General features: G+C 66.0%; 55 protein-coding genes (1 of these 55 cut by a window edge). 31 read left to right on the top strand and 24 right to left on the bottom strand.

Going from position 1 to position 56068, the window contains the following annotated elements; genetic code table 11:
* Together trpD and G7Y85_RS10605 are read right to left on the bottom strand one after the other, a co-directional pair.
* Positions 1–839: the 5' portion of an anthranilate phosphoribosyltransferase gene (gene trpD / locus G7Y85_RS10610; protein ID WP_166256198.1), read on the bottom strand. It extends 199 nt beyond the left edge of the window; 839 of the gene's 1038 nt are visible here — the first part of the coding sequence; it begins with the start codon at positions 837–839; its stop codon lies off the left edge, out of view.
* Entirely contained in the window at positions 839–1420 is a 582-nt protein-coding gene (locus G7Y85_RS10605) for an anthranilate synthase component II (RefSeq protein WP_166256194.1), read from the bottom strand. The genes trpD and G7Y85_RS10605 overlap by 1 nt, the downstream gene beginning before the upstream one ends.
* 459 nt (positions 1421–1879) lie before the next feature.
* On the opposite strand from G7Y85_RS10605, the gene G7Y85_RS10600 reads away from it, so the two are divergent.
* Positions 1880–3031, top strand: a complete 1152-nt coding sequence (locus G7Y85_RS10600; protein ID WP_166256190.1) for a lipid A deacylase LpxR family protein — start codon at positions 1880–1882, stop codon at positions 3029–3031.
* A 76-nt stretch (positions 3032–3107) separates the two neighbouring features.
* On the opposite strand, the gene G7Y85_RS10595 is transcribed toward G7Y85_RS10600, so the two are convergent.
* On the bottom strand, positions 3108–3788 hold the full coding sequence (locus tag G7Y85_RS10595) for a TetR/AcrR family transcriptional regulator (protein WP_166256187.1): 681 nt from the start codon (positions 3786–3788) through the stop codon (positions 3108–3110).
* Positions 3789–3989: 201 nt separating this feature from the next.
* On the opposite strand from G7Y85_RS10595, the gene G7Y85_RS10590 reads away from it, so the two are divergent.
* The 15 genes from G7Y85_RS10590 (at position 3990) to G7Y85_RS10520 (ending at position 18329) form a co-directional block, all read left to right on the top strand.
* Positions 3990–5213, top strand: a complete 1224-nt coding sequence (locus G7Y85_RS10590; RefSeq protein WP_166256184.1) for an efflux RND transporter periplasmic adaptor subunit — start codon at positions 3990–3992, stop codon at positions 5211–5213.
* A 9-nt stretch (positions 5214–5222) separates the two neighbouring features.
* Positions 5223–8396 carry an efflux RND transporter permease subunit gene (locus G7Y85_RS10585; protein ID WP_166256181.1) on the top strand — a complete coding sequence of 1058 codons (3174 nt, stop codon included), beginning with the start codon at positions 5223–5225 and terminating at the stop codon, positions 8394–8396.
* A gap of 11 nt (positions 8397–8407) precedes the next feature.
* Positions 8408–9139 carry an SDR family oxidoreductase gene (locus tag G7Y85_RS10580; protein WP_166256178.1) on the top strand — a complete coding sequence of 244 codons (732 nt, stop codon included), beginning with the start codon at positions 8408–8410 and terminating at the stop codon, positions 9137–9139.
* 28 nt (positions 9140–9167) lie between these two features.
* A complete protein-coding gene (locus tag G7Y85_RS10575) occupies positions 9168–9449 on the top strand; it encodes an SDR family NAD(P)-dependent oxidoreductase (RefSeq protein WP_166256175.1) in 282 nt (93 codons plus the stop codon).
* Positions 9450–9485: 36 nt separating this feature from the next.
* A complete protein-coding gene (trxA, locus tag G7Y85_RS10570) occupies positions 9486–9827 on the top strand; it encodes a thioredoxin (protein ID WP_166256172.1) in 342 nt (113 codons plus the stop codon).
* 59 nt (positions 9828–9886) lie between these two features.
* Positions 9887–10969, top strand: a complete 1083-nt coding sequence (locus G7Y85_RS10565; RefSeq protein ID WP_166256169.1) for an alkene reductase — start codon at positions 9887–9889, stop codon at positions 10967–10969.
* Positions 10966–12411 (top strand): efflux transporter outer membrane subunit, encoded by a 1446-nt coding sequence (locus G7Y85_RS10560; protein WP_166256166.1) that lies wholly within the window; start codon positions 10966–10968, stop codon positions 12409–12411. The genes G7Y85_RS10565 and G7Y85_RS10560 overlap by 4 nt, the downstream gene beginning before the upstream one ends.
* Positions 12412–12416: 5 nt before the next feature.
* Positions 12417–13106, top strand: a complete 690-nt coding sequence (locus G7Y85_RS10555; protein ID WP_166256163.1) for a glutathione binding-like protein — start codon at positions 12417–12419, stop codon at positions 13104–13106.
* Between the two features lie 175 nt (positions 13107–13281).
* A complete protein-coding gene (locus tag G7Y85_RS10550; RefSeq protein WP_166256160.1) occupies positions 13282–14589 on the top strand; it encodes a hypothetical protein in 1308 nt (435 codons plus the stop codon).
* Between the two features lie 78 nt (positions 14590–14667).
* Positions 14668–15231 carry a hypothetical protein gene (locus tag G7Y85_RS10545; RefSeq protein WP_166256157.1) on the top strand — a complete coding sequence of 188 codons (564 nt, stop codon included), beginning with the start codon at positions 14668–14670 and terminating at the stop codon, positions 15229–15231.
* A gap of 263 nt (positions 15232–15494) precedes the next feature.
* A complete protein-coding gene (locus G7Y85_RS10540) occupies positions 15495–15965 on the top strand; it encodes a MaoC family dehydratase (protein WP_166256154.1) in 471 nt (156 codons plus the stop codon).
* 42 nt (positions 15966–16007) lie between these two features.
* A complete protein-coding gene (locus tag G7Y85_RS10535; RefSeq protein ID WP_166256151.1) occupies positions 16008–16472 on the top strand; it encodes a GFA family protein in 465 nt (154 codons plus the stop codon).
* A gap of 30 nt (positions 16473–16502) precedes the next feature.
* Positions 16503–17312 (top strand): SPFH domain-containing protein, encoded by an 810-nt coding sequence (locus G7Y85_RS10530; RefSeq protein WP_166256148.1) that lies wholly within the window; start codon positions 16503–16505, stop codon positions 17310–17312.
* Between the two features lie 46 nt (positions 17313–17358).
* Positions 17359–17748, top strand: coding sequence for a GFA family protein (locus tag G7Y85_RS10525; protein ID WP_166256145.1), 390 nt, complete (start codon positions 17359–17361; stop codon positions 17746–17748).
* A gap of 362 nt (positions 17749–18110) precedes the next feature.
* Positions 18111–18329 (top strand): hypothetical protein, encoded by a 219-nt coding sequence (locus G7Y85_RS10520; protein ID WP_166256142.1) that lies wholly within the window; start codon positions 18111–18113, stop codon positions 18327–18329.
* A gap of 312 nt (positions 18330–18641) precedes the next feature.
* Here G7Y85_RS10520 and G7Y85_RS10515 read toward each other — a convergent pair whose 3' ends face one another.
* From G7Y85_RS10515 to rpe, 6 genes are all read right to left on the bottom strand, one after another.
* The gene (locus G7Y85_RS10515) at positions 18642–19505 is read right to left on the bottom strand and encodes a putative RNA methyltransferase (RefSeq protein WP_166256139.1); all 864 of its coding nucleotides are present in this window, start codon (positions 19503–19505) and stop codon (positions 18642–18644) included.
* Between the two features lie 172 nt (positions 19506–19677).
* Entirely contained in the window at positions 19678–21309 is a 1632-nt protein-coding gene (locus G7Y85_RS10510) for an NAD(P)/FAD-dependent oxidoreductase (protein WP_166257034.1), read from the bottom strand.
* 276 nt (positions 21310–21585) lie between these two features.
* On the bottom strand, positions 21586–21765 hold the full coding sequence (locus tag G7Y85_RS10505; protein WP_166256136.1) for a hypothetical protein: 180 nt from the start codon (positions 21763–21765) through the stop codon (positions 21586–21588).
* Positions 21766–22424: 659 nt separating this feature from the next.
* On the bottom strand, positions 22425–23861 hold the full coding sequence (gene trpE / locus G7Y85_RS10500) for an anthranilate synthase component I (RefSeq protein WP_166256133.1): 1437 nt from the start codon (positions 23859–23861) through the stop codon (positions 22425–22427).
* A 196-nt stretch (positions 23862–24057) separates the two neighbouring features.
* Complete coding sequence (locus G7Y85_RS10495) at positions 24058–24537, bottom strand: hypothetical protein (RefSeq protein ID WP_166256130.1); 480 nt, start codon at positions 24535–24537, stop codon at positions 24058–24060.
* Positions 24538–24582: 45 nt separating this feature from the next.
* Complete coding sequence (rpe, locus tag G7Y85_RS10490) at positions 24583–25272, bottom strand: ribulose-phosphate 3-epimerase (protein ID WP_166256127.1); 690 nt, start codon at positions 25270–25272, stop codon at positions 24583–24585.
* A gap of 382 nt (positions 25273–25654) precedes the next feature.
* Between rpe and G7Y85_RS10485 the strand changes: the two genes are divergently transcribed.
* The 5 genes from G7Y85_RS10485 to G7Y85_RS10465 all read left to right on the top strand — a co-directional run bounded on the left by G7Y85_RS10485 (position 25655) and on the right by G7Y85_RS10465 (position 28641).
* Positions 25655–26539: a phosphoribosylaminoimidazolesuccinocarboxamide synthase gene (locus tag G7Y85_RS10485; protein WP_166256124.1), complete on the top strand. Its 885-nt coding sequence runs from the start codon at positions 25655–25657 to the stop codon at positions 26537–26539.
* A 223-nt stretch (positions 26540–26762) separates the two neighbouring features.
* On the top strand, positions 26763–27362 hold the full coding sequence (locus G7Y85_RS10480; protein WP_166256121.1) for a MarC family protein: 600 nt from the start codon (positions 26763–26765) through the stop codon (positions 27360–27362).
* Positions 27359–27862, top strand: a complete 504-nt coding sequence (locus G7Y85_RS10475) for a GNAT family N-acetyltransferase (RefSeq protein ID WP_166256118.1) — start codon at positions 27359–27361, stop codon at positions 27860–27862. Before G7Y85_RS10480 ends, G7Y85_RS10475 begins: the two co-directional genes overlap by 4 nt.
* A gap of 66 nt (positions 27863–27928) precedes the next feature.
* Positions 27929–28312 (top strand): MAPEG family protein, encoded by a 384-nt coding sequence (locus G7Y85_RS10470; protein WP_166256115.1) that lies wholly within the window; start codon positions 27929–27931, stop codon positions 28310–28312.
* Positions 28313–28323: 11 nt separating this feature from the next.
* Entirely contained in the window at positions 28324–28641 is a 318-nt protein-coding gene (locus G7Y85_RS10465) for a DUF6489 family protein (protein WP_166256111.1), read from the top strand.
* A gap of 18 nt (positions 28642–28659) precedes the next feature.
* On the opposite strand, the gene G7Y85_RS10460 is transcribed toward G7Y85_RS10465, so the two are convergent.
* From G7Y85_RS10460 to G7Y85_RS10445, 4 genes are all read right to left on the bottom strand, one after another.
* The gene (locus G7Y85_RS10460) at positions 28660–29949 is read right to left on the bottom strand and encodes a c-type cytochrome (RefSeq protein ID WP_166256108.1); all 1290 of its coding nucleotides are present in this window, start codon (positions 29947–29949) and stop codon (positions 28660–28662) included.
* Positions 29946–30680 carry a c-type cytochrome gene (locus G7Y85_RS10455; protein WP_166256105.1) on the bottom strand — a complete coding sequence of 245 codons (735 nt, stop codon included), beginning with the start codon at positions 30678–30680 and terminating at the stop codon, positions 29946–29948. Before G7Y85_RS10455 ends, G7Y85_RS10460 begins: the two co-directional genes overlap by 4 nt.
* A 148-nt stretch (positions 30681–30828) precedes the next feature.
* Complete coding sequence (locus G7Y85_RS10450; protein WP_166256102.1) at positions 30829–31221, bottom strand: hypothetical protein; 393 nt, start codon at positions 31219–31221, stop codon at positions 30829–30831.
* Between the two features lie 6 nt (positions 31222–31227).
* Positions 31228–31692 (bottom strand): phasin family protein, encoded by a 465-nt coding sequence (locus G7Y85_RS10445; RefSeq protein WP_166256095.1) that lies wholly within the window; start codon positions 31690–31692, stop codon positions 31228–31230.
* A gap of 189 nt (positions 31693–31881) precedes the next feature.
* Between G7Y85_RS10445 and G7Y85_RS10440 the strand changes: the two genes are divergently transcribed.
* Positions 31882–33189, top strand: coding sequence for a YihY/virulence factor BrkB family protein (locus G7Y85_RS10440; RefSeq protein ID WP_166256092.1), 1308 nt, complete (start codon positions 31882–31884; stop codon positions 33187–33189).
* A gap of 64 nt (positions 33190–33253) precedes the next feature.
* The gene (locus G7Y85_RS10435; protein WP_166256089.1) at positions 33254–34936 is read left to right on the top strand and encodes an AMP-binding protein; all 1683 of its coding nucleotides are present in this window, start codon (positions 33254–33256) and stop codon (positions 34934–34936) included.
* 234 nt (positions 34937–35170) lie between these two features.
* Here G7Y85_RS10435 and G7Y85_RS10430 read toward each other — a convergent pair whose 3' ends face one another.
* From G7Y85_RS10430 to minC, 4 genes are all read right to left on the bottom strand, one after another.
* Positions 35171–35947, bottom strand: coding sequence for a ferredoxin--NADP reductase (locus G7Y85_RS10430; RefSeq protein WP_166256086.1), 777 nt, complete (start codon positions 35945–35947; stop codon positions 35171–35173).
* A gap of 154 nt (positions 35948–36101) precedes the next feature.
* Entirely contained in the window at positions 36102–36362 is a 261-nt protein-coding gene (gene minE, locus G7Y85_RS10425) for a cell division topological specificity factor MinE (RefSeq protein WP_166256083.1), read from the bottom strand.
* Positions 36363–36365: 3 nt separating this feature from the next.
* The gene (gene minD, locus G7Y85_RS10420; RefSeq protein ID WP_166256080.1) at positions 36366–37175 is read right to left on the bottom strand and encodes a septum site-determining protein MinD; all 810 of its coding nucleotides are present in this window, start codon (positions 37173–37175) and stop codon (positions 36366–36368) included.
* A gap of 39 nt (positions 37176–37214) precedes the next feature.
* The gene (gene minC / locus G7Y85_RS10415; protein WP_166256077.1) at positions 37215–37937 is read right to left on the bottom strand and encodes a septum site-determining protein MinC; all 723 of its coding nucleotides are present in this window, start codon (positions 37935–37937) and stop codon (positions 37215–37217) included.
* Between the two features lie 118 nt (positions 37938–38055).
* Here minC and G7Y85_RS10410 point away from each other — a divergent pair, with 118 nt between their 5' ends.
* Together G7Y85_RS10410 and G7Y85_RS10405 are read left to right on the top strand one after the other, a co-directional pair.
* Positions 38056–39513, top strand: a complete 1458-nt coding sequence (locus G7Y85_RS10410; protein WP_166256074.1) for a circularly permuted type 2 ATP-grasp protein — start codon at positions 38056–38058, stop codon at positions 39511–39513.
* Complete coding sequence (locus tag G7Y85_RS10405) at positions 39514–40485, top strand: alpha-E domain-containing protein (protein WP_166256071.1); 972 nt, start codon at positions 39514–39516, stop codon at positions 40483–40485.
* 34 nt (positions 40486–40519) lie between these two features.
* On the opposite strand, the gene G7Y85_RS10400 is transcribed toward G7Y85_RS10405, so the two are convergent.
* Together G7Y85_RS10400 and G7Y85_RS10395 are read right to left on the bottom strand one after the other, a co-directional pair.
* A complete protein-coding gene (locus G7Y85_RS10400) occupies positions 40520–41299 on the bottom strand; it encodes a proteasome-type protease (RefSeq protein WP_166256068.1) in 780 nt (259 codons plus the stop codon).
* 89 nt (positions 41300–41388) lie between these two features.
* Positions 41389–44709, bottom strand: a complete 3321-nt coding sequence (locus tag G7Y85_RS10395; protein ID WP_166256065.1) for a transglutaminase family protein — start codon at positions 44707–44709, stop codon at positions 41389–41391.
* 214 nt (positions 44710–44923) lie between these two features.
* On the opposite strand from G7Y85_RS10395, the gene gcvA reads away from it, so the two are divergent.
* Positions 44924–45898: a transcriptional regulator GcvA gene (gene gcvA, locus G7Y85_RS10390; RefSeq protein WP_166256062.1), complete on the top strand. Its 975-nt coding sequence runs from the start codon at positions 44924–44926 to the stop codon at positions 45896–45898.
* A 60-nt stretch (positions 45899–45958) separates the two neighbouring features.
* Here gcvA and G7Y85_RS10385 read toward each other — a convergent pair whose 3' ends face one another.
* The 4 genes from G7Y85_RS10385 to G7Y85_RS10370 all read right to left on the bottom strand — a co-directional run bounded on the left by G7Y85_RS10385 (position 45959) and on the right by G7Y85_RS10370 (position 48196).
* Positions 45959–46456: a CC0125/CC1285 family lipoprotein gene (locus G7Y85_RS10385; RefSeq protein ID WP_166256059.1), complete on the bottom strand. Its 498-nt coding sequence runs from the start codon at positions 46454–46456 to the stop codon at positions 45959–45961.
* A 106-nt stretch (positions 46457–46562) separates the two neighbouring features.
* Entirely contained in the window at positions 46563–46904 is a 342-nt protein-coding gene (locus G7Y85_RS20745; RefSeq protein ID WP_166256056.1) for a glycine zipper 2TM domain-containing protein, read from the bottom strand.
* Between the two features lie 78 nt (positions 46905–46982).
* A complete protein-coding gene (locus tag G7Y85_RS10375; RefSeq protein ID WP_166256053.1) occupies positions 46983–47372 on the bottom strand; it encodes a DUF6491 family protein in 390 nt (129 codons plus the stop codon).
* Positions 47369–48196 (bottom strand): DUF3014 domain-containing protein, encoded by an 828-nt coding sequence (locus G7Y85_RS10370; RefSeq protein WP_166256050.1) that lies wholly within the window; start codon positions 48194–48196, stop codon positions 47369–47371. The genes G7Y85_RS10375 and G7Y85_RS10370 overlap by 4 nt, the downstream gene beginning before the upstream one ends.
* A 183-nt stretch (positions 48197–48379) precedes the next feature.
* Here G7Y85_RS10370 and G7Y85_RS10365 point away from each other — a divergent pair, with 183 nt between their 5' ends.
* The gene (locus tag G7Y85_RS10365) at positions 48380–49747 is read left to right on the top strand and encodes a cytochrome P450 (RefSeq protein WP_166256047.1); all 1368 of its coding nucleotides are present in this window, start codon (positions 48380–48382) and stop codon (positions 49745–49747) included.
* Here G7Y85_RS10365 and G7Y85_RS10360 read toward each other — a convergent pair.
* Positions 49716–50774, bottom strand: coding sequence for a lysylphosphatidylglycerol synthase domain-containing protein (locus tag G7Y85_RS10360; RefSeq protein ID WP_166256044.1), 1059 nt, complete (start codon positions 50772–50774; stop codon positions 49716–49718). The two genes, G7Y85_RS10365 and G7Y85_RS10360, sit on opposite strands and share 32 nt — an antisense overlap.
* A 149-nt stretch (positions 50775–50923) precedes the next feature.
* On the opposite strand from G7Y85_RS10360, the gene G7Y85_RS10355 reads away from it, so the two are divergent.
* From G7Y85_RS10355 to G7Y85_RS10340, 4 genes are all read left to right on the top strand, one after another.
* Positions 50924–51646: a pseudouridine synthase gene (locus G7Y85_RS10355; RefSeq protein ID WP_166256041.1), complete on the top strand. Its 723-nt coding sequence runs from the start codon at positions 50924–50926 to the stop codon at positions 51644–51646.
* 104 nt (positions 51647–51750) lie between these two features.
* Positions 51751–53787 (top strand): DEAD/DEAH box helicase, encoded by a 2037-nt coding sequence (locus G7Y85_RS10350; RefSeq protein ID WP_166256038.1) that lies wholly within the window; start codon positions 51751–51753, stop codon positions 53785–53787.
* Between the two features lie 31 nt (positions 53788–53818).
* Positions 53819–55000 (top strand): BaiN/RdsA family NAD(P)/FAD-dependent oxidoreductase, encoded by a 1182-nt coding sequence (locus G7Y85_RS10345; protein ID WP_366514945.1) that lies wholly within the window; start codon positions 53819–53821, stop codon positions 54998–55000.
* A gap of 329 nt (positions 55001–55329) precedes the next feature.
* Positions 55330–55926, top strand: a complete 597-nt coding sequence (locus G7Y85_RS10340; RefSeq protein ID WP_166256035.1) for a hypothetical protein — start codon at positions 55330–55332, stop codon at positions 55924–55926.
* Positions 55927–56068: the final 142 nt, after the last annotated feature.

The raw sequence follows: 56068 nt of genomic DNA, 5'->3' as shown, positions 1-56068 counted from the left end.
ACCCGCGCCTTCGACTCGGCGGCGTCGGCGACGCGCAGGTTCTGGCTGCCGGCCATCGCAAAGCCGAAGTCTTCCGGGTGGATGTCGTATTCGCGCAGCTCGCCGTCGCGCAGCTCGCCGATCATGGTCGCGCCGCCGAGCGTGATCTCGTCCATGTTGTCGCGGCCCCAGACCACCAGCGCGTTCTGCGCGCCGAGGCGCTGCAGCACGCGCACCTGGATACCGACCAGATCCGGATGGAACACACCCATCAGGATGTTCGGTGCGCCGGCCGGGTTGGTCAGCGGCCCGAGGATATTGAAGATCGTGCGCACGCCCATTTCCTTGCGCACCGGCGCCACTGCCTTCATCGCCGGATGATGATTCGGCGCGAACATGAAGCCGATGCCGGTCTGCTCGATGCAGGCGGCGACCTGCGTCGGAGACAGATCGATCGCCGCACCGAAGGCTTCGAGCACGTCGGCGCTGCCGGACTTCGACGAGACGCTGCGATTGCCGTGCTTGGCGATATGGCAGCCGGCGGCGGCGGCCACGAACATCGAGGCCGTCGAGATATTGAAGGTGTGCGCGCCGTCGCCGCCGGTGCCGACGATGTCGATGAAATGCGCGTAGGCCGGCGTTTCGACCGTACGCGCGAACTCGCGCATGACCTGCGCCGCGGCCGCGATCTCGCCCACGGTTTCCTTCTTGACGCGCAGGCCGGTGAGGATCGCCGCGGTCATCAGCGGCGAGACTTCGCCGCGCATGATCTGCCGCATCAGGCCGACCATCTCGTCGTGGAAGATCTCGCGATGTTCGATGGTCCGCTGCAGCGCCTGCTGCGGGCTCAGGCCGCTCATCAGTAACGCTCCACGAAGTTCTTCAGCAGTTGATGGCCGTGCTCGGTGAGGATCGATTCGGGATGGAACTGCACACCTTCGATCGCCAGCTGCTTGTGGCGCAACCCCATGATCTCGTCGCGCGCGCCGTCCTCGAATTCGGTCCAGGCCGTGACCTCGAAGCAATCCGGCAGCCCTTGCTTCTCGACCACCAGCGAGTGATAGCGCGTCGCCTGATATGGCGTCGGCAAGCCCTTGAAGACACCTTCGTCGCGATGATGGATCGCGCTGGTCTTGCCGTGCATCACGGCACGTGCACGACCGACGACGCCGCCGAAAGCCTGGCCGATCGACTGATGGCCGAGGCAGACGCCGAGAATCGGGAAGCGGCCCTGCAGCCGTTCGATCAGATCGAGGCAGATGCCGGCTTCGTTCGGTGTGCAGGGACCTGGCGAGAGCACGATATGGCGCGGGTTCTTCGCGGCGACTTCGGCGACCGAAATGCGGTCGTTGCGGTGCACCTCGACCTCGACCCCGAGCTCGCCGAAATACTGGACGAGGTTGTAGGTGAACGAATCGTAGTTGTCGATCATCAGCAGCATGGTGAATCCCGGATGTTTGGCGGTACGGCCGCACAGTGGCGGCAGCGATGCGCGGCGCGCATCGGCGGTGGCGGAAGACTCAGTGCCAGCGTCGCCAGGATTTCGGGTGGTGCTGCGTCATGTGTCGAGGGCGTAGCGGTCGGTTCGGGCGCGCTAGTTTAGATGATTGCACGGCGCATCGGCGATGCGGGCACACGCGTACGGCATCCGCGCGCGAATTTCCCTGCGTCGCCGGGAAGCGCGGCCGACCGCCGGATCCGCTGAAGACATCGCCCGACGTGCGGCGGCCGTCGACGCCGGCGCACCGACCCGCCGCAACAGGCTGCGACGGACCGGCCGTTCGTCCCGTCATGCTTGACAGTAAATGTTACCAGTAAGTAACGTCGCCGCGTGTTACCGATCGGTAACTTTCCGAGGCGGGCGCCACCGAGTTCCGGCGCCGCCTCCCGGAGCGATGCCATGGACATGAGAATCCCTGCTGTTTTCGATGCACCCGGCCGCATGGACCGCAGCCGTAGCGCCGCTGCACCGCGAGTCGCCGTGTTCGCCGCACTGCTGCTGGCACTGCCGACCGGACCGGCGAGCGCCGCCGCACCACCCGGCGCGCCGGTCGATGCCTGGGGCAACGAGAGGGAGGATGCCGGCTGGACCTTCTATTTCGACAACGACAGCCTGACACCGGTGCAGCGCGACGAGGACTACACCGGTGGTATCGCGGTCACGCTGGCCGGCCGGCGCGCGCAGCGCAACTGGCTGTCGGCGGATGCGCCGCTGGGCCTGCTCGATGCCCTGTTCCTGCCTGCGGCGGTCGATATCGGGTTCCAGTTGCACAGCCAGCAGTTCGGCGGTCTGGCATTCACACCGGGCACCATCAAGGAGGCCGACGTGCGTGCCGGCGATCGTCCCTACGCGAGTCTGCTCTACGTCGCGAACGGCCGCAGCTACATCGGCGACGGCAGCGGGCCGGTCTATCACAGCAGCCTGTCGATCGGCGTGCTCGGCCTGCATGTCGTGCCGGAATTCCAGGACGCGTTCCACAGCATGATCGGCGCGCGCAAACCGCGCGGCTGGGATCACCAGATCTCCAGCGGCGGCGAGCCGACCTTCCGCTACACGCTGACCCGCCAGGATCTGCAGCTCGCCGGCGCATCGATCGACCACACCCACTACGAATTCAAGAGCGCGGTCGCCGCCAGCATCGGCTATCTGACCGAAGGCAGTGCGGCGCTGTCATGGCGCTGGGGCCGCATCAACACGCCATGGTGGGCCGGCCCGCCGGATCGCGTCGAGTACATCGCCGAACCGGCGCCGGCGACCGGCGGCAGCATGCTGCACCCGGATGTGCGCGAGCTGTATGTCTGGGGCGGCATCAAGGCGCACGCACGCCTTTACAACAGCTTCCTGCAAGGCCAGTTCCGCGGCAGCGATCTGGAATACAGCTATCACGAGGTGCGGCCGCTGATCGGCGAAGCCTGGCTCGGCGTCACCGCGCAGATCACCGGCGAATACCGATTGTCGTGGGTGATGCGCTACCAGACTTCGGAGCTCAAGCCCGAGCCCGGCGACCGCTCGCTGATCTGGGGCGGTCTGGTGCTGTCGCACGATTTATGACCGGCGCCGCGCGCTGAAGACACAAAAAAGCCGGCGTCGCGCGCCGGCCTTTTTCATGCGGCCCGCGAGCGGGGAATCAGGATGTTGCTTTCGCGAGTCTGGCGCTCTTCGCCGGTTTCGCAGCCTTGGCCGCCGCAGCTGCCTTGCGCGCCGGCAGATAGGCGTCGAGCAGTGTGTGCACGGCGCCCAGCGAATTGACGATGGGTCCGCCGTTGCCGGCGAAGGTCAGGCGCGTCATCGCACTGCCTTCGAGCAGCAGCATCAGCGCATCGCCGAGCGCCTCGGCATCGCTGGCGCCGGCATCGCGTGCCAGCGCGCGCAAGCGCCGGCGCACTTCGGCCTTGTATTCGCGGATCACCTGATGGCCGGGATGCTCGGCTTCGCGCAGTTCGACCGCGGCGTTGCTGAGCGGACAGCCGCAGGCATCGGCACCGCAGGATTTCGACATCGACGATTCGAACACCGTTTCGATCTGACGCCGCGGATCACCGGCATGCGGGGCAATCGAGGCGTCCCAGTGTTCCCAGAACTCGGAAACCTGCGCACGCAGACACTCGGCGACGAGTTCGTCCTTGGACCCGAAGCTCCGGTAGAAACTCATCTTGTTGGTGCCGGCACCACAGGCGATCGCGTCCACGCCAACGGCACGGATGCCCTGGCGATAGAACAGTTCGCGGGCCGTCCGGAAGATGCGATCGCGAACACGCGTACCGCCTTCCGGACAGGGCGCGGCGCTCGGCGATTTGGCTTCTTTCATCACGCTACCTCGGTTGTCACAAAAAACTCCTTGACGCGGCTGTTACCGGTCGGTAACGTATGCGAACTGTTACTGACCGGTAACACACGTACAGCTTCAATCGTTTCGGTCCCGACGTCAAGCCGGACCGGCGATCGCAGCAGGCAACAACCCGCCATGGCCGGCCCCCGCCGCCACCGCGCTTTTCGGGAGATACACCAGATGATCCGCACCGCCGCCCCCCGCACCCGCTTCCGCAATTCTACGCTGAGCCTGTTGCCGATCGCCCTGCTGGTCGCCGCCAGCGCCGGCCTTTCCGGCTGCGACGCTTCGGCCGACGCGACCCAGCCCCCGCCCGCGCCCGAGGTCACCGTGCGCGCTGCGGTGCAGCAGCAGATCGTCGACTGGGACACCTATACCGGCCGCTTCGCCGCAACGCAGCGCGTCGAACTGCGGCCGCGCGTCGCCGGCTACATCGACCGCGTCGCGTTCGACGAAGGCTCGCTGGTGAAGAAGGGTGATCTGCTGTTCCAGATCGATCCTCGTCCCTATCAGGCCCGGCTCGATCAGGCACAGGCGGAACTCGCCCGCGCCGTCGCGCAGAACCAGCTCGCCGCCAGCGAATCGACCCGCGCCGAAAACCTGCTCGCCGCGCATGCGATCTCGCGCGAGGAATACGACGCCCGCGTCAGCAATCGCGGCCAGACCGCCGCCGGCCTGCGCGCCGCACGCGCCAACGTCGAAGCCGCGCAGCTCGATCTGGGCTTCACGCGCGTCACCGCGCCGATCGACGGTCGCGTCTCGCGCGCCGAGATCACCGCCGGCAACTACGTGGTCGCCGGCCAGACCGTGCTGACCTCGGTGGTGTCGGTCGATCCGATCTATGTCTACTTCGACGGCGACGAGCGCAGCTATCTGAAGTACGCCGCACAGGCCAGCCGCGGCGAACGCCCGAGCGAACGCGACAAGCAGCTGCCGGTGTTCGTCGGCCTCGCCAACGAGGAGGGCTATCCGCACGCCGGCAGCATCGACTTCCTCGACAACGCGCTCGATCCGCAGACCGGCACGATCCGCGCCCGAGCCGTGCTGCCGAATCCCGACGGCCACTTCACGCCGGGCCTGTTCGCGCGCGTGCAGCTGCTCGGCAGCGGCCGCTATGCCGCGACCCTGCTCGACGAGCGCGCGATCGGCACCGATCAGAGCAAGAAGTTCGTCTACGTGGTCGATGACCGGAACACCGTGCAGTACCGCGCCGTGACGCTGGGCGGCGAGCACGACGGGCTGCGTGTCGTCACCGACGGCGTCAAGCCGGGCGAACGCGTGATCGTCGCCGGCCAGCAGCGCGTCCACCCGGGCGTGGTGGTCGCCGCGAAGAGCGATCCGGCGCCGCAGCCGACCGCCGACGCGCGCGACGCCGTCGCCGACGACGCGATCGCCATCAACTAAGAACGGTCCATGAAACTCACCCATTTCTTCATCGAACGGCCGATCTTCGCCGGCGTGCTGTCGTTCGTGGTGTTCGTGCTCGGTCTGCTCGCGGTGTTCCGCCTGCCGATCGCCGAATACCCGGAAGTCGTGCCGCCGACGGTGGTCGTCACCGCCTCCTATCCGGGCGCGACCGCGCAGGTGCTGTCCGACACGATCGCGACGCCGCTGGAACAGGAAATCGTCGGTGTCGAGGACATGCTCTACATGAACTCGCAGGCGCAGCAGGACGGCACGCTGCAGCTGACGGTGACCTTCAAGCTCGGCACCGACATCGACCGCGCGCAGGTGCAGGTGCAGAACCGCGTCGCGCAGGCGCTGCCGCGTCTGCCCGAGGAAGTGCGCGCCGCCGGCGTGACCACGCGCAAGAGCTCGCCGAACCTGACGATGGTCGTCCATCTGTATTCGCCGGACGGCCGCTACGACGGCCTGTATCTGCGCAATCTCGCGGTCATCCAGGTGCGTGACCGTCTCGCGCGACTGCCGGGCGCCGGCGACGTGCGCATCTTCGGCTCCGGCGACTACGCAATGCGCCTCTGGCTCGATCCGCAGAAACTGGCGGCGCGCAATCTGACGGTCGACGAGGTGATCGCCGCGGTGCGCGAACAGAACGTACAGGTCGCAGCCGGCAGCATCGGCGCACCACCGCTGAAGGACAATCCGGCCTTCCAGATGGCGATCGACGCGGGCGGCCGCCTGCAGACCGAAAAGCAGTTCGGCGACATCGTCATCAAGACCGGTGCCGACGGCGAAGTCACGCGGCTCGGCGACGTCTCGCGCATCGAACTCGGCGCTGGCGAATATGCCCTGCGCTCGCTGCTCGACAACAAGTCGGCGGTCGCGCTGCCGGTGTTCCTGCAGCCGGGCGCCAACGCCCTGCAGCTCGCCGACAACGTGCGTTCGACGATGGCCGAGCTGAAGAAGACCTTCCCGCAGGGGGTCGACTACTCGATCATCTACGATCCGACCGTGTTCGTGCGCCAGTCGATCCACGCCGTGATCGAAACCCTGCTCGAAGCGCTGCTGCTGGTCGTGATCGTCGTGATCCTGTTCCTGCAGACCTGGCGCGCGGCGCTGATCCCGATCGTTGCCGTGCCGGTGGCGATCATCGGCAGCTTCGCGGCGATGGCGGCGTTCGGCTTCTCGATCAACACGCTGACGCTGTTCGGCCTGGTGCTGGCGGTCGGCATCGTCGTCGACGATGCGATCGTGGTCGTCGAGAACATCGAGCGCGGCATCGCCGACGGCCTGAGTCCGCGCGCCGCCGCGCATCGCTCGATGGACGAAGTCGCCGGCCCGATCATCGCGATCTCGCTGGTGCTGTGCGCGGTGTTCGTGCCACCCGCCTTCGTCGGCGGTTTCAACGGCCAGTTCTACAAGCAGTTCGCGCTGGTCATCGCGTTCGCCGCGGTGATCTCGGCGTTCAATTCGCTGACCTTGTCGCCGGCCCTGGCCGCGCTGCTGCTGCGCCCGCACGGCGCCAAACCCGATGGTCTGCAACGCGGCATCGACGGCGCGTTCGGCTGGGTCTTCCGGCCGTTCAACCGCCTGTTCGCCAGCGGTGCGAACGGTTACCAGCGCGGCGTACGCAAGCTGCTGCGGCTCGGCACCATCGGGCTGCTGGTCTACGGCGGCCTGGTCGTGCTGACCGGCATCGGCTTCAGCAAGGCGCCGAACGGCTTCGTGCCGGCGCAGGACAAGGGCTATCTGGTAACGATCGTGCAGCTGCCACCCGGCTCGTCGATCGAGCGTACGGAAGCGATCGTCAAGCAGGTCGGCGAGATCGGCCTGCAGCAGCGCGGCATCGAACATGCCGTGCAGTTCCCGGGCCTGTCGATCAATGGCTTCACGCGTTCGTCGGACGCGGCGATCGTGTTCTTCCCGCTGAAGAATTTCGACGAGCGGCCCGGCCTGCGCGGTCCGCAGATCGCCGCCGAGCTCAACAGGAAACTCGGCGCGATCGACGGTGCGATGGTGATCGCCGTGCTGCCGCCGCCGATCCTCGGCCTCGGCACTGCCGGCGGCTTCAAGGCCGAGATCGAGGATCACACCAACGCCGGACCGGCCCAGCTCTACGACATGACGCAGGCGCTGGTCGCCAAGGCGCGGCAGACGCCGGCGCTCGCCGGCGTGTTCTCGACCTATGACGTCAACGCACCGCAGCTGCATGCGGACATCGACCGCGTCAAGGTCAAGCAGCTCGGCATCGATCTCGACGAGGTGTTCCGCACCATGCAGGTGTATCTGGGCTCGTACTACATCAACGACTTCAACCAGTTCGGGCGCACGTTCCGCGTCATCGCGCAAGCCGACGAGAACTATCGCGGCCGCCCGGACGACGTGCTGCTGCTGAAGACCCGCAATGCCGACGGCGAGATGGTGCCGCTCGGTTCGATCCTGTCGCTGCGCGAGAGCTTCGGCGCCAACATGGCGTCGCGCTACAACGGCTTCCCGAGCGCCGACGTCAACGGCGGCGCGGCGCCCGGCTTCAGCTCCGGCCAGGCCATGGCGGCGCTCGAACGGGTCGCACAGGAAACGCTGCCGCCCGGTGTCGACATCGAATGGACGGATCTGGCATTCCAGCAGATCGGCGCCGCCAAGGCGCTGGCGATCGTGCTGCCGCTCGGCGTGCTGCTGGTGTTCCTGGTGCTCGCCGCGCAGTACGAGAGTCTGGTGCTGCCGCTGGCGGTGATCCTGATCGTGCCGATGACGCTGCTGTCGGCGCTGATCGGCATCTTCCTGACCCATAGCGAGGTCAACATCTTCACGCAGATCGGACTGTTCGTGCTGGTCGGCCTCGCCGCGAAGAACGCGATCCTGATCGTCGAGTTCGCCCGCGAGCTGGAAGCGCAAGGCAAGTCGACGATCGCGGCGGCGCTGGAAGCCTGCCGCCTGCGTCTGCGGCCGATCCTGATGACCTCGTTCGCGTTCATCTTCGGTGTGCTGCCGCTGGTGATGGCGACCGGCGCCGGCGCGGAAATGCGCAAGGCGATGGGCATCACCGTGTTCGCCGGCATGATCGGCGTGACGATCTTCGGCCTGTTCTTCACCCCGTTGTTCTATGTCTCGCTGCAGAACTTCGTGGCGCGTCGACGCCAGGCGCCGACCACCGCACCCGCGGCCCTGCCCGCCACTGCACATTGAAGGAGCATCACATGAAACAGAAAATCGCACTCGTCACCGGCGGCAATCGCGGCATCGGCCTGGAGACCTCGCGGCAGCTTGCCGCGCAGGGCGTGCATGTCATCGTCGCTGCACGCGATGCGGCGAAGGCCGCCGCCACCGTGGCCGAACTGCAGGCCGACAACGGCAGCGCCGAAGCGCTGCAGCTCGACGTCACCGATGCCGCGAGCATCAAGGCGGCGGTCGACACCGTCAGCACAAAGCACGGCCACCTCGACATTCTCGTCAACAACGCCGGGATCATCCGCAGCAGTCCGGACGGCGTGCCGTCGCACCAGCCGGTCGAGGACTGGCGCTGGATCTTCGAGACCAATGTCTTCGGTCTGGTCGAAACCACGCAGGCCTTCCTGCCGCTGCTGAAGAAGGCGCCGGCGGCGCGCATCGTCAATCTGTCGAGTCTGCTCGGCTCGATCGGCATGCACGAAACGCCGGGCTCGCCGATCTACGAGTTCAAGTCGGTGCCGGCCTACAGCGCCTCGAAAAGCGCGGTCAACGCCTACACCGAACACCTGGCCTGGGAACTGCGCGACACGCCGATCAAGGTCAATGCCGCGCATCCCGGCTACGTGAAGACCGACATGAATCACGGCGGCGGCGAGCTGGAAGTGCCGGACGGCGCGCGCACCAGCGTCGCGCTGGCACTGCTCGGCGCCGACGGCCCGAGCGGCAAGCTGATGCATGTCGGCGAGGTCTTGCCGTGGTAACGCCCCATCGCCCAACAGGAGAATGCAGATGAACAAGGTCGCACTCGTCACCGGCGCGCAGCGCAGCGACAACTTCGCCCGCGCACGGATGCTCGCACAGCAAGGTCTGCATGTCGTGGTCGCCGCGCCGGAATGGTCGAAAGCCGTCGACGCGGCGCTGCGCCTGCAGCTCGAAGGGCTCAGCGCCGAAGCGCTGCACCTGACGCGTCGCGATGCCGACGCGCTCGAGGCTGCGCGCCGGCAGATCGTCAGCCTGCACGGCCGTCTCGACGTGGTCGTCGACGACGGCGAACCCGCGCTCGCGCACTAAGCGCCACGCGCCCCAACTTCTCAACGGAGAACTTCCATGAGTGAACGGATTACCGCCGTCAGCGACGGCAGCTTCGAACAGGACGTGAAACTCGCCAGCCAGACGCAGCCCGTGCTGGTCGATTTCTGGGCCGAATGGTGCGGACCATGCCGCATGGTCGCGCCGCTGCTCGATCAGCTCGCGGCCGAGCACGACGGCGCGCTGAAGATCGTCAAGCTCAACGTCGACGAAAACCCGCAGACGCCGGCCTCGCTCGGCATCCGCGGCATCCCGACGCTGATGCTGTTCAAGGACGGCGCGCTGGCGGCGACCCAGGTCGGCGCCGCGGCCAAGTCGCAGCTCGCGGCCTTTGTCGCACCGCACCTGGCGACCGCCTGAAACCGCGGGCGCGGTTCGCCGCGCCCGCTTTCCACCCGAACCACTACCAGGGGAACGTCATGACCCACTCCTTGTTCACGCCGCTGCACGTCGGCGACCTGCTGCTGCCGAACCGCATCGTCATGGCGCCGATGACCCGCACCCGTGCCGACGCCGCGCATGTGCCCGGCGAACTGATCGCCACGCATTACGCGCAACGCGCCAGCGCCGGCCTGCTGATCGCCGAAGCGACGCTGTCGGCGCCCGGCACCAGCGCCTACAAGACCGAGCCCGGCATCTACAGCGCCGCGCAGGTCGCCGGCTGGAAACGCGTCACCGACGCCGTGCACGCGGCCGGTGGCCGCATCGCGCTGCAGGTCTTTCATCCCGGCCGCGCCAGCCACGCGGCGATGAACGACGGCATTCCGCCGGTCTCGTCGACCGATCGCGCGATCCGCGGCGCCGAGGGCGAAGCCTTCGACACGCCGAGACGCCTGAGTGCCGGCGAAATGCCGCGTCTCGTCGAACAGTTCCGCCATGCCTTCGAGAACGCCTGGCTGGCCGGCTTCGACGCCGTGGAAATCCATGGCGCGCACGGCTATCTGCTCGACCAGTTCCTGCGCGACAGCGTCAACGATCGCGGCGACGCCTACGGCGGCCCGCTCGACCGGCGCGCGCGCCTACTGCTCGAAGTCGTCGATCAGGCGATCGCCGCGTTCGGCGCCGGCCGCGTCGGTGTGCGGATCTCGCCGCTGGTGTCGTTCAACGACGTCGCCGATTCCGATCCGCGCGCGCTCGTGCAGTACGTCGCCGATCAGCTGACCCGACGCAGCGTCGCGTTCCTCGAACTGCGCCACAACCAGCACGACGCCGAGGAAGAGCGAGCCCTCGCCGACATCGCGCGTCGCCACTTCCGCGGCGTGCTGATCCGCAACGGCGGCTTCGACCGCGACAGCGGCGACGCCGCGATCGCCGACGGCAGCGCCGACGCGATCAGCTACGGCAAGCCGTTTCTCGCCAATCCCGATCTCGCCGAGCGCTTCCGCCGGAACGCGCCGCTCGCGAATTTCGATTTCAGCCAGCTCTATACACCGGGGCCGCTCGGCTACATCGACCAGCCGGCCCACGAGCCGGCCATCCTCGACACCCCCGCACTCGCATGAACGCCTTCCGCACTTTCACGCTCACCACCGTCGCCGCCGCCGCGCTCGCGCTGTCCGCCTGCGCGGTCGGCCCCGATTACCAGAAGCCCGAACTGCCGGCCGCGCACGCCGATATCGAGACCTCGCTGTACGACAGCGCCGAGCCGAGCGCCGCGTTCTGGTCGGTGTTCGGCGACGCCGAACTCGACGCGCTGGAGACGCGCGCGCTGTCCGCCAACCACGATCTGCGCATCGCGCTCGCCAATCTCAACCAGGCGCGCGCACTGCGTCGCGAAACGGTGTTCGATTACCTGCCGACGGTCACTGCCGCTGCCGGCTACACCAAGGCAAAGCAGAGCCGGGACCAGGCGCCCGGCTTTGACCGCGACGCGCGGACGACGGAGCTGTATGACGCCGGCTTCGACGCGGTCTGGGAGCTCGACCTGTTCGGCCGCGTGCGTCGCGAGAACGAAGCCAGCCGCGCCAACGAAGAAGCGCTGACCGCCGATCTGCACGGCGCGCAGATCAGCGTCGCCGCCGAAGTCGCGCGCACCTACTTCGAGCTGCGCGGCGCACAGGCGCGTTACGCGGTCGCGCAGGGCAATGCCGACAACCAGCTCGGCACGCTGCAGTACACCGAAGCGCGCCTGAAGTACGGCCGCGGCACCGAGTTCGACGAGCAGCGCGCCCGCGCACAGCTGGCGAGCACACGCGCACGCGTGCCGGATCAGCAGATCGCGATCAGCAACGCCATGCATCGCCTCGCCGTGCTCTGCGGCCTGGAGCCGGAAGCGCTGAAGGGCGAACTCAGCGCCGCCGGCGACATGCCGGCGCTGCCGCGCCTGGTCCGCATCGGCCAGCCGGACGACCTGCTGCGCCGGCGCCCCGACGTCGCCAGCGCCGAGCGCCGGCTCGCGGCCGCGACCGCCGGCATCGGCATCGCCGCCGCCGACTACTTCCCGCGCGTCAGCTTCAGCGGCGAGGTCGGCTACTCGGTCGCGCATCCGGGTTCGGTCGGCGACAGCGGCAGCGGCACCTACGCGTTCGGGCCGAGCATCAGCTGGGCAGCGTTCGATCTCGGCCGCGTGCACGCCCGCGTGCAGCAGCACCGCGCGCAGGCCGACGCCGCGCTCGCGCGCTACCAGCAGAGCGTGCTGCGCGCGCTCGAGGAAACCTCGAACACGCTGAGCGCCTACGGCTACAACCGCCGCAAGCTCGACCTGCTCGACGAGAGCGTGCAGGCCAGCGACCGCGCCGTTCAGCTGGCGCGCGTACGCTTCGAGGCCGGCGCTGCCGACTTCATCGACGTGCTCGATGCCGAACGCAACCAGCTCGACGCCGAGGACCAGCTCGCGCAGGCCCGCACGCAGACCGCGACCTCGCTGGTCGCACTGTACAAATCGCTGGGCGGCGGCTGGAATGCCGATGCACCGGCGACCACTGCCGTCTCACTCAAGGACTGAAACCGATGATCGAACTGCACTACTGGACCACGCCGAACGGCCACAAGGTCTCGATCTTCCTCGAAGAAGCCGGGCTCGATTACAGGATCGTTCCGGTCCATATCGGTCGCGGCGAGCAGTTCACGCCGGACTTCCTGAAGATCGCGCCGAACAACCGCATCCCGGCAATCATCGATCACGATCCGATCGGCGGCGGCGAACCGATCGCGCTGTTCGAGTCCGGCGCGATCCTCACGTACCTGGCCGAGAAAACCGGCCGGTTCCTCAGCCCCGACATCCGGGTCCGCTACGAAACCCTGCAGTGGCTGTTCTGGCAGATGGCCGGTCTCGGGCCGATGGCCGGCCAGAACCACCACTTCAGCCAGTACGCGCCGGAAAAGATTGCCTACGCGATCGACCGCTACCGCAACGAAACCAACCGCCTCTACGGCGTACTCGACAAGCAGCTTGCCGGCCGCGATTTCATTGCCGGCGATTACTCGATCGCCGACATGGCGAGCTATCCGTGGATCGTGCCGCACGAGCGGCAGGGCCAGAAGCTCGAGGATTTCCCGAACCTGAAACGCTGGTTCCACGCGATCGCCGCGCGGCCCGCCGTGCAGCGCGCATACGCGAAGGCCGAAGCCATCAACGCAGCGCCGACCGTCGACGACGAAGCCAGGAAAGTCCTGTTCGGGCAGACCGCGAGGCGCTGATGCGTTCGCGCGCAGCCTTGGCCGGCGGGCCCGGGCTGCACCTGCAAAGGCGCACCGCACCCCCTGCAAATGGCGTATCACGCCGCGCTGCACGGCGGTGACTCGAAGCGATCACGAAATTGGCGGACAATGCACCGAGGGTTCAGATCGCAGTCAAGAAAACGGGGGAGGCATCATGGCCATCACGCCATCCGGATTGTTCTTGCGCAGCGCCGCGCTGGTCCTGACGCTGAGCGCGTCGCTGCAGACCACCACGGTGCAGGCCGCGCCCGGCGACCCCATCGGCGGAGACGTGCAGATCGTCGCCGGGCTCGGACGCCAGCCGGCCGTCGCTGCAGACGGCGTTGGTGGCTACGCGGTCGCGTACAACTGCGGCACCTCGATCTGCCTGCAACGCAACCTCGCCGACGGCAGCCCCGACGGCACGCCGATCGATGTCGTCGACGGCGTGCTGCCGCAGACCGCGCCGCGCCTGGCGATGGACGCCAGCGGCAACGCGGTCGTCGTCTGGCGCTATGCGCACGAGGTGCTCGCGCGCCGTTACGACGCTGTGGGCACGGCACTCGGTCCCGCGTTCCTGGTCGCGGCGCTGCCGGTCGAGGACGACGGCGGCCACAACGATACCGTCCAGGGATTGGCCTCGGTCGCCATGAACCCGGACGGTCGATTCGTCGTCGCCTGGAACAGCATTCCGCACACGCAGGCGCTGCCGCTGGCCGGACGCGACTATCTGGAACTCGACTACGGCAAGATCCTCGCCCAGCCTTACAACGCGGACGGTTCGCTGCCGCGTGGACCGATTACCGTGGACAGCAGCCTCGGCGGGAACATTCCGAGCTACGCCTACCCCATCGCGGCCGGCATCGACGGCAGCGGCGCCTTCACGATCGGCTGGATCGACAATATTCCCAGCGGCGCGGCGCGCTTCAGGCGCTATGCCGGCACCGGGTCGTCGCTGAGTGTGCTGGCACAGACCGCGGTGAGCGGTTCGGCACACGATCCGTATGCCATCCGCGTGGCGCGCAGTTCCGGCGGCCCGTTCACGGTGGCCTGGAATGAATCGGCCAGCACGAACATCTACGCGCAGCGCTACGGCGCGGACGGCAAGACGATCGGCAGTTCGTTCCAGGTGAGCAGCGACGCCGTCGCCGGGCTGGCATCGATCGCGATCGGATCGAGCGGCGCCGAACTGTTCACCTGGAGCGGTCAGGCCGCCGGCAGCGCCGGCGCGCGCATCGCCGCACGTCTCTACGCGAGCGACGGCATGGCACAGACCGCCGCGTTCGCCGTTGCCGAGCAGTCCTATTGGTACGACACCTATGCCGGAACACCGGCGACGGCGGTGCTCGCGAACGGCGACTACGTGATTGTCTGGTCGGCCATTCCCAGCGACATCTATCCCGGCCTTTCGCACGACCCAGGCGATCCCGACAACTACTTCACGCACTATCGCCTGTACGCGCGCCGCTTCAGCGGGCATTGAAGCGGTCGCGCGCGAGCCGCGCTGCAGCCGCGCCGCCGCTGTGTTCAGATACACGCCCGCACGCGCGCCGCACGGCACGTGACCCTCGCGACCTTCATCACCCTGTCCGATTTCGACGAGCTCGTCGATGCCGCTTTCCGGCCGGAGGCGCCCCGCGTCGCCTCGTCCGAATCCGAGCTCGGCGAAGCGCTGCATCACTACGCCGATGCTGCAGCAATCAAGGTCAAGGCCGCGCAGTGCGTCGCCGACGGCACGCACAACTACGCGTTCGCGCTGCACTACCCGTCGACCGGCCGCATCGTGATCGAACGCAAGGTCCGCTTCGATCCGCCGCGCGACGGCCACACGTTCCGCCATTCATGGTCCGGCTGGGGCCTGATCCATCTGCATGTGTACGTCAGCGAGGACGAGGTGCTGCAGTGCCGCGTCGCCGCCACCTCGCGCGCCTGGGCCGAGAAACGTCAGGACCGCTATCCCGAACTCGGCCCGGTGTCGGACTGGAACTGGCCGCAGATCGAAAGCATCGCCTTCCGCCTCGGCCGACGCCTCGCCGCAATGGGCAAGACCGGCCCTGTCGTGCAGCCGTCCGACGTCTGGCAAGCCGCCGCGCAACGCCTGCGCCACAAACCCGACGTGACGTAAGACACGATCCCTTCGTCGCGTGCTGCGCCCGGCGCCATCCGTCGGGCACCCGTTCAGCCCGGGGGCTGCGCGCGGCGAAACGCATCGGGTAGCCGCAGGCCGAACTTGAACTCCGCCCCACCGGAACCTAGTCTGCAGCCATACGCAGACGGGGGAAACGTGATGCGCGATCCGTCATCCGGCCGGCCGGATCGACCCGAGTCCAGTCGCACCGCGTTCGCTGAGCATACCCGCGCAATCACGCACATCACGACCGAGTACCCATGAGCACGAACGAAGAAACCATCACCGAACTCGGCCGCGGCGCCTACTGGCAGGACCTGCACGTCGGCCAGCGCTTCCGCACCCTGCGCCGCACGATCACCGAAACCGACCTGATCAACTTCATCTCGACGACCGGCATGCTGGAGGCGATCTTCATTGACGCCGAATTCGAAGGCGCCGCGATCGACGGCCGCCCGGTGCCGGCGGCGCTGACGCAATGCATGATCGAAGGCCTGCTGTTCCAGACCATGATCCAGGGCACCGGTCTCGCCCTGCTGGAAATGACGCTCAAGGCCCTCAAGCCCGTGCGCATCGGCGACACCGTCTGGGCCACCGTCACCGTCACCGGCATCAAGCCGACCTCGAAGCACAACCGCGCCGTCATCGACAGCGAGATCGCCGTGTTCAATACGCGCGACGAGCAGGTGCTGAGCTACACGGCGAAGCGGATGCTGGCGGGGCGGACGTGAGCTGGCCGATCGACACGAACGGCGTCTGATTCGGACTTTGATATGACTCAACAGAACTGCCAGTGCACCTGCGGCCACGCGAAGTTTGAAGCGCTTGGCCGGCCCCTGTTCCGCGGTTACTGCCACTGCACGATCTGCCAGGCCTTCAATCAGGCGCCGTACGCGGATATCAGCGTGTTTCGCGGCAACGATGTCGTGATGCCGGAAGCTGGAACAGTCCAATACAAGACGCTGCGCCCACCGCCGGCGGTACAGCGCGGGGTTTGCGCTGCCTGCGGCAAGCCGGCGATCGAGTATCTGAAGATGTTCCCGATGCCGAAGCTGATCATCGTGCCGACGGCGAACATCCGCGATGCGGCGCTGATCCCCGCGCCGTCATTGCACATCTTCTACAACCGCCGCTTGGCCGACATCGACGACGGCCTGCCGAAGTTCTCCGGCTACTGGAAGAGCCAGCTGGGATTCGGACGTCATCTGCTGGCATCGCTGCTGCGCAAGAACGCGTAATCGATTCACGAAGCTTCGGGGGAACACATCATGAAATCGCTCAGCCGTCTCGCTCTGCTGGTTGCGCTGCTGCTCGTCGGTAGCGGCTGCACGGTGGTGTCACCGGACGCCGGGCAGGCGGCGGTTCTGATCGACAAGCCCTGGTTCTTCGGCCACGGCGGCGTCCGCGAGCAGCCGGTGCTGCCGGGCCTCACCTACGCCTGGTACTCGACCGAGAAGATCTACATCAACATGTTTCCGCAGCAGTACGACGGTAACTTCACGGACCTGATGTCCAGCGACGGTGTGCCGCTCGATTTCCATACTGTGATCCGCCTGCAGGTCGTGGACCCGGTCGCGCTGGTCCGCGACTTCGGCAAGGACTGGTATCAGAACAATGTCGAGCAGGAGTTCTTCAATCGCGTGCGGTCCGCGGTCAAGAAGCACGGCATGAACGAGACGGCGATCCAGACGACCGCGATCGACGAGATCGACGATGAGGTGACGCAGGAGATCGACCAATACCTGAAGCAGACGAAGCTGCCGGTGCGCCTGCTGAAGATCACGGTCGGCAAGGCCAATCCGCCGGACGCCGTGCGCAACCAGCGCATCGAGACCGCACAACAGGAACAGCGCGTGTTGACCGAGCACAAGCGCGACCTTGCCGAGCAGAGCCGCAAGGCAGCCGAACTCAGCCGCGCCGAAGCTGACAATGCCTACCGCAATGCGATCGGCCTGAGCCCGGCGCAGTTCGTCGAAATGGAACGGATCAAGATGCAGCAAGACGTCTGCGGCGCCAAGGACGCGCACTGCACGTTCATCATCGGCGGCAACGTCACGCCGGTGGTCAGCGCGAAGTGATGCGAATGCCGACGCGGCTCGATCCCCGCAAAGGAGAAGCGCTGAAATGATACTCGGCACCTGTCATTGCAAAGCCGTGCAATGGCGGCTGGACGCCACGCCGGATGGGGCGACTGCCTGCAACTGCACGATCTGCCGGCGCTACAGCACGCTCTGGGCCTACGGCTACGAAAACGACGGCGTGATCGTCTCCGGCGAGACGCGTTGCTATGTCCGCGGCGAGTGGATCGAGTTTCACGCCTGCCCGCTATGCAGCTGCGTGACGTTCTGGCGCGCGCAGCGAAACGACGCGCAAGGCCGGCGACGCATCGGCGTGAACCTGCGCATGGCCGAACCGGAAGCCGTCGCGCGGATTCCGATCGACCGCGTCGACGGCATCAACAAGCTCGACCGCCTGCCGCGCGACGGACGTTGCGTGGCGGACTACTGGCCGTAGGCCTGCATCGTCTCTGCGACGTTCCGGTGGGCTCGTCATTGCGGGTCGCGCAGCAGCGACGCAAGCCAGCGACGTCGCCCGGCCACGCAACAGCACTGGCTTGCGTGGTCGGTCGTGGACGCTGCTTCAACTCCCCGCGGGACTTACCGCTGCGGACTGACAACGGCGGACCGATCGGGACGCACTTCTCGTTGGTTTGCAAAGCTCTTCGGGAACTGTGACGGGCGTATCAGACGCCGGTATTTTTTTGTCCGACAGTCCGGTGCCGCCCGATTGGCGTCCGGCCTGCGGAGTCAGGTCTTCTGCCGATGCGAAGCGGCATGGGCGTCTTGCCTTCTCACAAGTAACTCCAGGAGCGAAACATGACCTACAAGTTTGCTGAAATCGATCCAATGGCGTTGATCCTCTCCGAACGTGCGTATCTGATCTGGACCGAACTGCATCATCCACACGAACCTGCGCTCAAGAACATTGCCGCGGTAGCCAAGATCCTGAACCCCGAGGAAAGAAAATTCGCTCAGGCCAAGGCAAGCGCGATGGTCGCGTACGGAAGGGCCATGGAGGAGGGCCTGCGAGCCTAGGCGCTTGTGGCGGTGCCGCGCGTTGCCCGGCAAACGCGCACGCATCTGCTCGCGATCGAAGCACCCGCCATCGCCGCGCAAAACGGGTCGCGCCGATCCGCCCGGACGGTCGTGATCACAATCGACGCCGGGAACCCGGCCTGAGTAGAGCGGATCGCGAATCCGCTCTACTTCTTCCGGAATCGGTGGGTCGGGCGGCTCCGCCGATCGACGGGCGCCGACCGCCGCATCGGCGTCATGCCGGGAAATATTCGGTGTTGCGAGTAGCGAAGCGAAATCGTCCGGCGCGCCGCCCGATCGGACGACAGAACATCATCCCTGCGCACGCAGCGCCGACTCGAACGAACGACATGAGTCCTGCGCGGTGGCTCCGTTGCGGCACCGGAACAGCAGCAGCGAAAACGCGGCTTCGGTTTCAAAGCGCGCTTGCACCGACAGCGCCGCACGACGATCCGGTCTGGCCTTCCACGCATAGGGCGTCATTTGCAGCAGCTGCCGCAAGCCGGCCTGATCCAGATTCAAGGCGAAGCGCACGATCTGCCGCGATTGCAGTTCAAATCCGGATTCGAAGTCGGCGAGAAACTTGTCCGGATCATGTGCGCGCACGTCGTCGAACAGTCGTTCTCGAATGCTCCACAGATGATCGGGTGCCGGCGTCACGACCAGCACATGGCCGTGCGCCTTCAGGACGCGCTGCATCTCGGCGACGTGCAACTGCGTGAACATATTGCTGACGATGTCGATCGACGCATCCGCGATCGGCAGCAGCGCGCCGCTGCCGACCAGCCAGGTGATGTCCGGATAGCGCTTCGCCGCGAGGCGGATCGCCGGACGGGCGATGTCGAGGCCGGTGACGTCGGCGGCGATCGGCGTGAACGCGCCGGTGTACCAGCCCTCGCCGCAGCCGATGTCGAGCAGGCTTTGCGCATGCAGTGGCGCAAGCATTCGCAGCACGGCATCGCGCAGCGGCTGGTAGTGTCCGGCCTGCAGGAAGTCGCGGCGCGCCTGCACCATCTGCGCATCGTCGCCGGGATCGCGACTGTTCTTGTACTGTACCGGCAGCAGATTGACGTAGCCCTCGCGGGCGACATCGAAGCTGTGGCGGTTTTCGCAGTGCCAGGCCTTCTCGTCGCGCTGCAGCGCGAGCCGGCACAGCGGACAGATGATGGACGGCATGCGCGGAACGGTTAGTGTCCCGAGTCGGAAATACGCTTCATATGAAATCCGTTCGTGTCGAGTACGCCCGCAGGGCGGTATCGAGACACAGCGTGGCCCCTCGATACACCGACGCTGACGCGCCGGCACTCGGGGAGAACGGAAAAATAGGTAGCGGAATTCGGACTCATGGTCAGGCGCGCTGCTGCGCGTCGGCGAGCAGGCTCAGTGCCAGCGCCTCGGCGACGCGAATCCCGTCGATGCCGGCGGACATGATGCCGCCCGCGTAGCCGGCGCCCTCGCCGGCCGGATACAGACCGCGCGTATTGAGGCTCTGGTAGTTGTCGCCGCGGGTGATGCGCAGCGGCGACGAGGTGCGGGTTTCGACGCCGGTGAGCACGGCGTCGTGGCGATCGAAACCGCGGATCTGCTTGCCGAAGGCCGGCAGCGCTTCGCGGATGGCCTCGATGGCATAGTCCGGCAAGGAAGGCGCCAGATCGCCGAGCTTCACGCCGGGCTTGTAGCTCGGCTCGACTTCGCCCAGCGCGGTCGACGGCTGGCCGGCAATGAAGTCGCCGACCAGCTGTGCCGGCGCTTCGTAGTTGCCGCCGCCGAGCACGTAGGCGCGTGATTCCAGTTCTTCCTGCAAGGCGATGCCGGTGAGTGGTCCTGCTTCAACGCCACCCGGATAGTCCTCGGGCGAAATGCCGACGACGATGCCGGCATTGGCGTTGCGCTCGTTGCGCGAGTACTGGCTCATGCCGTTGGTGACGACGCGCTGCGGCTCGGACGTCGCCGCGACAACCGTGCCGCCCGGACACATGCAGAAGCTGTAGACCGAGCGACCGTTCTTCGCGTGATGGACGAGCTTATAGTCGGCGGCGCCGAGAAGCGGATGACCGGCGTAGCGGCCGAGCCGCGCGCGGTCGATCAGCGACTGCGGATGCTCGATGCGAAAGCCGATCGAGAATGGCTTGGCTTCCATGTAGACGCTGCGCGCGTGCAGCATGCGGAACGTCTCGCGCGCACTGTGGCCGAGCGCAAGGATGACGTGATCGGCCGCGATCGTCTCGCCGCTCGCCAAAGTCACACCACGCAGATGGCCGTCTTCGACCTGCAGGTCCGTCACCTGTTGCTCGAAGCGTACTTCGCCGCCAAGCGCCTCGATTTCTTCGCGCATGCGGGTGACGACGCCGGTCAGGCGGAAGGTGCCGATATGCGGCTTGCTGACGTAGAGGATTTCCTCCGGCGCGCCGGCCTTCACGAACTCGTGCAGTACCTTGCGGCCGTGGAATTTCGGGTCCTTGACCTGGCTGTAGAGCTTGCCGTCGCTGAACAGGCCGGCGCCACCCTCACCGAACTGCACGTTCGACGCCGGGTTCAGCGCGTTCTTGCGCCACAGCCCCCAGGTGTCCTTGGTGCGCTTGCGCACCGGCTTGCCACGTTCGAGCACGATGGGACGGAAACCCATCTGCGCCAGGATCAGCGCCGCGAAAATGCCGCACGGCCCGAAGCCGACGACGAGCGGGCGATTGCCGAAACCGGCCGGCGCCGCGGCGACCGGGTGATACGAGACGTCCGGCGCCGGATTGACGTTGCGGTCGTCCTTGAATTTGGCGAGCACCGCGGCTTCGTCGCGCAGCTCGCAGTCGACCGTGTAGACGAAACTCAGCGCGCTGCCCTTCTTGCGCGCGTCGTAGCTGCGCTTGAATACCGTGAACGTCCGCAGGTCGCCGTCCGGCAGTCGCAGGCGCTGCTGGATGGCAGGCGCAAGCGCTTCCGGCGCATGCTCGATCGGCAGGGCAAGTTCGGTGAGGCGGAGCATCGGCAATGGCGGCGCGGATTCAGGAGCGTTCGGCATGCATTGTCCCATGACTGCCGCGCGCGACGCGTGGCTCGTCGGCGCTGCGCACACCCACCTCCCCCAAACCCCTCCGCCCTGAAGGGCAGAGGGGAGCTGGTTTGATCGGAGTCGAGTACGGCAGGATTTGGCGCGCTCTGCGACGAGAACCACCGCTGGGCTCTCCACTCCTGAATGGCAGAGAGGAACAAAAAGCCCTCTCCTCCTCGGGGGGGAGACGGTTGGGTGAGGAAGCGCGCGCTATCGCGTCGGACGAAACTTCCGGCGCAGCAACGCCACGACGATGACGACGCCACCGACCAGCCAGCTCGCCCAGGCCAGAAGACCAAGACCAATCGGGTTGCCGTCGGACGGCCCGAAAATGATGTAGAGCAGCAGCGGCGCGGTGCCGAGTGCGGCGATGACGGCGCCGATCTTCATGTGTTCGTCCTCATGGGCAACTCCTTGTTGCGCCTGCGCGGCGCGGATTCAGTGCGGCGCCCGGATGCGCGGAACCAAGTTTGCGGCGCTAGTCGATGGCAATTTTATCGGGCGTGATCGCCCGCGACAGGTGTGCCACCGTGGCTCGTTCCGGTTCACACCAGCAACGGCGCCCACCTCCCCTGCCCCCTCCCCCCGCACGCGGGCGGAGGGGAACGAAATTTCCGTATTCCCAGGGCGTAATGGCTCAGGGACTGATGGGAACAAAAAGCTCTCTCCTTCCTGACAGGAGAGGATTAACGATGAAGGGCTTTCAATCGCGACGCGAGACGCGTGGCTTGTTGGCGCGCCGACCCCACCTCCCCCAGCCCCTCCCCTGAAGCGGAGGGGAGCACGTCTGCGACCGATCAGACCGAATACCTGTCTCTGAACTCGCAAAGCCGCGCGCGACGCAGCCCTCTGCTCCGCAAGCGGGCAGAGGAGAACAAAAGGCCCTCTCCTCCTCAGGAGGAGAGGATTGGATGAGGAAGGCTCGCCACCGCATCGACGAAGTCGCGCGAAGAACACGTTGTGAGCTGGGCCGAGGTCGCGTTCGCCGCGCGCAGCCGTACGAAAGTACGGTGAGCACGGCGAACGCGAGATCGGCCCGCGCAGCAGCGCTATTCGCGCGACGACACGGAGGCGGCGGCGCGGAGCATCGCCGCAGCCTTGTTCATGGTTTCTTCCCACTCGGCCTGCGGGTCGGAATCGGCGACCACGCCGCCGCCGGCTTGCACGTACACCTGGCCGTCCTTGATGACGGCGGTGCGGATGGCGATCGCGGTATCCATGTTGCCGTCCCAGCCGAGATAGCCGACGGCGCCGCCGTAGATACCGCGCTTGACCGGCTCCACCTCGTCGATGATTTCCATCGCGCGGACCTTCGGCGCGCCGGACAGGGTGCCGGCCGGGAAGGTGGCGGCCAGCGCATCGAGTGCGTCCATGCCGTTCTTGAGGCGGCCGGTGACGTTGGAGACGATGTGCATGACGTGGCTGTAGCGCTCGATCACCATCTGCTCGGTAACTTTCACGCTGCCGATCTCGGAGACGCGGCCGACGTCGTTGCGCCCGAGGTCGATCAGCATCAGGTGTTCGGCGATCTCCTTCGGATCGGCGAGCAGCTCGGCGGCGAGCGCAGTGTCTTCGTCGGCGGACTTGCCGCGCTTGCGGGTGCCGGCGATCGGCCGCACGGTGACCAGGCCGTTCTCGACGCGGACCAGCACTTCCGGCGACGCACCGACGACGTGGTGATCGCCGAGATCCATGCAGTACAGATACGGCGACGGATTGAGGCGGCGGATCGCGCGATAAAGCTGCACCGGATCGGCGCTGAACGGCGCGGAGAGGCGCTGCGACGGCACGACCTGCATGCAGTCGCCGGCGGCAATGTAGTCCTGCACGTGGCGGACCATCCTGCGGTAGGGCTCGACGCCGAAGCTCGATTCGAACGGCAGTTCCGGTACGCCGGCGCCCTGCGCGGGACGCGGCGGCAGGGTGCGCGCGAGCAGCGCCTCGATCTCGTCGAGCCGGGTCCTGGCGCGCGCCATGTCGGCGGCATCGTCGAGCGCCGCATGCGTGACGATGGTCAGCGTCGCGCGCAGGTTGTCGAACACGACCAGCTCTTCGGCGCGCATCAGCAGGATGTCCGGCACGCCGAGCGGATCGTCCTTCACCGTTCCGGCGAGCTTCGGCTCGAAGTAGCGCACGCAGTCGTAGCCGAAATAGCCGACCAGGCCGCCGGAGAAGCGCGGCAGGCTCGGCTCCGGCCGCACGCGATGGCGCGTGGCGTAGTCGCGTATCCACGGCATCGGGTCGGCGAGGTTCGCGCTTTCGACGGTCTGCCCGTCGCGCGTCACGGTCAGCAGCGTGCCGCGCACGCGCAGCACTTCGCGCGACGGCAGGCCGATGAACGAATAGCGGCCCCACTGCTCGCCGCCGACCATCGACTCCAGAAGGAACGAATAGGGTTTGTGGGCCAGCTTGAGATAGGCGCCGACCGGCGTGTCGAGGTCGCCGGGAAGTTCGCGCGTCAGCGCGACATGCGTGTATGCGGTCATGAATCGGGTCCGTCGGGGTGCTGCAGGGATAGGCGAAGTGCAGGCGACGCCGTGCGTCGCGACGTTATCTCAACGCCATCGCCACCAGCAGTGCAGGCGCGGGGCCTGGGTCATCGACGCTGCGAGATTCATGATTCGAAGGCGGGTCGAACGGGTGCCGAATGATACGCGACTCGCATGGCGCGACAACAGCGCTTCAGCCCGGCGCGTCCGCCGGCGGTTTCATCATCGTTTCGATCTCGTCGCGATGGACGCGGTAGAAGGTGATGTTGCCGAGCAGGGTGGTGTCCGGATCGAAGTCCCCGGCCTGCTCCGGGTCGTCGAGCATGCGCGCGCCCATGATCGCGCGCACCAGCACCACCGAGCCGATCAGGTATTCGCGTGCCGCCATCTTGTGCGCCGTGAGGATGGCGTGCATGTCCGGCATGGCATCGAGGCGCGCTGCCATCTGATCGAGGCCGCCCTCGCCGACCATGGCATCGCCGACCGAGACGTTCTGCTTCTGCACGTCATGCACGATCGCTGCGCAGCGCGTCAGGAAGCTGGTGCTCAGGGTGTACTGCGCGAGCGCCTGCTGATCGGCGTCGGTGAACGCCTGGGCGAATGCCGGCAGAGCACCGAGCAGGGCAAGGGCAGCGAGCAGCGCGATGAGCGCGGTGCGGAATCTGGACAGCATGCGGATCTTCCTTCGGGCTTCGATGGCAGCATCCGCAGCAAAAAGTCAGCCAGCCGCGATCGCCGCCCGCATCGCCTTGATTGTGGAGGCGTAATCCCTGGCACCGAAGATCGCGCTGCCCGCCACGAAGGTGTCGGCACCGGCGGCGGCGATCGCGCCGATATTGTCGGTCTTCACGCCACCGTCGATTTCCAGGCGGATCTCGCGGCCCGGATTTTTCGCGACATAGGCGTCGATCAGCGCACGCGCGTCGGCCAACTTGTTCAGGGCGCCGGGGATGAAGCTCTGGCCGCCGAACCCCGGGTTGACCGACATCAGCAGCACCATGTCAACCTTGTCCATCACGTACTTGAGCACGTCCAGCGGCGTCGCCGGATTGAACACCAGACCGGCCTTGCAGCCGGCGGCCTTGATCGCCTGCAGGCTGCGGTCGACGTGGCGGCTCGCCTCCGGGTGGAAGGTGACGTAGGTGGCGCCGGCCTTGGCGAACTGGGCGGCCAGATCGTCGACCGGCTCGACCATCAGGTGCACGTCGATCGGCGCGCTGATGCCGAACTTGCGCAGGCTTTCCGCGATCGCCGGGCCGAAGGTCAGGTTCGGCACGTAGTGGTTGTCCATGACGTCGAAATGGACGATGTCGGCGCCGGCCGCCAGCACGTTCGCGACCTCGTCGCCGAGCCGCGCGAGATCGGCGGACAGGATGCTGGGAGCGATCAGCGGGGCAAGCTTGGCCATGCGGGAGAACCTGTGACGGAAAGGCGGGAGCGACCGGCGCGGATTATTTCATGTTCGGGTCGGGCGGGCGGCGACGTCCCTCCATTCATGCCGAGTGGCTGTGCAGCAGCTGTATGGAAGCAGGCGCCGATCGCACGGCCCGTTGTGATCCACGGCAGGTGCGCACCTCGATACACCGCGCGGGCGCGCGGCACTCGGTGTGAACGGGCTCGTCGGGAATCCACAGGACACGAACTGCTTTCTCTCCACTCGCTCATGCCGAGTGGCCGCGTGGCGGCGGTATCGAGGCACGCACTGCCCGTCTGAGCACCTTGCCGGCTTTACCCCCTCCCGCGCGTTCTCCACAATGCGCGCCTGCCCCACCCGCCTCGTCCCTCGCCCCATGCAAGCCCTTCACGAATCGTCGATCACCAGCGTTCCGCTCCTGCACAAGGGCAAGGTTCGCGACATCTACGCGCTCGGCGATGCGCACATGCTGATCGTCACCTCGGATCGGCTGTCGGCGTTCGACGTGATCCTGCCGCAGCCGATTCCCGGCAAGGGCGCGGTACTGACGGCAGTCTCGAATTTCTGGATGGCGCGCTTCACGCATCTGCTGCCGAACCATCTGGCACCGGACGTGAACCTGGCCGACTTCCTGACGCCGGCCGAGATCGCGCAGGTCGAGGGCCGCAGCAACGTCGTCCGCAAGCTCAAGGCCCTGCCGATCGAAGCCGTCGCGCGCGGCTATCTGATCGGCAGCGGCTGGAAGGACTACCAGAAGACCGGCGCGGTCTGCGGTATCACGCTGCCGAGCGGCCTGCAGATGGCCGACCGCCTGCCGAAGCCGATCTTCACGCCGGCCGACAAGGCGCCGGTCGGCCAGCACGACGAGAACATTTCGTACGCCGAGGTCGAGAAGCGCATCGGTCCGGCACTGGCGCGCCAGGTCCGCGACACCACGCTGGCGCTGTATACGGAAGCGTCCGACTACGCGCGTCAGCGCGGCATCATCATCGCCGACACCAAGTTCGAGTTCGGCGTCGACGAGCACGGCACGCTGCACCTGATCGACGAGGCGCTGACGCCGGATTCGTCGCGTTTCTGGCCGGCCGACACTTATCGCCCCGGCATCAGCCCGCCGAGCTTCGACAAGCAGTTCGTGCGCGACTACCTGGAAACCCTGGACTGGGACAAGAAGGCGCCCGGACCGGAACTGCCGGCGGAGATTATCGAGAAGAGCGCGGCCAAATATCGTGAGGCACAGCGGCTGCTGACCGGCAGCTGAGACTGTATCTTCACTCCCCCGCCGCAAAGCGACGGGGAGAGGGTCAGGGTGAGGGGGCCTCGGCTCGCCGCGAAACTCGATCCGGCGCCCCTCACCCCAGCCCTCTCCCCTCGTTGGGGGGAGAGGGAGCTCTTTCTCGTCTACGCCGCAAACACTCGCACACGAACCCTCTGAGGTTTTCCACCCGTATCTGCGCCGTGATGCGACGCTTACCATACGCGTCATGAGCTTCCTTTCCGCCGCCGTGCTGCTGTTCCTCGTCATGGACCCGCTCGGCAACGTGCCGCTGTTCCTGTCGGCACTCAAGCATGTGCCGATCGCACGCCAGCGGCGCGTGATCCTGCGCGAGATGCTGTTCGCGCTGGTGATCCTGCTGGTGTTCCTGCTCGGCGGCGGCCATCTGCTGCGCCTGCTCGGGCTTTCGCAGCCGGCGCTGACCGTGGCCGGCGGCGTGATCCTGATGCTGATCGCACTGCGCATGATCTTTCCGTCGCGCGAGCATTCGCTCGAAGAAGATCCGCAGGTCGCTGAACCGTTCCTCGTGCCGCTGGCGATTCCGTATGTCGCCGGACCGTCGGCGCTGGCGACCGTGCTGCTGATGATGAGCCGCGAGCCTTCGCGCTGGCTGAGCTGGATCGGCGCGGTGCTGCTGGCCTGGGCCGCTTGCCTGCCGATCATGCTGGCCAGCACCATGCTGCGCAACATGCTCGGCAACCGCGGCCTGACCGCGGTCGAACGCCTGATGGGTCTGCTGCTGGTGACGATCGCCGTGCAGATGATGATGGACGGCGTGCTGCAGTTCTGGAACGCACAACACCCGTGAAGCTGCGCGCGGCGACACCTGCCGATCTGCCGGCGATCTTCGCGATCTACGACGAGCAGGTCCTGCACGGCACGGCGACCTTCGACACGGTACCGAAGACGGCGACGGAGCGACTGGAGTGGTTTCAAGCCAATCCGGGCCAGCGCTATCCGATCATCGTTGCCGAAACCACAGCCGGCGTCGTCGGCTGGGCACGGCTGTATCAGTGGTCGCCGCGGCCGGCCTACGATCGCACTGCCGAGAACGCCGTCTACGTGCACGCGGACGCGCGCGGTCACGGCATCGGTCGTGCGCTGCTCGCCGAATTGCTGCACCTTGCACCGGCCTGCGGCGTGCTGACCCTGATGGCCCGCATCGTCGCCGGCAATCCGGCCAGCCTCGCGCTGCATGAAGCGCTCGGCTACACGCGCATCGGCCTGATGCGCAGTGCCGGCGTCAAGCACGGCGCGCTGCTCGATGTCTGGTTGTTGCAGTACGTCCTCGACGACAGCGACACCTGACGCCACCGCCAAGGCAGCCGTCCGGCGGACTGTTATGCTGGATTCTCCAACAAGAGGGGATCGGTCATGACGACTGCGTTATGGTGCGTGCTGATTGCGGCGCTGCTGCCCTACGTGTTCACGGGCATCTCGAAAGCCAGCAAGCGTTTCGACAACGCGGCGCCGCGCGACTATCAGGAAGCGTCGACCGGCTGGCGCAAGCGCGCGCACTGGGCACAACTCAATTCCTTCGAAGCCTTCCCGGCCTTCGCCGCGGCGGTGATCGTCGCGCATCTCGTCGTCGGGCCGAATGCGACGGCCGACAAGCTGGCGATGAGTTTTGTCGCCGCCCGTCTGGTCTACGGCGGACTCTACGTGGCCAACAAGGCGACCTTGCGTTCCCTGGTGTGGTTCATCGGGATCGCCTGCGTCATCGGCCTGTTCATTGTTGCCGCACACGGCCCGGCATAGGAGCGAGCACGATGCAGATCAAGATTGAAATCGATGTGCGGCCGGAAGAACTGCGCCGCTTCCTCGGCCTGCCCGATGTTTCCGGCCTGCAGGAGGACGTGGTCACGTTTCTGCGCGACAAGCTCGGTGCCGCGAGCGAATTCGATGCCTCGCAGTTCGTGAAACACAACTTCGAGACCCTGCGCAAGACGCCGGCCTGGAAGCGCTTTGCGACGCGTCTGCGCGCTGCCGAAAGCGGCGCGGCCGACAGCGGCGACGAGGCGCCGGCGCCGAAGAAGCGCCGCGCGCGCCGCAAGCGCGCCGCCCCGGCGGACAGCGGCGCTCAGTAAGCGCGACGCTCCGACACGCTACCAGAGCGGGCCGGCGCGGTTCTGGGTGACCTCGGCGCTCGCCACCGGACGCGCATCGTTGCCCCAGGAACTGCGCACATAGGTCAGCACGTCGGCAATCTGCTGATCGCTGAAGCTCGGCGCGAACGGCGGCATGCCGAACGGCCGCGGATCGCCGTCAGTGCCCGGCGGATAGCCGCCGAACAGGACGATGCGGATCGGATTGATCGCGGCGATCGTCATCACCGCACGATTGCCGGCCAGCGCCGGCGCCGCAGGCGCGCGACCCTCGCCGTGATCGCCATGACATTGCACGCAATGATCGGCGTAGAGGCCTGCACCCCGCTTCTGCATCGCCACGGCCTCGTAGGCCGAAACGCGAATGAAGCCGGCAGCCGGCGGTGGCGGGGTGGCCGGTAGCGACTTCAGATATACAGCCATCGCCCGCAGGTCAGCGAGATCGGCATGCTGCAGGCTCTCGTAGACGACTTCGGCCATCGGGCCGGTCGTCGAGCCCTGCGGCGAAACACCGGTTTTCAGCAAGGCGACGATGTCATCTTCCGGCCAGTCCTGGACACCGGCCTCGGTCCTCGCCGTCAGCGCCGGTGCGTACCAGTTCAGCACCAGACCGCCAGCCGGATTGTCGCGTGACTGGATCGCGCCGAGCGCATTGCGGGCCTCGTGGCAGGCGCTGCAATGACCGACGCCCTGCACCAGATACGCACCGCGGTTCCATTGCGTGCCTTTGGCGGCGTTCGCCTCGTACACTCCCGGCCGGAAAAACAGCAGTCGCCAGGCGCGCAACAGCAGACGATGGTTGTACGGAAACTTCAGCACATGCGGCTGATTGGCCCGATGCACCGGCGTCTGCCGCAGCAGGTACGCATACATCGCATCGGCATCGGCGCGGCTGATCTTCGTGAAGTTGGTGTACGGAAAGGTCGGATACAGCAGCGTGCCGTCTTTCGAACGCCCGTTGTGCAAGGCGTTCCAGAAATCATCCGCTGTCCAGCGACCGATGCCGGTCTCGGCGTCCGGCGTGATGTTGGGCGCGTAGAACGTGCCGAACGGCGTCGGCGTGGCACGGCCACCGGCGAATGCGGCGCCGCCGCGCGTCGTGTGGCAGGCGCGGCAATCGCCGAGGGTGACCAGTGCCGCACCGCGGGCCAGCACGTCGGCCGCCACCGTCGCGTCGCTCGGTTGCGTGGCATCGCCGGTCTGCCGGGCGTGGGGAATCAGCCAGAGCACCACGCCGATCGTCAGCAACACGAGGCCGGCGGGAAGCGTGATCCACAGCGCGCGCTTCATTCGGCGGCCTCCGCCAAGGTCGGAACACTGCCGCAGACCATCGGCATCGGCGTCGGCAGCGTCGTCGCCGGCAAGGGATCGGCCGGTACCGCTTGCGACGACAGCCAGTCGGTCACGGCATACAGATCGGTGGGCGTCAGGCGCAGCACGATCTCGTGCATGCAATCCGGGGCCTGTGCATGGCGGCCACCGATGCGCCAGGCGCCGAGTTGGCCGAGCAGATAATCATGGGACAGCCCGAGCAGTCCCGGCGTTGCCGGCAGTACGCCGGTCAGGCGTTCGCCATGGCAGGACCGGCAGGCGGGAACCTTGAGGCTGGCATCGCCGTCGCGAACCAGCGTCGCACCGCGCGCCAGGACAGCGGCGTCGGCTTCCGGCTGCTGCGGCGGCGGATACGGCGCGTGGCGGTCGGCAAAGTAGCGCGCCAGTTCGTGCAGATAGGCGTCGTTCTGACGCTCGACCAGATACGTCATCATCGGGTAGCGGCGTCGGCCGTCGCGAAAATTCAGCAGCTGGTTGTACAGGTAGCCGGCCGGCTTGCCGGCGATGCGCGGATAGTAGCCGTCGTTGGTGGCACGCCCCTGGTCGCCGTGGCAAGCCATGCACGGCAGCACACGCTGATGCATGGAGTCGAGCGGTTCCGGCGCCGGCGCCGCATCGTCGGCCACACACAACCCCGGACACGCCAGCAGCAGGAGCAAGGCGAGGTGCCAGGCGCAGCGGGGGATCATGCGGGCTCCGGATTCGGGCGGCGATTGCGGCGCGCATGCTAACCGATCGCCCGTCGCGAACGTGTTTTTCGCGTTCCCGGCAGACCCGCTTCGCAACCGGGGCACCCCTCGTGGCGCGTGCGCGGCCGGAACGCCGGCGATGCTGGGGCTAGGCTGCGCGGTCGCTGCGCAGGTCCTGCAACAGACCTGTCCACAGCTGACGGCGGATCATTCGATTTTCCGCCATGCGACGGCGGGTACGCAGCAGCAGTCGCCGCTGTTCGCGCAGCAGCTGCGGAACGCTGCGGGCGGCGCGGGCGACGCGCAGGCGCTCACCGGCCGCGACCCCCAGTCCGTGCAGGCTGTCGATCTCGTGCAGCGCCATCAGCACCACGCCACCGAGGACACGATCGAGATCGATCGCAAATCTGCTTGTGCTTCGGTCCTGCTTCTTCATTTCCGGTTTCTTCAAAACAAAAGGGGGCCGAGTCTCCCCGGCCCCCTTTTCATGCCACCGCGCCCAGGGCGGTGGCCGATGGTCGGCGCACAAGGCGCCGGCCATCCATTCTCAAGCGGCGACTTTCTTGACAGCCTTCTTGGCCTTGGTGACCGTCTTCTTGGCGGTCTTCTTGGCCTTGGCGACGACCGGGGCCTGGCCCTGGATCTTCGCGGTGATCGTTTCGACACCCGACTTCAGGGTCTTGGCGAGTTCGCCGCCGGTCTTGCTGACGATCTTGACCGAGTCGCTGTACGCGGTGACGACGGTGGTCTTGCCTTCCGGCAGATAGTCGATCGGCTTGGCAGCAACGGCCTTGAAGCCATCGGTCTTGGCCTTGGTCACGCTGGCCTGAACGAGCGTCGCCAGTTCCTTGCCGGCGCCGACGTTGGTCTGCACCAGTTCCTGCACGCCTTCGACGACGATGGTGTTGGCAGCCACGAGCGTCTCGACGCCGGCTTCGATCACTTCCTGGCCACGGCTCACGACGACATCGGCGCGGGTCTTCACATCGTTCACAATCGCTTCAACGCTCATTTGCTGCACTCCATCAAGTAAAGGAAACCATCCCCGAAAGCCATGCTGCGGTGCAGCAATGTTGCGGTACAGCATAGCGGGCCGGCGGTTGAAGTCAATGCCCGTCGGGCACCAGCCGACCAACGGTAGCGGTCGCCGCGAAGCCGCCGTCCGTGGCCGAGTCCTGGCGTGCACTTGTATGCTCGGACGATGAAACGCTACCTCCTACAACTGCGCGAGCAGCTCTGGGCGCACCAGCCGCCGGGCCGCCGCCGCCACGGACTGAATGTCGGCCGACATGCCTTCGTGCTGCTCCGCGACGTGTTTGAAGGCCAGCTGACGATGCGCGCGATGAGCCTGGTCTACACGACCCTGCTGTCGATCGTGCCGCTGCTGGCGCTGGCATTTTCGGTGCTCAAGGCGCTCGGCGCGCACAACGCCATCGAGCCGTTCCTCGAAGAGTTCCTTGCGCCGCTTGGCCCGCAGGCTGGCGAGCTGACGCAGAAGCTGGTCAGTTTCATCGAGAAAGTACAGGTCGGCGTGCTCGGCTCTCTGGGTGTCGCCCTGCTGTTCTGGTCGGCGATCTCGCTGATCCAGAAGGTCGAGAGCAGTTTCAACTTTGTCTGGCGGGTGGAACGTCCGCGACCGCTCTCGCAGCGGCTTGGCGACTACTTCGCGGTGCTGACGGTTGGCCCGGTGCTGATGTTCTCGGCGGTCGGCATCACGGCCAGTGTCTTCAATTCGGCGATGGTCGCGCGCCTGAGCGCCTACGAGCCGCTGGGCTTTCTTGTCTCGGTGGCCGGCAAGCTGCTGCCGTACCTGCTGATCATCACCGTCTTCAGCTTCCTCTACAGCTTCGTGCCGAACACGCGCGTGCGGCCGCGCGCCGCGCTGATCGGCGGCGTGTTCGCCGGTGCGCTCTGGCAGACCGGCAGTCTCGCGTTCGCATCATTCGTCGCCGGTTCGACCAACTACAACGCGATCTACTCCAGCTTCGCGATCGTGATCTTCCTGCTGATCTGGATCTATCTGGGCTGGATGATCCTGCTGCTCGGCTGCCAGCTGGCGTTCTACGTCCAGCACCCGGAACACCTGAAGCCACATCGCGCGCCGGCCCTGCTCAGCGGCCGGCAGATCGAATACCTGACGCTGATGATCATGGCGCTCGCCGGTCAACGCTTCATGGCCGGTGAAGCGGGCTATACGGAAGAAGAACTGAGCATCGCGATCGGCGCCGAACCCGAGCACGTGCGCCGCGCCGTCGAGCAGCTGATCTTCAACGGTCTGCTGACCGAGGCCGGCAGCAAGCGCACCCATCTGGTTCCGGCCATCGACCTCGATTCGGTGACGCTGGCGCGTCTCTGGACGCTGGCGCGTACGGGCGACGGCCTGCCGTCGAAACACGGCGCCACGGCCGCCAGCGTGCGCGCGCTGATCGAACAGGCCGAGGCCGATTTCGCCGCGCGCCACGAAGCCCTTACGCTGCGCGGCTGGCTGCGGAGCCAAGGTCGCGACTGAAGCCGCCTTTCTATAATCGCGGTACAGCGCCGACACGACGGCGCGTCCAACCGAGGGGAGAACGATGGCAAATCCGGCCGAGCAGGATCAATTCCCGTGGTTCAAGGAATATCCCGCGGGCGTACCCGAGCGGATCGACGAAAACGCCTACGCCTCGCTCGCCGAGGTGCTGGAGCGCAGCTGCGCGAAGTTCGGCAAGGCCCCCGCGTACGAGTGCATGGGCGCGCAGATCGACTTCACCGCGCTCGACCGCCTGACCCAGGACTTCGCGTCCTACCTGCAGAACGTGCTGGGCCTGCATCAGGGCGATCGCGTCGCACTGATGATGCCGAACCTGCTGCAGTATCCGGTCGCCCTGTTCGGCGTGCTGCGCGCCGGTCTGGTCGTGGTCAACGTCAATCCCCTGTATACCGCGCGCGAACTCGAACACCAGCTGCGCGACAGCGGCGCCAAGGCGATCGTCGTCATCGAGAATTTCTGCTCGACGCTGCAGCAGGTGCTCGACAAGACCGAGGTCCGGCACGTCATCACCACGCAGGTCGGCGATCTGCTGCCGCTGCCGAAACGCGTGCTGACCAATCTGGCGGTCAAGCGCGTGAAGAAGCTGGTGCCGAAGTGGCAGATCGACGGCGCGATCGGTTTCCGCGAAGCGCTCGCCAAGGGCCGCTCGCAGCCCTACATGCGCGTGGCGCTCGGCCATGGCGACATTGCCTTCCTGCAGTACACGGGCGGCACCACCGGCCTGTCGAAAGGCGCGGTGCTCACGCACGCCAACGTCGTCGCCAACCTCGAACAGCTCAGCGCCTGGATGGGTCCGTTCCTCGCGGAAGGCAAGGAAGTCATCATCACCGCGCTGCCGCTTTACCACATCTTCGCGCTGGTCGTGAATGCGCTGCTGTTCCTCAAGCTGGGCTGCCGCAACGTGCTGATCACCAATCCGCGCGACATGCAGGCGTTCTGTACCGAACTGAAGCGCAGCGGCTTCACCGCCATCAGCGGCGTCAACACCCTGTTCAACGGTCTGCTGCACGCACCGGGCTTCGCCGAGCTCGATTTCTCGAAGCTGAAGATGGCGGTCGGCGGCGGCACCGCCGTGCAGCAGGCCGTAGCCGTGCGCTGGCAGGAAGTCACCGGGGTCGGCCTCTCGGAAGGCTATGGCCTGACGGAATGCTCGCCGGTCGTCAGTTTCGCGCCGCTGGACAAGCCGGAGTGGAATGGCACGATCGGTTTACCGATGCCGTCCACGCGTATCTCGCTGCGCGACGACGATGAACGCGAGGTCGCGCCCGGCGAAGCCGGCGAGTTGTGCGTGAAGGGACCGCAGGTCATGCAGGGCTACTGGCAGAAGCCCGAGGAGACCGCGAAGGTCTTCACCGCCGACGGCTGGCTGAAGACCGGCGATGTCGCCGTGCTCGAAGCCAACGGCTATCTCAAAATCGTCGATCGCAAGAAGGACATGATCCTGGTATCCGGCTTCAACGTCTATCCGAACGAGATCGAGGGCGTCGTCGCCCAGCATCCGGGCGTGCTCGAAGTCGCCTGCATCGGTGTGCCCGATGCGAAATCGGGCGAAGTCGTGAAGATCTTCGTCGTCAGGAAAGACCCGGCGCTGACCGAAGCCGATCTCCGCAGCTTCTGCCAGCAGCAGCTGACCGGCTACAAGCTGCCGAAGCTGATCGCGTTCATCGACGAATTGCCGAAGACCAATGTCGGCAAGGTGCTGCGCAAGGAGTTGCGCGGGAAGTAAGGCGGCGCGGCGCCACTAACGTTTAGTTTCTGATCTCGCCTTTTGTTTCGCGCTGCGGCGCAAGAGCGGTATCAATCCTGCAAAAACGGATTGAGCTGAAATAGCGCGAGCGGGCGTCGGCGAGCGAAGGTAGGTGTCGGGCCGCCACCGCACAGCAAGCGCAGCGTACTCAAGTACGCGAGCATTGCGAACAGTGCCGGCTCGGCAGATGCCGAGCGCAGCAGCCCGATTGCGCTATTTCTCGACGAACGCCCGCTCGATCACATAGTCACCCGGCGTGCCGATGTGCGGTGAAATCTCGAAATTGCGCTTCTTGAGGATCGCATCGAGATCGGTCAGCAGCATCGGGCTGCCGCAGATCATCACGCGATCGGTTTCAGGGTTCAGATCCGGCAGGCCGATGTCGCGGCACAGCTTGCCGTTCTCGAACAGATCGGTGACGCGGCCCTGATACTTCCAGGGTTCGCGCGTCACGGTCGGGTAGTAGATCAGCTTGTCGCGGACCATCTCGCCCAGGAACTCGTGGTGCGGCAGTTCCTCGCTGATGTAGTCGTGATACGCGAGATCGTTGACGCGGCGCACGCCGTGCACCAGCACGATCTTCTCGAAGCGCTCATAGACGTCCGGATCGCGCGCCAGGCTCATGAACGGCGCCAGGCCAGTGCCGGTGCCGATCAGATACAGGTTCTTGGCCGGCTTGAGATCGTCGACCACCAGGGTGCCGGTCGGCTTGCGGCTGACGATCAACTCGTCGCCGACTTTCAGGTGCTGCAGGCGCGAGGTCAGGGGGCCGTTCTCGACCTTGATGCTGAAGAATTCCAGCGTTTCTTCGTAGTTCGGGCTGGCGATGCTGTACGCACGCATCAGCGGCTTGCCATTGACCTGCAAGCCGATCATCACGAACTGGCCGTTGCGGAAACGCAGCGCGGTATCACGCGTGGTCGTGAAGCTGAACAGCGTGTCGTTCCAGTGCCGCACCGACAGCACGGTCTCGGTGGCGAGAGCAACCATTTGAAGCAATCCTGGATGAGTGGGGCCGAAAGGGGCGGCGAAGTTTAAGGAAAAACCCCCGCCCCCGCACTCATGCGGACGGATGACACCGTCACGGGAAACAAATGCTTCTAAGGATATGCCGCGCGGCGACCGGCGCCGCGCTACACCGGCTTCAGGTTGCGTCCGGCAGCGTGATGTTCATTTCCAGCACTTCGAGGCCATCTTCACGCTGCACGGTGATCTGCACCGCGTTGTCCGGTACGGTCACGTACTTGCGCACGACGCCGAGCAACTCCTCGCGCAGCTTCGGCAGATAGACCGGCCCGTTGGCGCGGCCGTCACGCTGATGCGCGACCACCAGCTGCAGGCGCTCCTTGGCCACCGATGCCGTGGTCTTGGGCTGCTCGCCACGGAAAAACTTTAGCCAGTCCATCGCTTACGCCCCGAACATGCGGCCGAGGAAACCCTTCTTCTCGGCGGTGAGGTAGCGATGCGGACGATCCTCTCCGAGGAAACGCGCGACGAGGTCGTCGTAGGCGCGGCCGGCATCGGTTTCCTGATTGGCGATCACCGGCGAACCGGCGTTCGACGAGGTCAGCACGGCCGGCGATTCCGGAATGACGCCGAGCAGCGGAATCGCGAGGATTTCCTTGACGTCGTCGACCGACAGCATTTCGCCCTTGGCGACGCGCGCCGGGTTGTAGCGCGTCAGTACCAGATGTTCCTTGACGCGGCCCTCGCCCTTCTCGACCTTGCGGGTCTTGCTCGACAGCAGGCCGAGCACGCGATCGGAATCGCGCACGCTGGAAACTTCCGGATTGGTGACAACCAGCGCCTCGTCGGCGAAATACATCGCCAGGTGCGCGCCACGCTCGATGCCGGCCGGCGAATCGCAGACGATGTAGTCGAATTCCTTGGCCAGTTCGCCGAGCACGCGCTCGACGCCCTCTTCGCTGAGTGCGTCCTTGTCGCGGGTCTGGCTGGCGGCGAGGATGTACAGATTCTCGTTGGCCTTGTCCTTGATCAGCGCCTGACGCAGATTGGCCTCGCCGTTGATGACGTTGACGAAGTCGAACACCACGCGACGTTCACAACCCATGATCAGATCGAGGTTGCGCAGGCCGACGTCGAAGTCGATGACGACCGTCTTGTGCCCGCGCATCGCCAGGCCCGTGGAAAACGAGGCGCTGGTGGTCGTCTTGCCGACGCCGCCCTTGCCAGAAGTCACTACGACGATTTTTGCCACGGATTTTCCTTGAGTCCGAATGCGGTAGCGCCGGCCGGTTTACCAGTCCAGGCGTTCAATCTTCAGTTTGCCATCGACCAGCACGACCTGCGCAGGCTTGCCGCGCAAATCGCCCTGCATCTGTTCGGCCACGGCGTAGACACCGGCGATCGCGACCAGCTCGGCCTCGAAGCGGCGGCAGAAGATGCGGGCCGTGGTCTCGCCGCGCGCACCGGCGATGGCGCGGCCGCGCAGCGCGCCGTAGATGTGGACGCAGCCGTCGGCGACGACTTCCGCGCCGGGACTGACGGTGGTGGTGACGACCAGATCGCCGTCGGCGATGTAGATCTGCTGCCCGGAACGCACCGGATCGCCGACGATGCGCGTTGCGGTACGGCCGGCAACTGCCGGCGCCGCCTTGCTCGCAGGCGGCGTCTCGGCCGGCGCTTGCGCCGGCGCCGCGGCGGCCGGCAACGGTCGCGACTTGCCGGACGCTTCCGGCGGCAGGATTGCCAGCCCCCAGTTGCGCGCCGCCTCGGTCAGCGGGCCGTCGACGACGCCGAGCGGCTGCATGCCGACATCGCGCAAGGCTGCCAGCACCCCGCCCAGATCGACGGCCGTATCGGCTTCGAGGACGATGGGCATACCCTGTACGGCCTGCGGCATTTGCCGCGCGAAATCGCGCAGCTGGGCGGTAATGGCGGTAAGGTCGGGATCGACGACACGGGCGCGCGTCAGTGACAACATCCGGCCTTTGAATTCCAGCGCTTGTTTTGGCGTCATGGTGGGCAGATAGGATTGCGGAAATTTTACACGGTTCGCCCGTCTTCGACGGCAATTCGCGTTTGGCTCGCGTTTTGCTTCAACCCGGAGCAGGTCTGCACCTTAAACGAACAGAACAATGGCAATAGACTGGGGCGATTACCGCTGCAACGGATTCCACGACGAGCTGTTCGTCGTGCCGGGCGAACCCCGCGCTGCAGCCCGGCATCTGGTCGACTACCTCGGCAGCCTGAGCGCCGCCGAACTCGCCGAGCGGCGTCTCGCCGCGGAGCTGGCCATCAAGGTCATGGGCATCACCTTCACGGTCTATTCCGAGGGTCGCAACGTCGATCGCTCCTGGCCGTTCGACATCATCCCGCGCACACTCGCCAAGACCGAGTGGCTGAAGACCGAAGCCGGCCTGCAGCAGCGCGTGCGCGCGCTCAATCACTTCATCCAGGACATCTACGGCAAGCAGCGCATCATCAAGGACGGCATCTTCCCGGCCGAACTGCTGAGCGAATCGGCCAACTTCCGCAAGCAGTGTGTCGGCATGAAGCCGCGCGGCGGCATCTGGGCGCACATCTGCGGCAGCGATCTGGTCCGTGATGTCGACGGCACGCTGTACGTGCTCGAAGACAATCTGCGCGTACCCAGCGGCGTCAGCTACATGGTCGAGAACCGTCAGGTCACCAAGCGCGTGTTCCCGGAACTGTTCGAGGCCGGCGCGATCATGCCGGTCGACGACTACCCGGCACAGCTCTACGACATGCTGGCCTCGATGTCGCCGCGACTCGGCGACACGCCGACGATCGCGCTGCTGACGCCGGGGATCTACAACTCCGCGTATTTCGAGCACTCCTGGCTTGCGCAGCAGATGGGCATCGAACTGGTGGAAGGCCCGGACCTGTTCGTCGACAGCGACGACTGCGTCTACATGCGCACGGTCTACGGCCCCAAGCGCGTTGATGTCATCTATCGCCGCGTCGACGATCTGTTCCTCGATCCGGAAGTGTTCCACCCGGAATCGATGCTCGGCGTACCGGGCTTGATGCGCGCGTGGCTGGCCGGCAAGGTGGCGCTGGTGAACGCGCCGGGCGCGGGCGTTGCCGACGACAAGGTCGTCTATGCCTTCGTGCCGAAGATGATCCGCTACTACCTCGACGAGGACGCGATCCTGCCGAATGTCCCCAGCTACCTCTGCATGAATGCCGACGACCGCAGCTATGTGCTCGATCATCTCGACGAACTGGTCGTCAAGCCGGCCAACGAGTCCGGCGGCTACGGCATGCTGATCGGGCCGCGTGCGACCAAACGCGAGCGCGAGAAATTCCGCAAGCTGATCATGGCCGATCCGCGCAACTACATGGCGCAACCGACGCTGTCGCTGTCGACGGCACCGACCATGACCGATGGCGGCGGCATCGAGCCACGCCATCTCGATCTGCGGCCCTTCATTCTGTCGCGCAGCGACAGTGTCTACGTCACCACCGGCGGCCTCACGCGCGTGGCGATGACCAAGGGCTCGCTGGTCGTCAACAGCTCGCAGGGCGGCGGCGCCAAGGACACCTGGATCGTCGACCTGGAGGCTGCATAAGTGTTATCGCGCGTCGCCGAGAATCTCTATTGGCTGGGCCGCTACATCGTCCGTGCGGAAAACACCGCGCGCCTGATCAGCGTGCATTCGCATCTGCTGCTCGACCTGCCGCGCGGCATGAAGCTCGGCTGGTCACCGCTGGTCGACATCCTCGGCGCCAACCAGCTGTTCGCCGAGCGCTACGGCGACGAATGGTCGGAAGCCAATGTCGTGCGCTTCCTGATCACCGATGCCGAGCATGGCAGTTCGGTCGCCGCGTCGATCTCCGCCGCGCGCGAGATCCTGCGCACGGTACGCGATTCGACGCCACGCGATGCCTGGGAACAGATCAACGGCCTGCACCTGTTCCTGCAGGAAAAGGGCGAGCGGCATCTGCCGCGTGCACAGCGGCAGACCGGGCTTGATCGCGTCACCGATGCCATGCTGCTGATGCGCGGCGTACTCGGCGCCAACATGAGTCACGATGTCGGCTACCAGTTCATGCGCATCGGCATGAGTCTGGAACAGGCCGACATGACGACGCGCATCATCGACGTCCGCACTGTCGATCTGATCCAGTCCAAGACCGACGAACTGCGGCCGTTCCAGCACATCCAGTGGATGAGCGTGCTGCGCTCGCTGATGGCCTATCAGGCCTATCGCCGCCACGAGAAGATCCGCGTCAGCGGACCGGCCGTGCTGCGTTTTCTGCTGCAGGATCGAGGCTTCCCACGCTCGGTGACCTTCAATCTCAATGCGCTCGCCAACGCCCTGCCGCGACTGCCGGCTTATCGCGGCAGCGAACGCTCGATCGATCGCGTGCGGGCCCTGATCCAGGATGCGAGCTTCGATCGTCTGCTCGAGCGCGGCCTGCACGAATGGCTGGACGAAGTTCAGATCGGCCTCGGCAAGACCCACGAGGCGCTCAGCTGCAGCTATTTCCAGCCGGCACCCTCGACCGTTTCGACACAGTCGCAATCGCAGCGCCGTTGAGCGAACGACGCTGACACCGCTCGGCGGCCGCGTCTCAGCTGCCGGGCGGCCGATCGCCGAGCAGGCTGCCCTGCGCCGGCGGCGATTCCCAGTCGAATTTCGGCAGATTGCCGAACGAAGCCGCGAGCTGGCGCCCCCAGGATTCGCGCAGGCGCGCGAAGAACGGCGTGTCGAGGTCGAGCCGCAGCTTGTGCGACACCGCCAGCGCGTCCTTGGGCACGATCGCCAGATCGAGCGGCGGCCCCACCGAGATGTTGGAGCGCAGCGTCGAGTCGATCGACACCAGCGCACAGCGCGCTGCATCCTCGAGACTGAGGTTGGGGCCGATCACGCGATCGAGAATCGGCTTGCCGTACTTGTGCTCGCCGATCTGCAGGAACGGCGTCTCCGGCGACGAGGCAATGCAATTGCCTTCCGGATAGATCATGTAGATGCTCGGCTCTTCGCCCTGGATCTGGCCACCGAGGATGAAGGTCGTGCGCAGGTCGACGCTGCTGAGCTGTGCAGGCGGCGTGATCGTGTTCTGCGCGTTGACCGACAGCTTGCCGATGTATTCGGCGGCGTCGTACATGTAGCGCGCCAGGCGCAGGCTCATCGGCACGACCGGCTCTTCGAGATCGCGACGGATCTGTGCGAGCACCGCCTGCGTCGTCGCCAGATTGCCGGCGGACAGCAGCACGAAAATGCGATCGCCCGGAAACTCCAGGACATGGACCTTGTTGTAGGTCCGCACGTCGTCGACGCCGGCACTGGTTCGCGTGTCGCCGGCGAACACCAGACCTTCGTTGACCTTGATGGCACAGCAGTACGTCATGAGTCCCACCCGTTCGGGGGCGCCATTTTAGGGAAACCGCAAAGAAGTTGCTGCACGGGAATTGCCTTGTCCGCCTGCGCGTTTCCGCTTCACGTACGGCGCAGATCGAGCGTGCACGGGAAATCGACGTTCGGCGTCTCGGCCCGCAGCGCATAGCCGTCCGGCGTATGGCCGACCGCCTCGAAACGGGCGATGCGACGCGCCTCCGCCTCGAAGGCATTGACCGGAAACGTGTCGTAATTGCGGCCGGCCGGATGCGCGACGTGATAGGTGCAGCCGGCCAGCGCGCGCGCACTCCAGCGATCGTAGAGATCGAAGGTCAGCGGCGTATGCGTGCCGATCGTCGGATGCAGGCAGGCGTATGGCTTCCAGGCGCGATAACGCACGCCGGCGACATACTCGCCGCGCACGCCGGTGGCCCGCAGCGGCAGTTCGCGACCGTTGCAGCTCACCGTGTGGCGGCCCGGCACGAGATTGCGCGCCTTGATCTGCAGGCGTTCCAGGGACGAATCGACGAAACGCGTGGTGCCGCCGGCGCCGGGCTCCTCGCCGAGCACCGGCCAGGGCTCCAGCGCATGCCGCAGTTCGATTTCGATGTCCTCGTACTGGATCGCACCATGGCGCGGAAAGCGGAATTCGTAGTGTGGTGCGAACCAGTCCTGCTCGAACGCGAAGCCGGCGCGATTGAGGTCGGCGACGATCTCGCCGAGGTCGCGCCAGTTGTCGTGCGGCAGCATCCAGCGGTCCTGCAGTTCGGTGCCCCAGCGCAGCAGCGGCCGCGTGTAGGGCTCGCGCCAGAACCAGGCGATCAGCGAACGCACCAGCAGCTGCTGGACCAGACTCATGCGCGCGTGCGGCGGCATCTCGAAACCGCGGAATTCGACGAGGCCGAGGCGCCCGGTGGGGCTGTCCGGCGAGTACAGCTTGTCGATGCAGATCTCGGCACGATGCGTGTTGCCGGTGAGATCGACCAGCAGGTTGCGCAGCGTGCGATCGACCAGCCAGAGCGGCGCCGGGGTGCCTTTCGGCGGCAGTTGCGAAAGGGCCAGTTCGAGTTCGTAGATCTGCGTGTCGCGCGCTTCGTCGACGCGTGGATGCTGCGAGGTCGGGCCGATGAACAGGCCGGAGAACAGATACGACAGCGCCGGGTGGTTCTGCCAGTAGCGAATGATGCTGCCGAGCACGTCCGGGCGGCGCAGGAACGGCGAGTCGGAAGTCGTCGCGCCGCCGACCACGACATGGTTGCCGCCGCCGGTGCCGACCGCGCGGCCGTCGATCAGGAATTTCTCGGTCGACAAACGCGAACGGAAGGCCGCGTCGTACAGGGTCGTCGTGTTGTCGCGCAGTTCGCTCCACGAGCGCGCCGGCTGCACGTTGACTTCGATCACGCCCGGGTCCGGCGTGATCTTGAGAATCTCCAGCCGCGGATCGTTCGGCGGTGAATAGCCTTCGATGCGCACGGGCAGACCGGTCTCGGCGCTGACGTCCTCGATCGCGGCGATCAGGTCGAGGAAGTCCTCGGTGCGGCTGACCGGCGGCAGAAAGACCGTGATCCAGCCGTCGCGCGGTTCGACCGTCAGCGCCGTGCGGACATTGACGCCATTCAGGTAGCGGCTGCCGCCGCTGCGCCGCGGCGGCTGTTCGGTACGCCAGACCTGGCTGCCGATTGCCGGCCGACGCAGATGCTGGCCGCGCATCTGCAGGAACGGCTGGCGGCGCGGATCGCTGACCGGCAGGCTCGCCGCGAGTGCGGTCGGATCGGCCGGATAGCTGACCGGCACCGGCGCGCCGGGCACATCAGGCAAGGATTCCAGCGGCAGGCGCAGACCGATCGGCGAATCGCCCGGCATCAGGAACAACTTGCCGGTGCGCAGCAACCAGCGTTCGCTCATCCAGCGCGCAGCCGCCTGCCAGCGCTGGATCGGCAAGGCATAGCCGCGCGGCGTGCCGAGCCCGCGCTCGAACACCTGTGTCAGGCGCGCGCGCTCTTCCGGATCCTTGAGCCGGTTGTCGGTCGGGTCGAGATTGATCGGCAGCTTGCGCTCGCGAACCATGTAATGCAGCGCATCCTCGTAGGCATCGATGATGTTGCGGCTGTCGATTTCGAGGCGCACGGTCAGGCCCAGCAGGAACGCGCGGGCCTGCTGCAGGGTCGGCGGCCTGGCCGGGTCGGGGCGCACGACCGGCGCCCGCCACATCGGCTGCTGGTCGCGCCGCCAGTACAGCGTGTAGACCCAGCGCGGCAGCGATTCACCCGGATACCACTTGCCCTGCCCGTAGGTCAGCAGACCCTGGGGCGCATAGTGCTCGCGCAGGCGCAGCGCCAGATCGTAGGCACGGTTGGATTTGGTCGGCCCGACCGCCGAGGTATTCCATTCCTCGCCCTGCGGATCGTCGACGGCGACGAAGGTCGGCTCACCGCCCATCGTCAGGCGCACATCGTCGGCGCGCAGCTGCCGATCGACCAGTTCGCCGAGGGCGTCAACCGCCTGCCACTGCGCTTCGCTGTACGGCTTGGTGACGCGCGGCGTCTCGAACACGCGCGACACCCGCATCTCGTGGCCGAACTCGACCTCGGATTCCTCGACCAGACCGCTGATCGGCGCGGCCGATGACGGCTCGGGCGTCGCACTCAGGGGAATGTGGCCTTCGCCGGCAAACAGACCCGAGGTCGGATCCAGACCGATCCAGCCGGCGCCCGGCAGATAGACCTCGGCCCAGGCATGCAGATCGGTGAAGTCCTGCTCCGTCCCCGACGGACCCTCCAGCGGCTTGACGTCCGCCTTGAGCTGGATCAGGTACCCGGACACGAAGCGCGCGGCCAGCCCGAGGTGGCGCAGCAGTTGCACCAGCAGCCAGGACGAATCCCGGCAGGAGCCGGACGCCAGCGACAGCGTCTGCTCCGGCGTCTGCACGCCGGGTTCCATGCGGATCAGATAGCCGATCTTCTGCTGCAGCTCGCGATTCAGCGTGGCGATGAAATCGACGCTGCGCTCGGCTTCACGCGGAATCGTGTCCAGATAGGCCTGCAGCAGCGGGCCGGCCGGTTCCGGCTTGAGATAGGCGCGCAGATCGTCGGCCAGCGCCGCTTCGTACTCGAACGGAAACGACTCGGCATAGCTCTCGACGAAGAAATCGAAAGGGTTGATGACCGCCAGATTGGCGACGATGTCGACCGTGACGGTGAACGAATCGACCTTCTCCGGAAACACCACGCGTGCCTGCCAGTTGCCGAACGGGTCCTGCTGCCAGTTCAGGAAGTGCGGCTCGGGCTCGACGGTCAGCGAATAGCTGAGTACCTGCGTGCGCGAATGCGGCGCGGGGCGCAAACGGATCAGCTGCGGAGAGAGCGTGACGCTCCGGTCGTAGCGGTAAGCCGTGCGGTGATATAGCGCAGCGTGGATCGACATGTTGGACTCTGGGTCGGCGATACTCGAAGGCAAAAGCAATGCCACAGGTGAAGCAGCGCACGTCCGGACCGGTCCCTGAGGGAAAAGCGGTCTTTGCAGTGCGCGGCGCATCGGTCATCATGAAGCTTCACCCGGTGGCGGCGCGAAGCTTGCGTCAGACTCGCGTCACCTGCACGTCTTTTTCGTCACATTCTCGCCCGTCGCTGTTGCGCCCATGCGTCTGCCTCCACTCAACGCGCTTCGAGCCTTCGAAGCGGCGGCCCGCCACAGCAGCGTCCACAAGGCGGCGCAGGAGCTGCACGTCACGCCGGCAGCGATCAGCCATCAGGTCAAGGGGCTGGAAGAATACCTGGGCGTGATGCTGTTCAAGCGCATGCCGCGCCGCATTACCCTGACGCCGGCCGGCGAAGCCTGTCTGCCGAAGCTGACAGCGGCCTTCGATCAGCTCGCCGAAGCGGTGGCGGCCGCGCAGCAACTCGCGCACGCCGGCCGCGTCATCGTCACCGTGCCGCCGGCACTGGCGACCAAGTGGCTGATTCCGAAACTCGCCCACTTTCGCGATCGCCACGCCGACGTCGATCTGCGCATCTCGGCACGGCAGTCGCTGGTCGACCGCTCGCGCGGCGAACACGATCAGGCCGGCAATCTGCTCGACGGCGGCGATGTCGCAATCCGTTTCGGTGACGGCGACTATCCGGGCTACGTCACGCACAAGCTGTTCACCTCGTATTCGCTGCCGATGTGCAGCCCGCGCCTGCTCGAAGGGCCGAACGCGCTGCGCACGCCCGACGATCTGCGCAACCACACGCTGCTGCATTACGAAAGCGACATCGCGATGATGGATGTCGGCCGGCCGAACTGGGTGTCGTGGCTGAAGGCCGCCGGCGTGCGCGGCGTCAACACGCGGCGCGGGCCGACGTTCAATCACGTGACGCTGGCCATGCAGGCGGCGGCAGACGGGCTCGGCGTGGTGCTCGGCATTCCGATCATGGCCAGCGAGGAAATCGCCGAGGGCAGTCTCGTCGCCCCGTTCGCGCTGAGCCTGCCGACCGGTGCGTCCTACTACCTGGTGCATGCCGCCAGCGCCGAGCGCGAACCGTCGATCAAGGCATTCTGCGACTGGATTCTCTCCGAAGCGCACAGCGAACCCTGGGCGCAACCCTTGCCGTCGGCGGACGACGGCGGCTAGCAGCCGCCGCACAGGCAGCTGCGCCCGGAACGCCGGACGAGGACGGCGCGAAGCTTGTTTTCAGGGCGACGCGGGCCGCATGATTTTCGCGTCGAGATTCTGCTTCACCTCGCGCGCGTCGAAGGCCTGGGGATTGTCATCCGGCTTCTTGCCCTTGTAGGTGACGATCTCGGCCTGGGCGCTGTATTCGACCTGATCGCCGCCGGTGCTGGTGCCGACGCCAAGCCCCAGCCCGGAATGCGAGCCGAAGCTGACACCGCCGAAGCCCAGGCTCAGGCCTGGACCGCCCTTGCCGTTGGCGCTGGTCGAACTCTGGGTGATGACGAAGTAGTCATTGCCGCTGTTCAGGGTCAACTCGGCAGCGTGATAAAGCAGATAGTTCTCGACGGTCTGCCGCGGTGTTGCGCTACTGCCCGTGAACGTGACACGGAAACGGTTGGCCTCGATGCGCTGATCCTGGTAGCCATAGCCATCGTGGATGGGCTGATACGGCGTCGTGGTCGCGCAGGCCGCCAGCATGACGGTCGCAAGCACCGCAAGAAAATCCCGCCTTTTCATCATCATGCTCCCGGAAGCCCACCGCGTCGGCACTCAAGACCCATACCGCCAATATATCGGAGCTGCACGGTAAAGCGCCGCCATCGCCTCAATTTGGTGCAGCGGCTCAGTGCTGTCGATCATCGAGCGGCGTGCAGACCTGCCGCGTCGTGACCTGTTCCCGCGCATTGTTGTCGTTGTAGCGCTTGCCGAGCGCCGCGCCACCGACCGCGCCCGCACCGGTGGCGATGTCCTGACCGTGGCCGCCGCCGAACTGATGGCCGATCACGCCACCGGCGATGGCGCCGAGCACCGGCGCCGCGATCGGGTGATCGCCTTGCCGGGTCACGATCTGCTCGTCGTGGCATTCGACGCGCTGACCGTCGGCATTGGTGTAGACATCGGCGAAAGCCGGCGCCGTGAACGTTGCCACGGCCAGCGCCGCACAACATGGAATCCGCAGTTTCATGATCGTCTCCTGACCATGGACGAATCTCCACGGTAGGGGCAGCGACTGAATTGCCTGTGAATCCCGGCCGGCGCCGGCTCAGCTCTTCTTCACGCGCTTGAGCTCGTGCAGCGATTCGATCGGGCACTGGTCGGTGAATCCGATGTCACGCACGATCAGCTTGTCGAACTTGGTCACCTGTTGTGCCGTCTCCGTGAAGCCGATCGTGGTCGCGGTGGCGATGCCGTTGCACGGCCCCAGCACGGTGACCAGATAGTCGCGCGAGGGTCCGGCATTGAAGACCACGTGCAGGTCGTCGATGCGGCCCCAGCCGTCGACGTTCCAGCGCTGGATATGATCGACCTCGTCGCCGAGCTTGTAGCCCTGCTTCGCCAGCTTCTGATCCAGGGTTTCCGGCTGCGGAGCGGTCGGCTTGCTCGCACAGGCCGAGAGCGCCGCGATCAGCACCAGCATCGATACGCGCTTCATGGCGTGCCCTCCTTCGGGCTGCCCGGCTGTTTGGCACGCGCGACGATCTCGGTGCGGATCGCGCGCAACTTGTCCTTGACCAGCTGCTCGCCGTCCGGGCCGAGGCGGATCAGGGTCTTTTGACCGAACGACAGGGATTCCAGTTCCGGGTCGGCGAATTTGTACATCACGTTCGGCCGCACGAGCTTGATCGGCCCGCTGACGATCGGTGCCGCCAGCAGATCGTCGATGACGTGCAGCAGACGCGTGTTGAAGTAGCGGCCGCCATAACCCAGTTCCTCGTAGGCGCGCTGGAACAAGGGGTAGTAGCGGAAATAGAACGCGACGAAGCGCTTGGCGTTGACGGCCTTGACGACTGCCAGATAGTCGTCATAGCGCCTGGCGTTCGCGTCGTCGAGCACCAGGTCCTCGTTGTCGTCCTTCACCTGCGGCCAGCCCGGCACCCGTTTGACCGGCCTTTGCGCCACCGGCAGGCCGTCACGATCGAGGCTGTCGACGAACGCGACCCAGCGACGAATGATCTGCGTCGGAATCAGCAGGGCTTCGACCGGCTCCTTGCCCGCCAGATCTTCCATTTCGCCCCACACGGCACTGTCGCTGTCGGCCAGCGCGGGCATCGGCGCCGTACCCGCGTCGCCAGTGGCCGCTTCGTCCGGCACGCGATATTCCGGCTCGCTCGGCGGGTTCGACTCGGCCGGCGCAGCGGCGGCAGCGACGGGCGCCGCCACTGGTGCTTCCGACGGCGGGCCGTAGTGATACCAGGCGATGACGGCAATACCGGCCAGGACCAGCAGGCCGACCACGAATCCCACGAATCTGTTCATCCCTGTCGCTCCCGAAGGTGTCCGATCGCCGCAGTTTCCCACGCTTGTGCGCTCACGTCGCCCCTCGGGTGGCGCTCACCTCCCCCGCTCGGATGAGTCCGCGCCGGTCTGCCTCTGCTAAAAAGCCGGTCATCCCGGGGCCGATTCCGTTTGCCCGCGCCCGCCAGACTGCCAAGGATCACCGTGACCGCCGCAACCCAGACGCTCGCACCGCGTGAAACGCCGACCATTCGCGGGCTGCCTTTCGTCGGCAGCCTGTTCGGCATGGTGAAAGGCCCGGCACAGTTCTTCGTCGATTGCTATCGCCAGTACGGACCGGTGGTGCGACTCAGCATCCTCGGCCAGAAATACGTGCTGATCGCCGGCGTCGAGGCGGCGACCTTCATGGGCACGCGCGAAGGCAAGGAATGCCTGCGCTCGAAGCAGTTCTGGGAAGGCCTGGTCGGCGAATACGGCGCGACGCGCACGCTGACCGGCGAGGACGGCGAAACCCACAAGCAGCTGCGCGACGTCATGCGCAGCGGCTATTCGAAGGAATCGATCAAGGGCCGCTACAACGAGCTGATCGAGATCACCGATCGCTGCTTCACGCGCGACTGGAAGGTCGGCCAGCTGGTGCCGGTGGTCGAAGGCATGCAGTACATGGTCGTCGACCAGCTCGGCACCATCCTCACCGGCGCGGCGCCGCTGGAATACGTCAAGGACATCCGCACGACCATCCTGCACATCCTCAACGTGCTGGTGACGCGGCAGCGGCCGAAGATCCTGCTCAAGCGGCCGGTCTACAAGAAAGCCAAGGCGCGCGTGTTCGAGCTCGGCTACAAGATGATCGCCGAGGCCAAGGCACGTTACGCGACAACCAGGCCGGAAGACCGCAACCTGATCGACGACATCATGGCGGCGCACATCGAGACGCCGGACGTGATGCCCGCCAGCGACCTGATCGTGTCGCTGACCGGGCCGTACGTCGCCGGCCTCGATACCGTCGCCAACACCACGGCGGCGATCACCTACACGGTGCTCAAGCACCCGGACGTGCTCAAGCGCGTGCACGAGGAAGTCGACGCGCTGTTCGCCGGCGGCACGATCGAGGAGGAAGATCTGCTCAAGCGCATTCCGTCGCTGCAGGGCGCGATCATGGAAACCATGCGCCTGTATCCGATCGCGGTCGCGCAGATGCGCACGGCGACCAAGGATTTCCTGTTCGAAGGCCATCAGATTCACGAAGGCGAGATGATCTACGTCGGCACCTCGGTGCCGCACTTCATGGGCGAGTACTGGCCGCATCCGGAAAAGTTCGACATCGACCGCTACGCCAAACCGCGCGCCGAACACATGCAGCCCGGTGTCTATTCGCCGTACGGCCGCGGTCCGCATACCTGTCTCGGCAAGAGCCTCGCGGAAATCCAGATCGCATTGTCGATGGCGCGCCTGTTCTACAAGCTCGACCTCGAGCTCGAGACGCCGAACTACAAGCTGAAGACCAAGACCGCACCGACGCCGGGTCCGGCGATGGATTTCAAGGTGCGCGTGAAAGGGCTTCGTCACTGAGTCGCGTCCGGGGCGCGGCCTGGCCGCGCCGCGCATCGGCATGCGCCTGGCGACGCTTGCGCGCGCCGCCGCGACGACCGCGCCACTCGATCCAGACGTACAGGCCGATCGCGATCACCAGCGGGCCGAGATAGTAGAACGCGCGAAACGCCAGCAGCGCGGCGAGCAGGCGATGTGCCGCGACGTCCCCGCCGAGCAACGCGATGAACACCGCCTCCAGCACGCCGAGCCCGCCCGGCACATGCGTCATCGCGCCGGCAACGCTGCTGAGCAGGAACACCGCGAGCACCGCGCCGAAGCCGACCGAATCCGGCAGCAGGACCCGGATCGTCGCCGCGATCGCCAGCCAGTTCAGCGACGAGGCCACGATCTGGCCACAGGCGATGCGCAGCGACGGCAGGCTGAACTCGGTCTTGCGGAACGTCCAGACTTTGCCGTGCGAGCGCGCGCACAACAGCAGGTACGCAGCGACCAGCAGCAGCATCGCGCCGCCGATCAGCTGCAGGCCGACGGCGCCGATTTCCCAGCCTTGCGGAAGTGCCACGCAACGACACGCGAACACGATGCCGCCGAGCAGGAAGTAGCCGCTCCAGTTGGTCACCATGCTGGTCGCGACGATACGCGCGATGTTCCTGGCGTCGACGCCTGAGCGCGAGTACAGGCGATAACGAAAGCCGACGCTGCCGATCAGCGCGCCGAGATTGAGGTTGAAGGCATAACTGACCAGCGCGATCTCGAACTGCCGCAGCTTCGGCACCTGCGTCGTGTAAATGCGCGCAAACCAGTCGAAGCAGGCGTAGATCGCGTAGCTCGCCGCAGCGAATGCCGCCGCCAGCGCCAGCCGCCCGTTCGGCATCTCACGCAAGGACTGCAGCACCTTGTGCCAGTCGACCGAGCCGGCGCGCGAAGCAATCAGCCACGCGACCAGCGCAATGAACCCGACCGTCACTGCACGATTCAGCCATTTCAGCCAGGGGCGTTTGTGCCGTGCCTGTTGCGCGCCCGCTTCCATACGATTCGCTGCCATTCAACGAGAGTTCGCATTCACCGCGGAAAGCGGCGAAACCGGCATCGACCGATGCGTCGTGCCTGCCGGTCATGCTGGCAGCGGGCCGTGAATCCCGGCTGAAACCCACTGGCAGGCGCACCGCCGGCGCCTTAGCATCGCGGCTTGTCATGCGCCTCAACAAATACATCAGCGAAACCGGTCTGTGCTCGCGGCGTGAAGCCGATGCCCTGATCGCCGCCGGCCGCGTGACGATCAACGGCCGACCGATCGAGCTCGGCACGCAGGTCGGCGAAGGCGACGAGGTGCATGTGGATGGCAAGCTCGTCGCCGGCCGCACACGCGAAGCCGCCCATGTCACGCGACGCGTCTACATCGCGCTGAACAAGCCGGTCGGCATCACCTGCACCACCGAGCGCCACATCGCCGGCAACATCATCGACTTCGTCGGCCATCGCGAACGCATCTTCCCCATCGGCCGCCTCGACAAGGATTCCGAAGGCCTGATCCTGCTGACCAGCAACGGCGACATCGTCAACGAGATCCTGCGTTCCGAAAACGAACACGAGAAGGAATACATCGTGACGATCGACCGGCCGGTCAGCAGCGCGTTCGTCGCCGGGATGTCGGCCGGCCTCTATCTGCCGGGGCTCGACGCGACCACCAAACCCTGCACGGTCAGCAAGCTCGGCAGCAACAGCTTTCGCATCGTCCTGACGCAGGGTCTGAATCGGCAGATCCGCCGCATGTGCGAGGTCTACGGATGCAAGGTGCGTCGCCTGCAGCGGGTGCGGATCATCGGCCTCACGCTGGGGTCGCTGAGGCCGGGCCAGTGGCGCGATCTCAGCGATGCCGAATTGCACGGATTGCTGCCACAGCGCACGATCTGGTGATGGCGCCGGTCGCCGCCGGCACAAACGAGTAGAATCGCGCCCCTTTTCGGCAGGCCCTGCGCTGCCGGCGCGCAAGACCGCTTGCGGCCTACCGAGGTATCCCGATGTCCGACGAACCCGTTGTCTCCCTGAGCTTCCGCGATCTGGCCCTGAGTCCCGAAGTTCTGGCCGCGCTGGAGTCCGTCGGCTACGAAACGCCGTCGCCGATCCAGGCGCAGACCATCCCGCACCTGCTCGACGGCCGCGACGTGCTCGGCCAGGCGCAGACCGGTACCGGCAAGACCGCCGCGTTCGCGCTGCCGATTCTCTCGCGTCTCGAACTCAGCAATCGCCCGCCGCAGGCGCTGGTGCTGGCGCCGACGCGCGAGCTGGCGATCCAGGTTGCCGAAGCCTTCCATCGTTACGCCTCGCACCGGCGTGGCTTCCATGTGCTGCCGATCTACGGCGGCCAGGCCTACGGCCCGCAGCTGGCGGCGCTGCGCCGCGGCGTGCATGTCGTGGTCGGCACGCCGGGTCGCGTGCTCGACCATCTCAAGCGCGGCACGCTCGACCTCTCCGGCATCCGCTATCTGGTGCTGGATGAAGCCGACGAGATGCTGAAGATGGGGTTCATCGAGGACATCGAAACCATCCTCAAGAGCACGCCGGACTCGCGCCAGGTCGCGCTGTTCTCGGCGACCATGCCGCCGCCGATCAGGCGCATCGCGCAAACCTATCTTCAGGAGCCCGTCGAAGTCCGCATCGCCGCCAGGACCACGACCGCGACCAATGTTCGCCAGCGCTACTGGCTGGTCGCCGGCATGCACAAGCTCGACGCGCTGACGCGCATCCTCGAAGCCGAGACCTTCGACGGCATGCTGATCTTCGTGCGCACCAAGGCGGAAACCGTCGAGCTGGCCGACAAGCTGTCGGCGCGCGGCTTCAATGCCACCGCGCTGAACGGCGACATGGAACAGAAATCGCGCGAGCGCGTGATCGCCAAGCTCAAGAACAGCGAGATCGACATCGTCGTGGCGACCGACATCGCGGCGCGCGGCATCGACGTCGAGCGCGTCGGCCATGTCGTCAATTACGACATCCCGACCGATCCGGAATCGTATGTGCACCGCATCGGCCGCACCGGCCGCGCCGGCCGCTCCGGCGAAGCGATTCTGTTCGTCGCGCCGCGCGAACGCCACCTGCTGCGCCTGATCGAACGCGTCACCCGCCAGCCGGTGACGCCGATGGAGTTGCCCAGCGTCGACTCGGTCAACGAACAGCGCCTGGCGCGCTTCAAGCAGAAGATCACCGAAGCGCTTGCCGACGACGGCAGCCTGGAGCCGTTCCGCGCGCTCGTGAGGGCCTACGAGCAGGAGCACGGCATCAGCGCCGTCGACATCGCCGCCGCGCTCGGCCGCCTGGCGCAGGGCGAGACGCCGCTGCTGCTGACGGCCGACAAGCACAAGACGCATGCCGGCGAGATGCGCGACAAGGCGCGGCCGGGCACCAATCCGTTTGCCAGCGAATCGCGTTCGCAGCCGCCACCGCGCGCCGGGCGCGACGAACGGCCGACGCGCGATGCCTATGCCGAGCAGCCGCGACCGGCGAGCTTCGAGCGGCCGGCAAGCGCACGCGCCGCGATGACGGAGCGCCCCGAGCGCAGCGAGCGGCCCGCACGCGCACCGCGCCCCCGCAGTGCACCGGAAGCCGGCATGGAGACTTATCGCATCGCCGTCGGCCACGCGCACAACGTCAAGCCCGGCAATATCGTCGGCGCGATCGCCAACGAAGCCGGCCTCGACAGCGAGCACATCGGCCGCGTCGACATTCACGACGACTACAGCCTGATCGATCTGCCGGAAGGCATGCCGAAGAAAATCTTCCGCGACCTGCAGAAAGTCTGGGTCTGCGGTCAGCAGCTGCAGATCAGCCGTCTCGCCGAGTCGGACACGAGCGGTTCGGTGTCGCGCGTGCCGGCCGCGAAACGCGACTTCGGCAAGCCGCGCGAATTCGCGCCCAAGGGCAGGTTCGCCGGCACCAAGAGCGATGGCCCACGCAAGTTCGACGGCCGTCCGGGACCGCGCCCCGGCGGCAAGCCCGCGCACGGCGGCGGCAAACCGCATTTCGGCAAGCCGCCGGCCAAGGGCAAGCCGCGCTTCTGAGACGCGGCGCACCATCGGCAGCGCCTGAACCGTGCAGCAATTCGACGTGATCATCGTCGGCGGCGGCGCCGCCGGCCTGATGTGCGCGGCAACGGCCGGTGCCCGCGGCCGGCGCGTGCTGGTGATCGAAAGCGCCAATCGTGTCGGCAAGAAAATCCTGATGTCCGGCGGCGGCCGCTGCAATTTCACCAATCTGCATGTCGGCGCCGGAAACTATCTCTCGGCGAATCCGCATTTCTGCAAGTCGGCCCTGGCGCGCTACACGCAGTGGGATTTCATTGCGCTGGTCGACAAGCACGGCATCGCCTGGCACGAAAAGGAACTCGGCCAGCTGTTCTGCGACGAATCGTCGAAACAGATCGTGCGCATGCTGCTCGACGAATGCACGGCCGCCGGCGTGCGGATCGAGGTCAACTGCATCATCGAGCGCGTCGAGAAATCGGACGACGGCTTTCGTCTGGCGACCACCGCGCTCGGCACCCTGAACGCACATTCGCTGGTGGTCGCCAGCGGCGGCCTGTCGATCCCGAGCATGGGCGCGAGCGGTTACGGCTATCAGCTGGCCCGCCAGTTCGGCCACACCGTGCAGCCGACGCGCGCCGGCCTCGTGCCGCTGACACTCGCCGGCACCCATCTCGACGACTACGCGGACCTGTCAGGCATCGCGCTGCCGGCCGAGGCCCGCTGCAGCGGTCAGGCGTTCCGCGCCGGCTTGCTGCTGACGCATCGCGGCCTGTCCGGACCGGCGATCCTGCAGATCTCCTCGTACTGGCAGCCGAAGGACGATCTGCGTATCGACTGGCTGCCGGATCTCGACGCGTACGACTACCTGCTGGCACAACAGGCCGCACGGCCGAATGCCGAACTGCGTACCGTGCTCAGTGAAGTGTTCGTCAGCCGCTTTGCGCAGCGTCTGTGTGAGCGCTGGCTCGGGAGCCGGCCGCTGCGGCAGTACCGGCCTGCCGAGCTGCGCGAGATCGCCGAACGCCTGCACGACTGGCCGATCACCGCCAGCGGCACCGAGGGCTATCGCACGGCCGAGGTCACGCTCGGCGGCGTCGACACACATGAGCTGTCGTCGAGCACCATGGAATCGCGCAAGCAGCCGGGGCTGTACTTCGTCGGCGAGGTCGTCGATGTCACCGGCTGGCTCGGCGGCTACAACTTCCAGTGGGCCTGGTCCTCGGCGCATGCCGCTGGTGAAGTCGCCTGAACCGATCCGTCCCGGATTTCTGCAGGTATCCGAGCCGCTACGGATACATTTGGCAATGCGTTGGGGAATTCCGATCGTCGGATCAGCCACCAACGGTAACTGCGTTCTGGGCAACGAACGATTTACGGAGCAGATCGCTCAGGTGCTCGGTCGTCGTGTCGTCGGAGGTAAGGCCCGGGTAGCCAGTGCGGGCTCAGGCGTCAGAATCAGGGGAATGGATCGAATAGGGCGAGCGTATATCGTGGTCTGTCCCCTATTATTGTCGCCCTATTATTGACCATTCGCTCGTTGCTTTTGTCGCCTCCAATGAAATCGCAGGATGGCCAAAAATGAAAGACAGCTTTGCCTCCCTTTGTTTCGCTGCCTATTTCATCGTCATTTTGGTCCTGGGGATGGTGGGATTAAATCTCGGGGGGCGCATACCATTTATTCCTTCGAATGCTGTACATGAAATAACAGCCTATTGGATTCCTGCGCTGCTGGCTTTGGGATGGATTCTGGCTCTGACATTTCATAGAGGAGCGAGTGATCCTTCGCGGCGAAGAAGGATAGTCATTCTTTTTGAAAAGTTTGGACGCGTTAAGGCATTTTTATATGTTCTTTTGTTTGCCATTTTCTTTTACGCTATCGGTTGGCTTGGCGGAGATGCCGGAATTCAAAAATCCGCCGTGTTCCTGTCGACGATATTGCCTTCAGAGGCAAAATACATTGATGTCCACACGTATGGGATTCGTGATTTTTCGTCGAAAACAACGTCGCGAAAGTGGGTAAAGATCGACGTCAATGGGCACGTTGATGACTTTTCATATCCGACCGCCAAGCTCACTTTTCTTCCTTGCACGAACGATGTCATTCGAGTCTCCGGTAGCGCTACGTGGGCGGGGCTTCTGGTGCAAAACGTCGAATGCAGTCCACTTGGACAATAGGGAAAAGATAGGGGTCGGAGTCTGACCTATCCCCACAAAACAGCCATTGATTTCAGCGATGTAGGAGGTAGGCTGTGATGTAAACGGCGTGTGCATGGACTTTTTATCTTCCGAGGACACCACATCTTCGGGAGAAGTCCAT

It is taken from the genome of Solimonas terrae (genome assembly GCF_011067135.1).
GTDB lineage: Bacteria > Pseudomonadota > Gammaproteobacteria > Nevskiales > Nevskiaceae > Solimonas > Solimonas terrae.
The sequence above is the reverse complement of the archived record's forward strand: the minus strand, read 5'-3'. Positions and strand labels throughout refer to the sequence as shown.

Coding starts and splice junctions, on each gene's coding strand:
- G7Y85_RS10520 (WP_166256142.1), top strand. CDS start 18,111: ATGACCTACAAGTTTGCTGAAATCGATCCAATGGCGTTGATCCTCTCC.
- G7Y85_RS10510 (WP_166257034.1), bottom strand. CDS start 21,309: ATGCTCCGCCTCACCGAACTTGCCCTGCCGATCGAGCATGCGCCGGAA.
- G7Y85_RS10435 (WP_166256089.1), top strand. CDS start 33,254: ATGGCAAATCCGGCCGAGCAGGATCAATTCCCGTGGTTCAAGGAATAT.
- G7Y85_RS10460 (WP_166256108.1), bottom strand. CDS start 29,949: ATGAAGCGCGCGCTGTGGATCACGCTTCCCGCCGGCCTCGTGTTGCTG.
- G7Y85_RS20745 (WP_166256056.1), bottom strand. CDS start 46,904: ATGAAACTGCGGATTCCATGTTGTGCGGCGCTGGCCGTGGCAACGTTC.
- G7Y85_RS10575 (WP_166256175.1), top strand. CDS start 9,168: ATGAACAAGGTCGCACTCGTCACCGGCGCGCAGCGCAGCGACAACTTC.
- trpE (WP_166256133.1), bottom strand. CDS start 23,861: ATGACCGCATACACGCATGTCGCGCTGACGCGCGAACTTCCCGGCGAC.
- minC (WP_166256077.1), bottom strand. CDS start 37,937: ATGACGCCAAAACAAGCGCTGGAATTCAAAGGCCGGATGTTGTCACTG.
- G7Y85_RS10590 (WP_166256184.1), top strand. CDS start 3,990: ATGATCCGCACCGCCGCCCCCCGCACCCGCTTCCGCAATTCTACGCTG.
- G7Y85_RS10605 (WP_166256194.1), bottom strand. CDS start 1,420: ATGCTGCTGATGATCGACAACTACGATTCGTTCACCTACAACCTCGTC.
- G7Y85_RS10430 (WP_166256086.1), bottom strand. CDS start 35,947: ATGGTTGCTCTCGCCACCGAGACCGTGCTGTCGGTGCGGCACTGGAAC.
- G7Y85_RS10355 (WP_166256041.1), top strand. CDS start 50,924: ATGCGCCTCAACAAATACATCAGCGAAACCGGTCTGTGCTCGCGGCGT.
- G7Y85_RS10480 (WP_166256121.1), top strand. CDS start 26,763: ATGAGCTTCCTTTCCGCCGCCGTGCTGCTGTTCCTCGTCATGGACCCG.
- G7Y85_RS10450 (WP_166256102.1), bottom strand. CDS start 31,221: ATGGCCGGCGCCTTGTGCGCCGACCATCGGCCACCGCCCTGGGCGCGG.
- G7Y85_RS10340 (WP_166256035.1), top strand. CDS start 55,330: ATGAAAGACAGCTTTGCCTCCCTTTGTTTCGCTGCCTATTTCATCGTC.
- G7Y85_RS10580 (WP_166256178.1), top strand. CDS start 8,408: ATGAAACAGAAAATCGCACTCGTCACCGGCGGCAATCGCGGCATCGGC.
- G7Y85_RS10495 (WP_166256130.1), bottom strand. CDS start 24,537: ATGCTGTCCAGATTCCGCACCGCGCTCATCGCGCTGCTCGCTGCCCTT.
- G7Y85_RS10525 (WP_166256145.1), top strand. CDS start 17,359: ATGATACTCGGCACCTGTCATTGCAAAGCCGTGCAATGGCGGCTGGAC.
- G7Y85_RS10595 (WP_166256187.1), bottom strand. CDS start 3,788: ATGAAAGAAGCCAAATCGCCGAGCGCCGCGCCCTGTCCGGAAGGCGGT.
- G7Y85_RS10515 (WP_166256139.1), bottom strand. CDS start 19,505: ATGCCGTCCATCATCTGTCCGCTGTGCCGGCTCGCGCTGCAGCGCGAC.
- G7Y85_RS10385 (WP_166256059.1), bottom strand. CDS start 46,456: ATGAAAAGGCGGGATTTTCTTGCGGTGCTTGCGACCGTCATGCTGGCG.
- G7Y85_RS10470 (WP_166256115.1), top strand. CDS start 27,929: ATGACGACTGCGTTATGGTGCGTGCTGATTGCGGCGCTGCTGCCCTAC.
- G7Y85_RS10445 (WP_166256095.1), bottom strand. CDS start 31,692: ATGAGCGTTGAAGCGATTGTGAACGATGTGAAGACCCGCGCCGATGTC.
- G7Y85_RS10440 (WP_166256092.1), top strand. CDS start 31,882: ATGAAACGCTACCTCCTACAACTGCGCGAGCAGCTCTGGGCGCACCAG.
- G7Y85_RS10350 (WP_166256038.1), top strand. CDS start 51,751: ATGTCCGACGAACCCGTTGTCTCCCTGAGCTTCCGCGATCTGGCCCTG.
- G7Y85_RS10530 (WP_166256148.1), top strand. CDS start 16,503: ATGAAATCGCTCAGCCGTCTCGCTCTGCTGGTTGCGCTGCTGCTCGTC.
- G7Y85_RS10600 (WP_166256190.1), top strand. CDS start 1,880: ATGGACATGAGAATCCCTGCTGTTTTCGATGCACCCGGCCGCATGGAC.
- trxA (WP_166256172.1), top strand. CDS start 9,486: ATGAGTGAACGGATTACCGCCGTCAGCGACGGCAGCTTCGAACAGGAC.
- G7Y85_RS10485 (WP_166256124.1), top strand. CDS start 25,655: ATGCAAGCCCTTCACGAATCGTCGATCACCAGCGTTCCGCTCCTGCAC.
- G7Y85_RS10465 (WP_166256111.1), top strand. CDS start 28,324: ATGCAGATCAAGATTGAAATCGATGTGCGGCCGGAAGAACTGCGCCGC.
- G7Y85_RS10370 (WP_166256050.1), bottom strand. CDS start 48,196: ATGAACAGATTCGTGGGATTCGTGGTCGGCCTGCTGGTCCTGGCCGGT.
- G7Y85_RS10360 (WP_166256044.1), bottom strand. CDS start 50,774: ATGGCAGCGAATCGTATGGAAGCGGGCGCGCAACAGGCACGGCACAAA.
- G7Y85_RS10535 (WP_166256151.1), top strand. CDS start 16,008: ATGACTCAACAGAACTGCCAGTGCACCTGCGGCCACGCGAAGTTTGAA.
- G7Y85_RS10410 (WP_166256074.1), top strand. CDS start 38,056: ATGGCAATAGACTGGGGCGATTACCGCTGCAACGGATTCCACGACGAG.
- G7Y85_RS10550 (WP_166256160.1), top strand. CDS start 13,282: ATGGCCATCACGCCATCCGGATTGTTCTTGCGCAGCGCCGCGCTGGTC.
- G7Y85_RS10560 (WP_166256166.1), top strand. CDS start 10,966: ATGAACGCCTTCCGCACTTTCACGCTCACCACCGTCGCCGCCGCCGCG.
- rpe (WP_166256127.1), bottom strand. CDS start 25,272: ATGGCCAAGCTTGCCCCGCTGATCGCTCCCAGCATCCTGTCCGCCGAT.
- G7Y85_RS10375 (WP_166256053.1), bottom strand. CDS start 47,372: ATGAAGCGCGTATCGATGCTGGTGCTGATCGCGGCGCTCTCGGCCTGT.
- G7Y85_RS10395 (WP_166256065.1), bottom strand. CDS start 44,709: ATGTCGATCCACGCTGCGCTATATCACCGCACGGCTTACCGCTACGAC.
- G7Y85_RS10555 (WP_166256163.1), top strand. CDS start 12,417: ATGATCGAACTGCACTACTGGACCACGCCGAACGGCCACAAGGTCTCG.
- G7Y85_RS10540 (WP_166256154.1), top strand. CDS start 15,495: ATGAGCACGAACGAAGAAACCATCACCGAACTCGGCCGCGGCGCCTAC.
- G7Y85_RS10565 (WP_166256169.1), top strand. CDS start 9,887: ATGACCCACTCCTTGTTCACGCCGCTGCACGTCGGCGACCTGCTGCTG.
- gcvA (WP_166256062.1), top strand. CDS start 44,924: ATGCGTCTGCCTCCACTCAACGCGCTTCGAGCCTTCGAAGCGGCGGCC.
- G7Y85_RS10585 (WP_166256181.1), top strand. CDS start 5,223: ATGAAACTCACCCATTTCTTCATCGAACGGCCGATCTTCGCCGGCGTG.
- G7Y85_RS10455 (WP_166256105.1), bottom strand. CDS start 30,680: ATGATCCCCCGCTGCGCCTGGCACCTCGCCTTGCTCCTGCTGCTGGCG.
- minE (WP_166256083.1), bottom strand. CDS start 36,362: ATGGACTGGCTAAAGTTTTTCCGTGGCGAGCAGCCCAAGACCACGGCA.
- G7Y85_RS10505 (WP_166256136.1), bottom strand. CDS start 21,765: ATGAAGATCGGCGCCGTCATCGCCGCACTCGGCACCGCGCCGCTGCTG.
- G7Y85_RS10400 (WP_166256068.1), bottom strand. CDS start 41,299: ATGACGTACTGCTGTGCCATCAAGGTCAACGAAGGTCTGGTGTTCGCC.